The organism is Streptomyces sp. NPDC030183, from assembly GCF_055573455.1.
Window position 1 is genome coordinate 1 of sequence record NZ_JBVIBK010000006.1, and the last position, 57671, is coordinate 57671.

General features: G+C 68.8%; 51 protein-coding genes, 3 tRNA genes and 1 pseudogene (1 of these 55 running past the window's edge). 23 read left to right on the forward strand and 32 right to left on the reverse strand.

Annotation, left to right across the window (positions count from 1 at the left end; genetic code table 11):
- The first annotated feature begins 272 nt into the window (after positions 1-272).
- Complete coding sequence (locus tag ACZ4Z2_RS08610) at positions 273-1415, forward strand: acyl-CoA dehydrogenase family protein (RefSeq protein WP_468073772.1); 1143 nt, start codon at positions 273-275, stop codon at positions 1413-1415.
- A gap of 92 nt (positions 1416-1507) precedes the next feature.
- Here the strand turns inward: ACZ4Z2_RS08610 and ACZ4Z2_RS08615 are convergent, their stop codons facing one another.
- The 4 genes from ACZ4Z2_RS08615 to ACZ4Z2_RS08630 form a co-directional block, all read right to left on the reverse strand.
- Complete coding sequence (locus ACZ4Z2_RS08615) at positions 1508-1837, reverse strand: rhodanese-like domain-containing protein (protein ID WP_468074178.1); 330 nt, start codon at positions 1835-1837, stop codon at positions 1508-1510.
- Between the two features lie 140 nt (positions 1838-1977).
- Complete coding sequence (locus ACZ4Z2_RS08620; RefSeq protein ID WP_468073774.1) at positions 1978-2985, reverse strand: J domain-containing protein; 1008 nt, start codon at positions 2983-2985, stop codon at positions 1978-1980.
- Between the two features lie 200 nt (positions 2986-3185).
- Complete coding sequence (locus ACZ4Z2_RS08625) at positions 3186-4622, reverse strand: DUF2252 domain-containing protein (RefSeq protein ID WP_468074180.1); 1437 nt, start codon at positions 4620-4622, stop codon at positions 3186-3188.
- Between the two features lie 203 nt (positions 4623-4825).
- The gene (locus tag ACZ4Z2_RS08630) at positions 4826-5203 is read right to left on the reverse strand and encodes a winged helix-turn-helix transcriptional regulator (protein WP_468073776.1); all 378 of its coding nucleotides are present in this window, start codon (positions 5201-5203) and stop codon (positions 4826-4828) included.
- Positions 5204-5304: 101 nt separating this feature from the next.
- Here ACZ4Z2_RS08630 and ACZ4Z2_RS08635 point away from each other — a divergent pair, with 101 nt between their 5' ends.
- Positions 5305-5958, forward strand: a complete 654-nt coding sequence (locus ACZ4Z2_RS08635; RefSeq protein ID WP_468073778.1) for an FMN-dependent NADH-azoreductase — start codon at positions 5305-5307, stop codon at positions 5956-5958.
- A gap of 26 nt (positions 5959-5984) precedes the next feature.
- Here the strand turns inward: ACZ4Z2_RS08635 and ACZ4Z2_RS08640 are convergent.
- A pseudogene (locus ACZ4Z2_RS08640) lies at positions 5985-6603 on the reverse strand (beta-L-arabinofuranosidase domain-containing protein); the annotation flags it as partial.
- A gap of 301 nt (positions 6604-6904) precedes the next feature.
- On the opposite strand from ACZ4Z2_RS08640, the gene ACZ4Z2_RS08645 reads away from it, so the two are divergent.
- Positions 6905-7153, forward strand: coding sequence for a hypothetical protein (locus tag ACZ4Z2_RS08645; RefSeq protein WP_468073780.1), 249 nt, complete (start codon positions 6905-6907; stop codon positions 7151-7153).
- Between the two features lie 231 nt (positions 7154-7384).
- Here the strand turns inward: ACZ4Z2_RS08645 and ACZ4Z2_RS08650 are convergent.
- Positions 7385-7468: transfer RNA gene (locus ACZ4Z2_RS08650), tRNA-Leu, on the reverse strand.
- Between the two features lie 485 nt (positions 7469-7953).
- On the opposite strand from ACZ4Z2_RS08650, the gene ACZ4Z2_RS08655 reads away from it, so the two are divergent.
- From ACZ4Z2_RS08655 to pknB, 6 genes are all read left to right on the forward strand, one after another.
- On the forward strand, positions 7954-8796 hold the full coding sequence (locus ACZ4Z2_RS08655; protein ID WP_468073782.1) for an FhaA domain-containing protein: 843 nt from the start codon (positions 7954-7956) through the stop codon (positions 8794-8796).
- 10 nt (positions 8797-8806) lie between these two features.
- Complete coding sequence (locus tag ACZ4Z2_RS08660) at positions 8807-9325, forward strand: FHA domain-containing protein FhaB/FipA (protein WP_468073784.1); 519 nt, start codon at positions 8807-8809, stop codon at positions 9323-9325.
- Between the two features lie 128 nt (positions 9326-9453).
- Positions 9454-10986 (forward strand): Stp1/IreP family PP2C-type Ser/Thr phosphatase, encoded by a 1533-nt coding sequence (locus tag ACZ4Z2_RS08665; protein ID WP_468073786.1) that lies wholly within the window; start codon positions 9454-9456, stop codon positions 10984-10986.
- A gap of 27 nt (positions 10987-11013) precedes the next feature.
- Positions 11014-12453, forward strand: coding sequence for an FtsW/RodA/SpoVE family cell cycle protein (locus ACZ4Z2_RS08670; protein ID WP_468073788.1), 1440 nt, complete (start codon positions 11014-11016; stop codon positions 12451-12453).
- A complete protein-coding gene (locus tag ACZ4Z2_RS08675; protein WP_468073790.1) occupies positions 12450-13910 on the forward strand; it encodes a peptidoglycan D,D-transpeptidase FtsI family protein in 1461 nt (486 codons plus the stop codon). The genes ACZ4Z2_RS08670 and ACZ4Z2_RS08675 overlap by 4 nt, the downstream gene beginning before the upstream one ends.
- Positions 13911-14079: 169 nt before the next feature.
- Positions 14080-16092 carry a Stk1 family PASTA domain-containing Ser/Thr kinase gene (pknB, locus tag ACZ4Z2_RS08680; protein WP_468073792.1) on the forward strand — a complete coding sequence of 671 codons (2013 nt, stop codon included), beginning with the start codon at positions 14080-14082 and terminating at the stop codon, positions 16090-16092.
- Positions 16093-16324: 232 nt separating this feature from the next.
- Here pknB and ACZ4Z2_RS08685 read toward each other — a convergent pair whose 3' ends face one another.
- Genes ACZ4Z2_RS08685 through ACZ4Z2_RS08710 form a run of 6 tightly spaced genes read right to left on the reverse strand, consistent with a single transcriptional unit; the run spans position 16325 to position 20803 of the window.
- A complete protein-coding gene (locus tag ACZ4Z2_RS08685; protein WP_468073794.1) occupies positions 16325-17068 on the reverse strand; it encodes a class E sortase in 744 nt (247 codons plus the stop codon).
- A 25-nt stretch (positions 17069-17093) separates the two neighbouring features.
- Positions 17094-18380 carry a class E sortase gene (locus ACZ4Z2_RS08690; RefSeq protein ID WP_468073796.1) on the reverse strand — a complete coding sequence of 429 codons (1287 nt, stop codon included), beginning with the start codon at positions 18378-18380 and terminating at the stop codon, positions 17094-17096.
- Entirely contained in the window at positions 18377-19027 is a 651-nt protein-coding gene (locus tag ACZ4Z2_RS08695) for an aminodeoxychorismate/anthranilate synthase component II (RefSeq protein WP_468073798.1), read from the reverse strand. The genes ACZ4Z2_RS08690 and ACZ4Z2_RS08695 overlap by 4 nt, the downstream gene beginning before the upstream one ends.
- Positions 19024-19185, reverse strand: coding sequence for a hypothetical protein (locus tag ACZ4Z2_RS08700; protein WP_468073800.1), 162 nt, complete (start codon positions 19183-19185; stop codon positions 19024-19026). Before ACZ4Z2_RS08700 ends, ACZ4Z2_RS08695 begins: the two co-directional genes overlap by 4 nt.
- Positions 19186-19238: 53 nt before the next feature.
- Positions 19239-19931 carry a class E sortase gene (locus ACZ4Z2_RS08705; protein WP_468073802.1) on the reverse strand — a complete coding sequence of 231 codons (693 nt, stop codon included), beginning with the start codon at positions 19929-19931 and terminating at the stop codon, positions 19239-19241.
- A 26-nt stretch (positions 19932-19957) separates the two neighbouring features.
- A complete protein-coding gene (locus ACZ4Z2_RS08710) occupies positions 19958-20803 on the reverse strand; it encodes a DUF881 domain-containing protein (RefSeq protein ID WP_468073804.1) in 846 nt (281 codons plus the stop codon).
- A 141-nt stretch (positions 20804-20944) separates the two neighbouring features.
- Between ACZ4Z2_RS08710 and crgA the strand changes: the two genes are divergently transcribed.
- Positions 20945-21199: a cell division protein CrgA gene (crgA, locus tag ACZ4Z2_RS08715; protein ID WP_159770046.1), complete on the forward strand. Its 255-nt coding sequence runs from the start codon at positions 20945-20947 to the stop codon at positions 21197-21199.
- Between the two features lie 302 nt (positions 21200-21501).
- Here the strand turns inward: crgA and ACZ4Z2_RS08720 are convergent, their stop codons facing one another.
- Complete coding sequence (locus ACZ4Z2_RS08720) at positions 21502-22395, reverse strand: rhomboid family intramembrane serine protease (protein ID WP_468073806.1); 894 nt, start codon at positions 22393-22395, stop codon at positions 21502-21504.
- Between the two features lie 156 nt (positions 22396-22551).
- Positions 22552-23085, reverse strand: coding sequence for a peptidylprolyl isomerase (locus ACZ4Z2_RS08725; RefSeq protein ID WP_468073808.1), 534 nt, complete (start codon positions 23083-23085; stop codon positions 22552-22554).
- A gap of 363 nt (positions 23086-23448) precedes the next feature.
- On the opposite strand from ACZ4Z2_RS08725, the gene ACZ4Z2_RS08730 reads away from it, so the two are divergent.
- Entirely contained in the window at positions 23449-24150 is a 702-nt protein-coding gene (locus tag ACZ4Z2_RS08730; protein ID WP_468073810.1) for a DUF5324 family protein, read from the forward strand.
- 382 nt (positions 24151-24532) lie between these two features.
- On the opposite strand, the gene ACZ4Z2_RS08735 is transcribed toward ACZ4Z2_RS08730, so the two are convergent.
- Positions 24533-24605: transfer RNA gene (locus ACZ4Z2_RS08735), tRNA-Ala, on the reverse strand.
- Positions 24606-24787: 182 nt separating this feature from the next.
- Between ACZ4Z2_RS08735 and ACZ4Z2_RS08740 the strand changes: the two genes are divergently transcribed.
- Positions 24788-25336 (forward strand): helix-turn-helix domain-containing protein, encoded by a 549-nt coding sequence (locus ACZ4Z2_RS08740; RefSeq protein WP_033530590.1) that lies wholly within the window; start codon positions 24788-24790, stop codon positions 25334-25336.
- A gap of 392 nt (positions 25337-25728) precedes the next feature.
- Positions 25729-27846, forward strand: a complete 2118-nt coding sequence (locus tag ACZ4Z2_RS08745; RefSeq protein ID WP_468073812.1) for a serine/threonine-protein kinase — start codon at positions 25729-25731, stop codon at positions 27844-27846.
- A 77-nt stretch (positions 27847-27923) separates the two neighbouring features.
- Here the strand turns inward: ACZ4Z2_RS08745 and ACZ4Z2_RS08750 are convergent, their stop codons facing one another.
- The gene (locus tag ACZ4Z2_RS08750) at positions 27924-29429 is read right to left on the reverse strand and encodes a hypothetical protein (protein WP_468073813.1); all 1506 of its coding nucleotides are present in this window, start codon (positions 29427-29429) and stop codon (positions 27924-27926) included.
- A gap of 366 nt (positions 29430-29795) precedes the next feature.
- Positions 29796-29924, reverse strand: coding sequence for a DLW-39 family protein (locus tag ACZ4Z2_RS08755; RefSeq protein ID WP_003999697.1), 129 nt, complete (start codon positions 29922-29924; stop codon positions 29796-29798).
- A gap of 327 nt (positions 29925-30251) precedes the next feature.
- Between ACZ4Z2_RS08755 and ACZ4Z2_RS08760 the strand changes: the two genes are divergently transcribed.
- The gene (locus ACZ4Z2_RS08760; protein ID WP_468073815.1) at positions 30252-30617 is read left to right on the forward strand and encodes a DUF6344 domain-containing protein; all 366 of its coding nucleotides are present in this window, start codon (positions 30252-30254) and stop codon (positions 30615-30617) included.
- Between the two features lie 706 nt (positions 30618-31323).
- Here ACZ4Z2_RS08760 and ACZ4Z2_RS08765 read toward each other — a convergent pair.
- The 9 genes from ACZ4Z2_RS08765 to dnaA all read right to left on the reverse strand — a co-directional run bounded on the left by ACZ4Z2_RS08765 (position 31324) and on the right by dnaA (position 44504).
- Positions 31324-31400 (reverse strand) — tRNA-Ile (locus ACZ4Z2_RS08765).
- Between the two features lie 142 nt (positions 31401-31542).
- Positions 31543-32382: a DUF3566 domain-containing protein gene (locus ACZ4Z2_RS08770; protein WP_468073817.1), complete on the reverse strand. Its 840-nt coding sequence runs from the start codon at positions 32380-32382 to the stop codon at positions 31543-31545.
- Between the two features lie 18 nt (positions 32383-32400).
- Positions 32401-34998 (reverse strand): DNA gyrase subunit A, encoded by a 2598-nt coding sequence (gyrA, locus tag ACZ4Z2_RS08775; RefSeq protein ID WP_468073819.1) that lies wholly within the window; start codon positions 34996-34998, stop codon positions 32401-32403.
- 42 nt (positions 34999-35040) lie between these two features.
- Positions 35041-37110, reverse strand: coding sequence for a DNA topoisomerase (ATP-hydrolyzing) subunit B (gyrB, locus tag ACZ4Z2_RS08780; RefSeq protein WP_468073821.1), 2070 nt, complete (start codon positions 37108-37110; stop codon positions 35041-35043).
- A 384-nt stretch (positions 37111-37494) separates the two neighbouring features.
- Positions 37495-38028 (reverse strand): DciA family protein, encoded by a 534-nt coding sequence (locus tag ACZ4Z2_RS08785; RefSeq protein ID WP_468073823.1) that lies wholly within the window; start codon positions 38026-38028, stop codon positions 37495-37497.
- A complete protein-coding gene (gene recF, locus ACZ4Z2_RS08790) occupies positions 38025-39149 on the reverse strand; it encodes a DNA replication/repair protein RecF (RefSeq protein ID WP_468073825.1) in 1125 nt (374 codons plus the stop codon). Before recF ends, ACZ4Z2_RS08785 begins: the two co-directional genes overlap by 4 nt.
- A 109-nt stretch (positions 39150-39258) precedes the next feature.
- On the reverse strand, positions 39259-40134 hold the full coding sequence (gene gnd, locus ACZ4Z2_RS08795) for a phosphogluconate dehydrogenase (NAD(+)-dependent, decarboxylating) (protein ID WP_468073826.1): 876 nt from the start codon (positions 40132-40134) through the stop codon (positions 39259-39261).
- 213 nt (positions 40135-40347) lie between these two features.
- The gene (dnaN, locus tag ACZ4Z2_RS08800; RefSeq protein WP_468073828.1) at positions 40348-41478 is read right to left on the reverse strand and encodes a DNA polymerase III subunit beta; all 1131 of its coding nucleotides are present in this window, start codon (positions 41476-41478) and stop codon (positions 40348-40350) included.
- A 992-nt stretch (positions 41479-42470) separates the two neighbouring features.
- Positions 42471-44504, reverse strand: coding sequence for a chromosomal replication initiator protein DnaA (dnaA, locus tag ACZ4Z2_RS08805; RefSeq protein ID WP_468073829.1), 2034 nt, complete (start codon positions 44502-44504; stop codon positions 42471-42473).
- A gap of 417 nt (positions 44505-44921) precedes the next feature.
- On the opposite strand from dnaA, the gene rpmH reads away from it, so the two are divergent.
- The 9 genes from rpmH to ACZ4Z2_RS08850 all read left to right on the forward strand — a co-directional run bounded on the left by rpmH (position 44922) and on the right by ACZ4Z2_RS08850 (position 51845).
- A complete protein-coding gene (gene rpmH, locus ACZ4Z2_RS08810) occupies positions 44922-45059 on the forward strand; it encodes a 50S ribosomal protein L34 (protein WP_003956500.1) in 138 nt (45 codons plus the stop codon).
- Positions 45060-45080: 21 nt separating this feature from the next.
- Entirely contained in the window at positions 45081-45452 is a 372-nt protein-coding gene (gene rnpA, locus ACZ4Z2_RS08815) for a ribonuclease P protein component (protein ID WP_159770013.1), read from the forward strand.
- A complete protein-coding gene (gene yidD / locus ACZ4Z2_RS08820; protein ID WP_468073831.1) occupies positions 45449-45802 on the forward strand; it encodes a membrane protein insertion efficiency factor YidD in 354 nt (117 codons plus the stop codon). Before rnpA ends, yidD begins: the two co-directional genes overlap by 4 nt.
- A 3-nt stretch (positions 45803-45805) precedes the next feature.
- On the forward strand, positions 45806-47083 hold the full coding sequence (gene yidC / locus ACZ4Z2_RS08825; protein ID WP_468073833.1) for a membrane protein insertase YidC: 1278 nt from the start codon (positions 45806-45808) through the stop codon (positions 47081-47083).
- Positions 47084-47098: 15 nt separating this feature from the next.
- Positions 47099-47611, forward strand: a complete 513-nt coding sequence (locus tag ACZ4Z2_RS08830; protein WP_055514481.1) for a Jag family protein — start codon at positions 47099-47101, stop codon at positions 47609-47611.
- Between the two features lie 115 nt (positions 47612-47726).
- Positions 47727-48443 (forward strand): 16S rRNA (guanine(527)-N(7))-methyltransferase RsmG, encoded by a 717-nt coding sequence (gene rsmG / locus ACZ4Z2_RS08835; protein ID WP_390950683.1) that lies wholly within the window; start codon positions 47727-47729, stop codon positions 48441-48443.
- A gap of 289 nt (positions 48444-48732) precedes the next feature.
- Positions 48733-49806 (forward strand): ParA family protein, encoded by a 1074-nt coding sequence (locus ACZ4Z2_RS08840; RefSeq protein WP_390950781.1) that lies wholly within the window; start codon positions 48733-48735, stop codon positions 49804-49806.
- Positions 49803-50903, forward strand: a complete 1101-nt coding sequence (locus ACZ4Z2_RS08845; protein ID WP_468073836.1) for a ParB/RepB/Spo0J family partition protein — start codon at positions 49803-49805, stop codon at positions 50901-50903. Before ACZ4Z2_RS08840 ends, ACZ4Z2_RS08845 begins: the two co-directional genes overlap by 4 nt.
- 324 nt (positions 50904-51227) lie before the next feature.
- Positions 51228-51845: a GNAT family N-acetyltransferase gene (locus ACZ4Z2_RS08850; RefSeq protein WP_468073838.1), complete on the forward strand. Its 618-nt coding sequence runs from the start codon at positions 51228-51230 to the stop codon at positions 51843-51845.
- A 103-nt stretch (positions 51846-51948) separates the two neighbouring features.
- Here ACZ4Z2_RS08850 and trxA read toward each other — a convergent pair whose 3' ends face one another.
- From trxA to murJ, 6 genes are all read right to left on the reverse strand, one after another.
- On the reverse strand, positions 51949-52281 hold the full coding sequence (gene trxA / locus ACZ4Z2_RS08855) for a thioredoxin (protein WP_055537149.1): 333 nt from the start codon (positions 52279-52281) through the stop codon (positions 51949-51951).
- 41 nt (positions 52282-52322) lie between these two features.
- Positions 52323-53294, reverse strand: a complete 972-nt coding sequence (gene trxB / locus ACZ4Z2_RS08860) for a thioredoxin-disulfide reductase (RefSeq protein ID WP_468073840.1) — start codon at positions 53292-53294, stop codon at positions 52323-52325.
- A gap of 167 nt (positions 53295-53461) precedes the next feature.
- Positions 53462-54388, reverse strand: coding sequence for an anti-sigma factor family protein (locus ACZ4Z2_RS08865; RefSeq protein WP_468073842.1), 927 nt, complete (start codon positions 54386-54388; stop codon positions 53462-53464).
- Complete coding sequence (gene sigM / locus ACZ4Z2_RS08870) at positions 54385-55098, reverse strand: RNA polymerase sigma factor SigM (RefSeq protein ID WP_468073844.1); 714 nt, start codon at positions 55096-55098, stop codon at positions 54385-54387. The genes ACZ4Z2_RS08865 and sigM overlap by 4 nt, the downstream gene beginning before the upstream one ends.
- Before the next feature lie 24 nt (positions 55099-55122).
- A complete protein-coding gene (locus ACZ4Z2_RS08875; RefSeq protein WP_468073846.1) occupies positions 55123-56847 on the reverse strand; it encodes a protein kinase family protein in 1725 nt (574 codons plus the stop codon).
- Between the two features lie 119 nt (positions 56848-56966).
- Positions 56967-57671 carry the end of a murein biosynthesis integral membrane protein MurJ gene (gene murJ, locus ACZ4Z2_RS08880; RefSeq protein WP_468073848.1) on the reverse strand. 1518 nt of this gene lie beyond the right edge of the window, so 705 of the gene's 2223 nt are visible here — the last part of the coding sequence; its start codon lies off the right edge, out of view — the gene reads right to left on this strand; its stop codon occupies positions 56967-56969.

Below are 57671 nucleotides of genomic sequence, written 5' to 3' on the forward strand. Positions count from 1 at the left end.
CCACCCCCCAGGTCATCCCATCGACAGGGGGCAACAGTCATGCCGGGCCCGGAGGCCAGCGGCCCTCTTGCAGGACCGCGAAAAACATAACGGGGCTGGGGCGGGCCCCCAAGGCCAGGATCGTGGCTGCTGGCCGTCCCCGAGATCGGGATCGGGTCAGGGACTGCCGCCCTTCTCCTGGCCTTCCTCTCCGATCCCACGCCGTCATTCCCTTCTTCTAGAACCTGTTCTATCTTGACGCTCCGTCATCGGCGACACGGAAGGGCGGAACCGTGGACTTCACCTTCACCGAGGAGCAGCAGGCGGCGGCCGAGGCGGCGAGGGCGGTGTTCGCCGGGGTCGCACCGGACGGGGTGCCGAGCCCCTCACTCGTGCCAGGGGCGGTGGCCGACGACTTCGACCGACCCCTGTGGACGCGACTGGCCGACGCGGATCTCCTCAGCCTCCTACTGGACCCCTCCTACGGCGGGTCGGGGCTCGACGCGATCGCACTGTGCCTGGTGCTGCGCGAGTCGGCGAAGGTCCTTGCCAGGGTTCCGTTGCTGGAGACCAGCGCGGCCGCCGTGACCATACAGACGCACGGCAGCGAGGAGGCGAAGGCCGACCTGCTCGCCCGGGCCGGACGGGGCGAGGTCGTCCTGACCGTCGCCGCCCAGGGCCGCACGGGCCACGACCCGGCCGAACTCGCCGTCACAGCCCAGCGGGACGCGGACGGAACGTGGGTCCTCGACGGAGTGCAGACGGCGGTGCCCTGGGCGTTCGACGCCGACTACATCGTCGTCCCCGCCACGTCCCCGGTCGGCGCCCACAACGTCCTGCTCGCTCTCGTCCCCCGCGTCCACGGGGGCGTCACCCTCGCCGAGCAGTTCTCGACGGCGGGCGAGCGGCTCGCCGAGCTACGGCTGGAATCGGCCCGGATCGCCGCACGGGACGTCATCGACGCGGAGGGCGCCTGGGAAGGGCTCCGCGAACTACTGACCACCGGCACATGTGCGCTGGCCCTCGGTCTGGGGGAGGGCGTCCTGAGCATGACCGGCGAATACACCGGCAAGCGGGAGCAGTTCGGGCACCCGATCGCCTCGTTCCAGGCCGTCGCCGTACAGGCCGCCGACCGCTACATCGACCTCCGCGCCATGGAGGCCACCCTCTGGCAGGCCGCCTGGCGCATCAGCTCCGGAGCGGCGGGTGCCCTGCCCCCGGCCGGGGATGTCGCGGTCGCGAAGATCTGGGCCTCCGAGGGCGTACGACGGGTCGTACAGACCGCGCAACACCTGCACGGAGGCTTCGGTGCCGACGTCGACTACCCCCTGCACCGCTATCACGCCTGGGCCAAGCACCTCGAACTCTCGCTCGGACCGGCAGCGGCGTACGAGGAGGCCCTGGGGGATCTCCTGGCAGCACACCCGCTGAGCTGAGCGCCGCGCACACCGACAAAAGGGGCGCGCGAGTACCCCGCGCGCCCCCTGAAGCGTTGAAGGCCCTCGACCCGGGAGAACAAGCCCGTTCCCTAGAGAACGAACCCGCTCTCACCCTTGTCGTTCACCACCGGTCGTCCGGCGGCCGCCCAGACCTGCATGCCGCCGTCGACGTTCACGGCGTCGATGCCCTGCTGGACCAGGTACATGGTGACCTGCGCCGAACGCCCGCCCGAGCGGCAGATCACATGAACCCTGCCGTCCTGCGGCGCCGCCTCGGTCAGCTCGCCGTACCGCGCCACGAACTCGCTGATCGGGATGTGCAGCGCCCCTTCGGCATGACCCGCCTGCCACTCGTCGTCCTCCCGGACGTCGAGCAGGAAGTCGTCGTCCTTGAGGTCCCCGACCTCGACCGTGGGCACACCAGCTCCGAAATGCATGCCTACGACGCTACCCGACCACACGCCCATACACCGCCGCCGAGCCCTCACCGCCGCCGAGCCCTCCCAGGCACTGACAACCCTGGCCGGAGCGGCCACGTCAGCCCGTATGGCTACCGGCCTCAGCCGCCCTGCCCGAGCAGCCCCGCCAGTTCGGCCTCCCGCTGGGCGACTTCCGCCAGCAGCTGTTCGGCGATCTCGTCGAGGAGGCGGTCGGGGTCGTCCGGGGCGATGCGGAGCATGGAGCCGATGGCGCCCTCCTCCAGGTCGCGGGCGACAACGGTGAGCAGTTCCTTGCGCTGGGCCAGCCATTCGAGGCGCGCGTACAGCTCCTCACTGCGGCTGGGCCGGCGCTCCTCGGGCACGGGACCCGCGGCCCACTCCTGCGACAGCTCCCGCAGCAGCGTCTCGTCACCCCGCCCGTACGCCGCGTTGACCCGGGCTATGAACGCGTCGCGCCGCTCGCGCTCCTGGTCGTCCTGGGCCAGGTCGGGGTGTGCCTTGCGGACCAGCTCGCGGTAGAGCCGACGGGCCTCGTCGCTCGGACGCACCCGCTCCGGGGGTTGTACCGCCTGGTCGGTGAGCATGGCCGCGGCCTCCGGGAACAGACCCTCGGAGTCCATCCAGCCGTGGAACAGCTCCTCCACGCCCGGCATGGGCATGACCCGCGCCCGCGCCTCCTGCGCCTTGCGCAGGTCCTCGGGGTCGCCGGTCCGTGCGGCCTTGGCCTCCGCGATCTGGGCGTCCAGCTCGTCGAGCCGGGCGTACATGGGTCCGAGCTTCTGGTGGTGCAACCGGGAGAAGTTCTCCACCTCGACCCGGAAGGTCTCCACCGCGATCTCGTACTCGATCAACGCCTGCTCGGCCGCCCGCACGGCCCGCTCCAGCCGCTCCTCGGGCCGCTCGCCCCCGGCGCCGTCACCAGCCCCCGCGCCCGCGCCGGAAGCGGCACCGTCGACGGACTGCGAACCATCAGCTGACGCGCCGGCGGTTGACCCGCCCGCGGCCGACGCCCCCGGCGCTGACAGGTCCTCGACTGACGCGCCCCCGGCCTGCCCCGGGCCCCCAGCGGACTCCACAGGTTCGGCAGGGCGCTCGGACTGGGTCTGATCGGCTTCCGGGCTCGTCACCCGACCCAGCCTAGGCCACGACTCCGAGCGCCACCGAGCCCGCCCGGAGGCACCCGGCGCAGGCATCCGGCGCAGGCACCGGGCGCAGGCACCGGGCGCAGGCGACGAAGCCGAAACAGCGCCGGAACCGACCGCACCCCCTATACCGCTCGCCGACCCCCCTCACACCGCGCCGGCCCTCGTCCTGCCCCGGCTCCCCGTCACACCCCGACCTCCGCCGCGATCCGCCCCGCCCGCACGGCCGCCACCAGGTCCGCGTGGTCCGCCTCCGTGCGGTCGGCGTAGGTGACGGCGAACGTCGCCACGGCCTCGTCGAGCTCCTCGTTCTTGCCGCAGTAACCGGCGATGAGCCGGGGGTCGGCGTTGTGGGCGTGGGCACGGGCCAGCAGCGCGCCGGTCATCCGGCCGTAGTCGTCGACCTGGTCGGCCGCGAGGGCCGCGGGGTCGACGCTGCCCTTGCGGTTGCGGAACTGCCGGACCTGGAAGGGGTGGCCGTCCACGGTCGTCCAGCCGAGCAGCATGTCGCTGACCACCTGCATGCGCTTCTGGCCGAGGACCACACGACGGCCCTCGTGAGCCACGTCCGGAACATCGAAACCGGCGGTCACGAGATGCGGTTCGAGCGCCGAGGGCCGGGCCTCCTTCACCTGGAGCACGAGCGGCTCGCCCCGGTGGTCCAGCAACAGCACCACGTAGGAGCGGGTGCCGACGCTGCCGGTGCCGACCACGCGGAACGCCACGTCCTGCACGGCGTAGCGGGCGAGCAGCGGGTGCCGGTCCTCCGAGATCGTGGTCAGGTAAGGCTCCAGCGAGGCGGCGACCGCCGCGGCCTCCGCGTCGTCCACCCGGCGCAGCACCGGCGGGGCGTCCACGAAGCGCCGTCCGCCGCCCTCCACCGCCTCGGTCGACTTGGCCGCGAACCGTCCGCTCGTGTTGGCCCGTGCCTTCTCCGAGACCCGGTCCAGCGTGCCGAGCAGGTCGTGCGCGTCGGTGTGCGAGACGAGTTCCTCGTCGGCGATGGCGTTCCACGCGTCGAGGGCCGGGAGCTTGGCGAGGAGTCGCATCGTGCGCCGGTAGGCGCCGGTCGCGTCGAGCGCCGCCTTGCGGCAGGTGTCCTCGTCCGCCCCCGCCTCGCGGCCGGCGAGCACGAGTGAGGTGGCGAGGCGCTTGAGGTCCCATTCCCAGGGGCCGTGCACGGTCTCGTCGAAGTCGTTGAGGTCGATGACGAGGCCGCCGCGGGCGTCTCCGTAGAGGCCGAAGTTCGCCGCGTGGGCGTCGCCGCAGAGCTGGGTGCCGATGCCGGTCATCGGCGTACGGGCGAGGTCGTGGGCCATGAGGCCGGCCGAGCCGCGCAGGAACGCGAACGGGGTGGCCGCCATCCGGCCGACCCGTATGGGCGTGAGCGCGGCGATGCGGCCGCGGTTGGACTCCTCGACCGCCGTCACGGCGTCGGGCCGGTCGGTGGTGAGGGTCAGGTCGGCGTGCGTGTCGCGCGGCACGCGCTCGCGCAGGGCCTTGCCCTCCTCCTTGGGCGACCCCTGCGAGGGCCACCGCGCGAACCCGGGCACCCACGGCACCCGTCCCTGGCCCGCCCGCCCCCCGGACCCGGTCGCCTCCGTACCGGCCTCGGCCCCCACCGTCGTCACACCGTCTTCGATCACAGCGACCGCCTCCCCCGCACATGTCCCCGCACGGACATCAACTCGTGATGACGGTACAGCCGGTGGCCGAAACCCGTCAGACCCTGTGGACAACTCCGCACCCGGTCTCGCACTCGGTCCCGGCCCGCCTGTGGAAAACCTCGCCCTCTCCCGTCCTGCGCCCCGGCCTGCGCCTCGCCTTACTCGCGCACCACCCCCGCGCACGGCCGGCTACGCGGCAGGTGGATCTTGGCCCAGGCGGCGAGCTCCTGGAGCGCCGGCTCCAGTGCGGCGCCCGCCTCGGTCAGACGGTAGGTGACCCGCAGGGGCGGCCCCTCGTCGACCTCGCGCAGGACGAGGCCGGCCGCGGCGAGTTCCGTGAGGCGGTCGGAGAGCATGCGCTCGCTGATGCCGGGGATCGCCCGGCGCAGGTCGACGAAGTGCGCGGGGTGCGGCATCAGCGCGGCCACGATCAGGCCCGTCCAACGTTTTCCGAGCAGAGCGAACACACGCGTGATGCCTTCTCCGACCGGCTGGCACGGACCGGCGCCATGGAGCTCCTGCTGCTTTTCCGCCATGTGTCCAGCGTACTGGCCTACCGTTCGGGGGTGAAAAAAAGTAAGTGACTGTGTTATCCATAGTCGAGTACGGAAACGAAGCGACCTCCTTGGAGTGCTCCATGGCCACCCTTCTCCACCTGGACTCGTCCGTTTTTCCCGCCGGCGCCTCGACGTCGCGCGCGGTGACGGAGACCTTCCGCAAGGCATGGGAGGAACAGCATCCGGACGGCACGGTCATCTACCGCGACCTGCACCTCGACCCCGTGCCGCACATCAGCGCCGACGCGCACACCGCCGGCTTCGCCGATCCGGCCACCCACACCCCGGCCCAGGCCGCCGCCTTCGCCGAGCGCGAGAAGCTCATCGCGGAACTCGAGCAGGCCGACGCCATCCTGATCGGCGCCCCGATGTACAACTACTCGATCCCGTCGACCCTCAAGGCATGGCTGGACAACGTGGTCCTCATCGGCCGCACCGCCATGAACGAGAACGCGAAGGCGAAGGGCACCCCCGTCACCGTCGTCGCCAGCCGCGGCGGCTCCTACGCGCCGGGCACACCGCGCGAGCCCTACGAGTACGTGCAGAACTACCTGACCGCCGTACTCGCCGACGCGCTCGGCCTGGAGGTCGACTTCATCGTCCCGGAGCTGACCATGGCCCCGCACAACCCGGCGATGAGCGAACTGGTCCCGCTCTCCGAGGCATCCCGCGCCCAGGCCCTCGACGCCGCGGCCACCAAAGCGAAGACCCTCGCGGAACGCCTGGCCGCGTAACTGCCCGGCGCGTCGGTGCGCGGCACTCAGGCCCCGTACGACGCGTTCCGCGCGGTCATGACGACCCGCTCCCCGTCGGCCCGGCCGAGCAGCCCGGCCGACACCCAGGAGTGCACGGTCGCCCGCACGCGCGCGACCAGCGCGCCCTTGTCTGCGAACGGCGCCCCCGCCCAGATCTCGTCGAGCAGGGTCGTCCCGTCGGGCCTCGCCGGGTTGGCCACGCCCGCGTCGGTGCCGCCGAAGGCGACCTTCGGTTCGAAGCGCCGGAAGTACGCGTGCGTCGGGTCCTCGGTCCCCTCGTGGAACGGCGCGAACTCGGTGCCGTCCAGTGTGTAGTGCAGCGGCTTTCCGTCCACCGGCGTCAGGGAGGGCAGCAGGTCACCGGAGAGACCGGCGTCGCGGTACGGACCGAACGACAGGTAGCTCGTACTGGCGTTCCTGCCGACCAGGTTGACCGGTCCGTGGAACAGGGTCTGCAGGGACGGGTCGTCCAGGGCCTTCTCCACGCGCAGCCGGAACGGGATTCGTCACGCGCACGACGTCCCCGCCGCGCCAGGTGCGGGACGGGATCGTGAAGTAGCTCCCGGCCTCCGGCGTCCCGCCCACCGCACTGCCGTTGACGGTCACCCGGAACCCGGCGGTCGCCAGACATTCATCATTCGACATGACGAACGTTGTGCGATTTGCCGACCGGAAGATAGGTACGAAGTGAGCGAGCGTCAACGGTACTGACGAGAATCCAGCGACTCCACGCCCGGCCAGAGGCTTCTCCTCACCCGCGCACGCCCGGCGGACCGGCGCGAACCCGGCAACGTGCGCCCCCACGAGCCAGGGAGAATCGACCGGCAGGTGACCGTGATCGACGCTGGTCAGCCACCTCACCCGCGCCCCCACCCCTGCGGCGGGTGGCCGAGGCGCAGGCCGACCGGCTGATCCTGTCCGGACCATGGACAGCCCAAACGAGTTCGACACCTTGCAGCCCCGCCCCCACTCCGAGGGCGAGCACCAGGAGTTCCACGCGGTCATATGGCACACACGGACCGGCCTGATCGCCGGTTCCGACCGCGTTCCCCCCTCTCCCACCCCCGGGCCGCAGCCCGCCATCGCCGAGCACCCCGTCTACCAGGACCTACTGGTCCGAGCCCGCCGCTTCACCAGCCACGTCCCGCACTGCTTCAGGGAGAGCTTCACGTAGAACGTCAGCGATACGACCGCTCTGCGACGTTTCACGTGAAACATGCCCCCGCCCGCGCACTGGAGAATCAACACGCCCCCACGCCGTCCCGCGCCACCAAAGGGCGAAAGCCCTTACCGAGCCCCCTGAGAGACTCCTCACACTTCACGGACACCCGGTGGCCGGGCCTCGGTGGGCCCCCAGAGCAAAAAGAAGCGGTCCCATCGTCTTCACGATGGGACCGCTTCGCTGTGCGCGAGGGGGGAGTTGAACCCCCACGCCCTTGCGGGCACTGGAACCTGAATCCAGCGCGTCTGCCTATTCCGCCACCCGCGCATTGGGTGTGTCCTCAGGCCCTGCCCTTTCGGTGCTGGCGCCTTCCGACATCCAGAAGATTAGCACGGTGGAGAGGGTGGGTTCACATCCCTTGTCCCTGGCCGCTCCCACCCCGTCCCCGCCGGGTTCGGGCCGACCAGCGGGACCGAACACCTGCCCCGTTCCGCCACGTATCAACGAGTGCTGGTTCACGTATCAACCTCGTACCGGTCCCGGCCATCTCCACTGGAGGAGGGCAGGGTGCACAGCCGGGTGCGGGACACTGGTCTCGTGCCGCCTCTACGATCCTTGGCAGAGTTCGGACAGGGGTAGTTCGAAGAGGAGCTCCGGTGGGAAGCCGGGAGGGGACCTCAGTGGGCGTCGGCGCCGGTGACACCGGTCGACGAGGCCGACCGGGGGAACCAGCCGATTTCCCGGCGCGTGGATACGATCAGTAAGCAGTACGGACGCAGTACTCAGAGCGGTGACGACGGAGGAGGTGCCCCATGGGAGTCCTGAAGAAGTTCGAGCAGCGTCTCGAAGGTCTGGTCAACGGCACCTTCGCCAAGGTGTTCAAGTCCGAGGTCCAGCCCGTGGAGATCGCGGGAGCGCTCCAGCGGGAGTGCGACAACAACGCGACCATCTGGAACCGCGACCGCACGGTCGTCCCCAACGACTTCATCGTGGAACTGAGCACGCCCGACTACGAGCGCCTCAGCCCCTACTCCGGCCAGCTCGGCGACGAGCTCGCCGGCATGGTGCGCGACTACGCCAAGCAGCAGCGGTACACCTTCATGGGCCCCATCAAGGTCCACCTGGAGAAGGCGGACGACCTCGACACCGGCCTGTACCGGGTGCGCAGCCGTACGCTCGCCTCCTCCACCAACCAGCAGGCCCCCGGCGGCGCCCCCGCGAGCCCCGCGGGCGGCCGCCCCGGCGGCTACGGCTACCCGCCCACCGGCGCGCCCGCCGGCGCCCCGCCCATGCCGGCCACGCCGCCGCCCGGCGGCCGTCCCGGCTCGGCCCCCTACCTCCAGCGCGCCGGGGCAGCCCCGGGCGCCGCTGGACGCACGCGCTACTGGATCGAGATCAACGGCACGCGCCATCAGATCTCCCGCCCGACGCTGGTGCTGGGCCGCAGCACCGAAGCCGACGTGCGGATCGACGACCCCGGCGTGTCCCGCCGGCACTGCGAGATCCGGACCGGAACGCCCTCGACGATCCAGGATCTCGGGTCCACCAACGGCATCGTGGTGGACGGGCAGCACACCACCCGCGCTACGCTCCGCGACGGCTCGCGGATCGTCGTGGGCAGCACCACCATCATTTACCGGCAAGCCGAAGGGTGAAGCGGGGGCAATGTCAGAGCTGACCCTCACGGTCATGCGGCTGGGGTTCCTGGCCGTACTGTGGCTGTTCGTGATCGTGGCCGTGCAGGTCATCCGCAGCGACCTGTTCGGTACGCGCGTCACCCAGCGGGGGTCGCGCCGGGAGAGCGCGCGGCCGCAGACCGCCGCCCGGCAGGCCGCGCCCCCGCAGCAGCGCGGCCAGCAGCCCGCCGCGAGCGGCCGCCGCGGGCGCAACGCCCCGACCAAGCTCGTCGTCAGCGAGGGCACGCTGACGGGGACGACCGTCGCGCTGCAGGGCCAGACCATCACCCTGGGCCGCGCGCACGACTCCACGATCGTGCTGGACGACGACTACGCGTCCAGCCGGCACGCCCGGATCTACCCGGACCGCGACGGCCAGTGGATCGTCGAGGACCTGGGGTCCACCAACGGCACGTATCTCGACCGGAACCGACTGACGACCCCCACGCCGATTCCGCTGGGCGCGCCGATCCGCATCGGCAAGACCGTCATCGAGCTGCGGAAGTAGTGCTACATCATGAATAGGCGCGAGCGGAGCGAGCACGCAGCGACGGCCCCCACCAGGGGCCCCGGCGCGCTCCCGACCGGAGGGTGGGCACCGTGCGGATGTACCCGGAGCCGACGGGCGAGGTGCGCATGAGTCTGTCACTGCGCTTCGCCGCCGGATCGCACAAAGGCATGATCCGTGAGGGCAACGAGGACTCCGGCTACGCCGGCCCGCGGCTGCTCGCGATCGCCGACGGCATGGGCGGCCAGGCGGCCGGTGAGGTCGCCTCCTCCGAGGTGATCTCCACCCTCGTCACGCTCGACGACGACATCCCGGGCTCCGACATTTTGACGTCCCTCGGCACCGCCGTGCAGCGCGCCAACGAGCAGCTGCGCGCCATGGTCGAGGAGGACCCGCAGCTGGAGGGCATGGGCACCACGCTCACCGCCCTGCTGTGGACCGGTCAGCGGCTCGGTCTCGTCCACGTCGGCGACTCCCGCGCGTACCTCCTGCGCGACGGCGTCCTCACCCAGATCACCCAGGACCACACCTGGGTGCAGCGGCTGGTCGACGAGGGCCGCATCACCGAGGAAGAGGCCACGACCCACCCGCAGCGCTCCCTGCTGATGCGCGCGCTGGGCAGCGGCGACCACGTCGAGCCCGACCTCTCCATCCGTGAGGTCCGCGCCGGCGACCGGTATCTGATCTGCTCCGACGGCCTGTCCGGCGTGGTGTCCCACCAGACGATGGAGGACACCCTCGCCAGCTACCAGGGCCCCGAGGAGACCGTCCAGCAGCTGATCGAGCTGGCGCTGCGCGGCGGCGGCCCGGACAACATCACGGTCATCGTCGCCGACGTCCTCGACCTCGACACGGGCGACACCCTCGCCGGGCAGCTCCACGACACCCCGGTCGTCGTGGGCGCGGTCGCCGAGAACCAGCTCCACCTCCAGGACAACGGCATCATGCAGACCCCTGCCGGCCGCGCCTCCGGGCTCGGCCGCCAGGGGCACGGACAGGGCGGTGGCGGCGAGTTCGGGCCGCCCGGGTCCGGCGACACCACCGGGTATCTGCCGGCGGCGGGCAGTTTCGGGAACTACTCCGACACGGACTTCGTCAAGCCGCGCCAGAAGCGCAGGTGGCTCAAGAGATCCTTCTTCGGCATCCTCGCCCTCGCCGTGCTCGGCGGGGGCCTCTACGGCGGGTACCGCTGGACGCAGACGCAGTACTACGTCGGCGCCAACGACGACCATGTGGCGCTGTACCGCGGTATCAGCCAGGACCTGGCCTGGATCTCGCTCTCGAAGGTCGAGAAGGACCACCCCGAGATCGAACTCAAGTACCTGCCGCCGTACCAGCAGAAGCTTGTCGAGGCCACGATCGCCGAGGGCGGTCTGGACAAGGCGAAGAAGAAGATCGACGAACTGGCCACCCAGGCGTCGGCGTGCAAGAAGAACGCCGAGCGCCGTGAGGCGGCGGACAACAACGCCAAGACCGGTGCGGGCGAGGCCGGGGGCGTCACGGGAACCACGAAGACCTCCCTCACGTCCAAGGCCACACCGTCCCCGACGTCGACGCCATCGACGTCCCCGAGCCCGACCCAGTCCACACCCACACCGTCAGCCGGCCCCAGCCTCTCGGAGGAGGAGCAGAAGCTGGTCTCGCGGTGCGGTGAGCAGTAGGCAAGCCGCGAGGGGCCCACGCACACGATGAGCAGTTCTACCAACACGTCGACGCAGCACACGTCCACGATCGGCGCGATCGGCGCGCCGAGCCGCCGCAACACCGAACTGGCGCTGCTGGCGTTCGCGGTCGTCATCCCGGTGTTCGCCTACGCCACCGTGGGGCTCGCACTCAACGACCAGGTGCCAGCCGGGCTGGCCGCCTACGGCATCGGCCTCGGGGTGCTGGCCGGCATCGGCCACCTCGTCATCCGCAAGTTCGCGCCGTACGCGGACCCGCTGATGCTGCCGCTGGCGACACTGCTGAACGGGTTGGGACTGGTGGCGATCTGGCGACTGGACCAGTCGACCCTGCTCCAGCAGATCGGACAGGCCGGCGGCAAGGCGACCAATCAGCTGGTCTACACAGCGATGGGCATCGCCCTCTTCATCGCCGTACTGATCTTCCTGAAGGACCACCGCACCCTCCAGCGCTACACCTACATCTCCATGGCTGGTGCACTGGTCCTGCTGCTGCTCCCCCTGGTGCCAGGTCTCGGTGCGGAACTCACCTACGGCGCCAAGATCTGGATCCAGGTCGGCAGCTTCACCATCCAGCCCGGCGAATTCGCCAAGATCGTGCTGGCGATCTTCTTTGCCGGCTACCTGATGGTGAAGCGCGACGCGCTCGCCCTGGCCAGCCGCCGCTTCATGGGCCTCTACCTGCCGCGGGGCCGCGACCTCGGCCCGATCATCGTCGTCTGGGCGATCTCGATCCTCATCCTGGTCTTCGAGACCGACCTCGGTACGTCTCTTCTGTTCTTCGGCATGTTCGTGATCATGCTCTATGTCGCGACCGAGCGGACCAGCTGGATCGTCTTCGGTCTGCTGATGTCCGCGGCCGGAGCGGTCGGTGTGGCCTCGTTCGAGATCCACGTGCAGCAGCGTGTGCAGGCGTGGCTGGACCCCATGGGCGAGTGGGAACTCTCCAAGACACAGGTCGGCCACTCGGCACAGTCCATGGAAGCCCTGTGGGCCTTCGGTTCCGGCGGCACCCTCGGCACCGGCTGGGGCCAGGGTCACTCCGAGCTGATCCGCTTCGCAGCGAACTCCGACTTCATCCTCGCCACCTTCGGTGAGGAACTGGGACTGACCGGCGTGATGGCGATCCTGCTGATCTACGGTCTGATCGTGGAGCGCGGCATCCGGACCGCCCTCGCCGCCCGCGACCCGTTTGGCAAGCTGCTCGCCATCGGCCTGTCCGGCGCGTTCGCCCTCCAGGTCTTCGTCGTCGCCGGCGGTGTGATGGGCCTCATCCCGCTGACCGGTATGACGATGCCGTTCCTCGCCTACGGCGGTTCATCCGTCATCGCCAACTGGGCGCTCATCGGCGTTCTGATCAGAATCAGTGACACCGCGCGACGGCCCGCGCCCGCCCCTGCTGCCAATCCCGACGCCGAGATGACCCAGGTGGTTCGTCCGTCATGAACAAGCCTCTGCGCCGGATCGCGATCTTCTGCGGTCTCCTGGTCCTCGCCCTGCTCATCCGCAGCAACTGGCTCCAGTACGTCCAAGCGGATTCGCTCGCCACCGACAAGAACAACCGTCGCGTCGCCATCGAGCGCTACGCCACGCCTCGCGGCGACATCATCGTCGACGGCAAGGCCATCACAGGGTCCGTCGCTTCCAAGGGGCTCGACTACAAGTACAAGCGCACGTGGAAGGACGGCGAGCTGTGGGCGCCGGTCACCGGGTACTCCTCCCAGATCGTCGGCGCCACCCAGCTGGAGAGCCTTGAGGACGGCATCCTCACCGGTAACGACGACCGGCTGTTCTTCCGGAACACGCTGGACATGATCACCGGTAAGAAGAAGGAGGGCGGCAGCGTCGTCACCACCCTCAACGCCGCCGCGCAGAAGGCCGCCTTCAAGGGTCTCGGCGACAAGAAGGGTGCCGTCGCCGCGCTGGATCCGAAGACCGGCGCGATCCTCGCCCTGGCCTCCACGCCGTCGTACGACCCGTCCACCTTCGCCGGCATCAGCCAGAAGGACAGCGAGACCTTCTCGAAGCTGGAGAAGGACCCCGACAAGCCGATGCTGAACCGCGCGCTGCGCGAGACCTACCCGCCGGGCTCCACGTTCAAGGTGGTCACGGCCGCCGCGGCCCTGGAGAACGGCGTCGTGTCGGACATCGACGACAAGACGGACACACCTGACCCGTACAAGCTGCCGGAGTCGTCCACCCCCCTCACCAATGAGCACGGCGTGTGCAAGAACGCCACCCTCCGCTACGCGCTCGAGCAGTCCTGCAACACGGTTTTCGGCAAGCTCTCCGATTCCGTCCGCAACGACAAGATGATCGAGCAGGCCGAGAAGTTCGGCTTCAATAACGCCACGCTGGACACTCCCGTCCGCGCCGCGGAGAGCGTCTACCCCGAGGACAACCGTCCGCAGAACGCGATGGCCGGCATCGGACAGGCCTCCAACCGGGCCACCCCGTTGCAGATGGCGATGGTCGCCTCGGCGGTCGCCAACGACGGCGAGCTGATGAAGCCGTACATGGTCGACCAGCTGCGCGCCTCCAACCTCGACGTCATCGAGTCGCACGACCCGGCGTCGCTCTCCCAGGCCGTCTCGCCGGAGACAGCCCAGAAGCTCCAGAAGATGATGGAGTCCGTCGTCACGAACGGCACCGGTAAGAACGCCCAGATCGACGGCGTCACCGTCGGCGGCAAGACCGGTACGGCCCAGCACGGCGTGAACAACAAGGAGAAGCCGTACGCCTGGTTCATCTCGTACGCCAAGCTCAGCGACGGCAGCTCGCCGGTCGCCGTGGCCGTGGTGGTCGAGGACGGTTCCGCCAACCGCGGTGAAATCTCCGGTGGCGGTCTCGCCGCCCCGATCGCGAAGAGCGTGATGCAGGCAGTGATCAACAGCAAGAAGTGACCCCGCTCACGTCACCTCCACATCGGTGCACGTTGCGATACCGGTCCTGTATCGGGTGACGCGGTTGGCCAGGTCATGAAAGGCGAGACGGGTACCGTATGCCCGGAGCACAGCCGCCGGACCACACAAAGGTGCGGTCGGGACCGACGGAGAGGGCTGGTAGGAAGCTATGGAAGAGCCGCGTCGCCTCGGCGGCCGGTACGAGCTGGGCCAGGTGCTCGGCCGTGGTGGCATGGCGGAGGTCTACCTCGCGATGGACACCCGCCTCGGCCGCACCGTGGCGGTGAAGACGCTGCGAGCGGACCTCGCGCGCGACCCCACCTTCCAGGCCCGGTTCCGCCGGGAGGCCCAGTCGGCCGCCTCGCTCAACCACCCCGCGATCGTCGCGGTCTACGACACGGGCGAGGACTACATCGACGGGGTCTCGATCCCGTACATCGTCATGGAGTACGTCGAGGGCTCCACCCTCCGTGAGCTTCTCCACAGTGGCCGGAAGCTGCTGCCGGAGCGGGCCATGGAGATGACCATCGGCATCCTCCAGGGTCTGGAGTACGCCCACCGCAACGGCATCGTCCACCGCGACATCAAGCCGGCCAACGTCATGCTGACGCGCAACGGCCAGGTCAAGGTGATGGACTTCGGTATCGCCCGCGCCATGGGCGACTCCGGTATGACGATGACGCAGACCTCGGCCGTCATCGGCACCGCCCAGTACCTCTCCCCGGAGCAGGCCAAGGGCGAGCAGGTGGACGCCCGGTCCGACCTGTACTCCACGGGCTGTCTCCTCTACGAGCTGCTGACCGTCCGTCCCCCGTTCGTCGGCGACTCCCCCGTGGCGGTCGCCTACCAGCACGTACGGGAGGAGCCGCAGCCGCCGAGCGTCTTCGACCCGGAGATCACGCCGGAGATGGACGCCATCGTCCTGCGTGCCCTGGTCAAGGACCCGGACTACCGCTACCAGTCCGCCGACGAGATGCGCGCGGACATCGAGGCGTGCCTCGACGGCCAGCCCGTCGCGGCCACCGCGGCCATGGGCTCGGTCGGCTACGGCGGCTACCCGGACGACCAGGCGACCACCGCCCTGCGTTCCCAGGACGCCGGCGCCACCACGATGCTGCCCCCGATGAACGGGGACGACGGTTACGGCTATGACGACCGTCAGGGCCGTCGCCGCCAGCAGAAGAAGAACAACACCTCGACGATCCTGCTGGTCGTCGCGGGCGTGCTGGTACTGGTGGGCGCGATCCTCATCGGCCGGTGGATGTTCGCCGGTGGGGACACGGGCGGCGACACCCTCAAGGCCCCGAACTTCATCGGCCAGACGGAGAAGGAAGCCAGACGGGCGGCGGACAACGTCGACCTGAAGGTGACGACCACCCAGGAAGCCTGCGAGAACCAGAAGACCGGCAGCGTCTGCAAGCAGAATCCGGCTGCGGGTGATCTCGTGAAGAAGGGCGACACCATCGCCCTGGTGATCTCCACGGGCGCCCCGAAGGTCTCCGTCCCCGACGTCACGGGACTCCAGTTCAGCGAGGCCAAGGCCCAGCTGGAGGAGAAGGGCTTCCAGGTCGAGCGGAAGAACGAGGAGTCCGACCGCAAGCCCGGCGTCGTGACCAGCCAGGACCCCGACAGCGGCAAGCTCGAGAAGGGCTCCACGGTCACGCTGACGGTGGCCAAGAAGGCGGAGAAGTCCGTCGTGCCGACCGTCGAAGGCCGTAGCTGTGACGACGCCAAGGCGCAGATGCAGGCCAACGGCCTCGTCGGCACCTGCACCGAAGTGGAAACCGACGACGACAACCTGGTCGGCAAGGTCATCGCCACCAACCCGGAGGCGGGCACCGAGCTCAACCCGGGCGACACGGTGACCATCCAGATCGGCAAGAAGGCCGAGGAGAAGAAGACCAAGGTCCCGAACGTGGTCGGCCAGACCGTGGGTCAGGCGAAGCAGATTCTGCAGCAGAACGGCTTCACCAACATCCAGTTCGCCCAGGGCAGCGACCAGAGCGACACCGCGCTGGTGACCGACCAGGACCCGGACGGCGGCCAGGACGCCGAGCCCAGCCAGACGACGATCACCCTCGCCTCGGTGAGCTTCGGCGGCAACAACAACGGCGGCAACAACAACGGCGGCAACAACGGCGGCTTCTTCGGAGGCCTCACCGGCGCCCGCTTCGAGGACTGACCAGGACCTCACCCGGCACCAAGACCGATGCCCGGCCCTTTCTGAGAAGGGCCGGGCATCGGTCTTTGCTGCTGAAGGGCCGGGCATCGGTCTTTGCTGCTGAAGGGCCGGGCATTGGTTTTGCTGAGGTAGGGCCGGACATCGGTCTTTGCTGAGGTAGGGCCAGGAGCCGCCTTTCAGGGCGGAGCCGGACATCAGACACCATGCCGACGTTTCACGTGAAACAGCGCGGCTAGCGGAGTTCCTTCGGCAGGGTGCGTTCCGCGTTCACCCGTTCCACGCGCTCCAGCTCACCCCACACGATGTACCGGTGGCGGGAGGTGTAGACGGGGGTGCAGGTGGTGAGGGTGATGTACTTGCCAGCCTTCTTCTTGCCGGATTCCCTGGGGATGCTCGACAGGACCTTGACGTTGTACTTCGAGGTCTCGGAGAGGGTGTCGTAGACCTTGTAGACGTACCAGTTGTCCCGGGTCTCGAAGACGATCGGGTCGCCCTTCTCCAGCTTGTCGATGTTGTGGAACTTGGCGCCGTGGCCGTCGCGGTGGGCGGCGAGCGTGAAATTGCCGTCCTTGTCGGAGGTGGGGAGGGTCGCCTTGATGGGGCTCGTGTAGTAGCCGGCGACACCGCCGTTGAGGATCTTGGTCGATGTGCCCTTCTTGACCAGGACCTCGCCGTTCGCCATGGCCGGCACATGCAGGAAACCGATGCCGTCCTTGGTGTCCAGGGCGCCGGGGCTGTCGTCCGCCGCCGCCCAGTTGTCGCGGACCTTGTCGGCCTCCTCGCCGGCCTCGCGGTCGGCCAGGACGTTCGTCCACCACAGCGAGTAGACGACGAACAGGCCCAGCACCACGCCCGCGGTGATGAGCAGTTCACCGAAGACACTGACCGCCATCGCGATCCGTCCCATGCGACGGCGCTTCGGCGTCGGCTCGGACGCGTCCGTCCGCTCTTCGGTCTCGTCGGTGGTCACTGCCACAGTTCATCCGCCCTTGGTCGAGCCCCTACTGGACGAGCGCGTCGGGCTTGCCCTTGCTGCGCGGCCGTTCCTCCACCATCTTGCCCCACACGATCATGCGGTACTTGCTGGTGAACTCCGGGGTGCACGTGGTGAGGGTGATGTAGCGGCCGGGCCCGGTGAATCCTGAGCCAGGGGGCACCGGTTCGAGCACGCTGATGTTCTTCGGCGACGTCACCGGCAGGATCGAGGCCATGTCGTAGACGTAGTACGTGTCCTGCGTCTCCACGACGATCGGGTCGCCCGGCTTGAGCCGGTTGATGTAGCGGAACGGTTCTCCATGGGTGTTCCGGTGCCCAGCGATACCGAAGTTGCCCGTCTTGTCCTGGGGCATCGCCGTCTTGGTGCTGTTCTCGTCGTAGTGCCCGACCATCCCGCGGTCCAGGACCTTCGTCTTGCTGGTGCCCTCGGCGATGGGCACGACCACGTCGAGCTTCGGAATGTGCAGGATGGCGAAGCCCTGGCCCGGCTCGAACGCGCCGGGCGCGCGCTTGCCGCTCTTCCACTCCTCCTGGAGGCTCGTCGCCTCCCGGCCCGCCTGCTGCTGTGCCCGGATGTTCGACCACCAGAGCTGGTACGTCACGAAGAGCAGCATCAGCACGCCGGTGGTGATGAACACCTCGCCGATCGCCCGGCTCGCGAGCACGCCCATGCTGGGCTTGCGTGCCCGCGCGGCCCGGCGCGCCTCGACCCGGGAGAGCGGCGCCGACGCCGCTACGGCCGCGTCTAAGGGCTTGGCGGGCCCCTGAGCGGCTCCGGAGCCCGCGCGGGCCGCCGGGGGCCCTCCGTGCCTCCCGTGCCGTCTCGCGGCCTTACGGCGCGCCGCACGGCCCCCGGGAGCGGGCGGCGTATGTATCGCCTCCGCTTCGGCGGCGAGCCGCCGGGCCTCCTCCACCCGGAGGGCCACCGTCTCCTCGTCGATCGGAGGGTGCTCCTGGGCGGTGTCGACCGAGGGGTGGTCATGCACGGGCGGCTCATAGGCGGCGGGCCCTGCCGACGGATAGGCGGTCGGTTCGTAGCTCTCGAACGGCTCCCCGTAGGGCGTCCTGGGGCGCGGTTCGTACGACGGCTCCGCGTAGTCGCGTCGGCTGTACCAGTCGCCCTGCGAGTACTCCGTCCCGTGGGCCTGTGCCTGCGGCGGGGCGTACCACTGCTGCGGCGGTTCGGCCGGGGGCGGGGTGCGGAAGTCCTCCGCCTCGAACGACTCGGCGCCCCCGTACGCGGCCTCGCCGCCGTAGGGGGCACTCTCGCGCTCGGGGCGCAGTGCTGTCACGCCGTGGCCCTGCCCACCACCGGGGCGAGCCCCGCCGACCTCGCCACGGCGCCTTCGTCCCCGCATTCCACCAGCCAGTTGGCCAGCATGCGGTGGCCGTGCTCGGTGAGCACCGACTCGGGATGGAACTGCACGCCCTCGACGGGCAGTTCACGGTGCCTGAGGCCCATGATGATTCCGTCGTGCGTGCGAGCCGTGACCTCCAGTTCGACCGGCACGGTCGCGGGCTCGGCGGCCAGCGAGTGGTAGCGGGTGGCGGTGAACGGGGTCGGCAGGCCCGCGAAGACGCCCCTGCCCTCGTGTTCCACCAGCGAGGTCTTGCCGTGCAGCAGCTCGGGGGCGCGGTCCACCACACCGCCGTACGCCACCTGCATGGACTGCATGCCGAGGCACACCCCGAAGACGGGTACGCCGGTCTCGGCGCAGTGGCGGACCATGTCGACGCAGACGCCGGCCTCCTCGGGAGTGCCCGGTCCGGGGGACAACAGGACACCGTCGAAGTCGTCCTGTGCGTGCGCGGTCGCCACCTCGTCGTTGCGCAGCACCTCGCATTCCGCGCCCAGCTGGTACAGGTACTGGACCAGGTTGAAGACGAAGCTGTCGTAGTTGTCGACGACGAGGATGCGGGCGGGTCGGGCGGCACTCACTGGTCGTTCACCGTCACATCGTTGAAGGGCAGCAGGGGCTCCGCCCAGGGAAAGACGTACTGGAAGAGGACGTAGACGACGGTCAGGGTGAGCACGATGGAGAGCAGCGCCTTCACCCACACGTTGCCGGGCAGATGCCGCCAGATCCAGCCGTACATGCCGTCCCTTCCTTCACACCACGGCACCGGACTCACGCCGTACCGCCACCAGACTAACGGCGGAGTGCCTCAGGTTTCCCTGACTCCACAGGCTTCGTGGATTCGAGATGGCCCCACACGATGAGCCGATGGCTGTGGCCCCACTCCGGGTCGCAGGTCGTCAGCGTGAGATAGCGTCCCGCGCGCGTGTAGCCCGATTTTTTCGGCACGGGGTCAATGACCTGGACGTCCGTGGGCAATGTCCGATAGGGCCCCTGGTCGAGGACGTACGTGTACCAGTGGGCTCCGTCGGTCAGGACGACCGCGTCACCGGAGCGCAGCTTCGGAAAATCTTTGAAGGGATCCCCGTGGGTGCGGCGGTGGCCGGCGACCGCGAAGTTTCCCTTCTGCCCCAGCTGAGCGGTGTTCGCGTAGTGCCCGAGCCCTTTCTTCAGGGTGTTGGTCCTGGTGCCCTCCAGAACGGGCTTGTTCCACGTGAAACCAAGGCGCGGGATGTACATGAGGGCGAAGGGTTTCGCGTCCTTGTACGGCGCGGGCGGCTTCGGACTCGCCGTGGTCCCCGGGGCGGACGTCGGTCGCGCCGGCTGCCTCGCCCATTGGTCCCGGAGCAGATCGGCCTGGCGGTCCATCTCGGTGTCGGCCTTCACGCCGGTCCAGAAGAGCACGTAGACGACGAAGAGCACGATCAGGGTGCCGGCGGTGATGCAGAGCTCGCTGACGGTCCTGACGATCACACGCACCGACACAGGTCCCCCGGCTGCCGTTACGGGCTCTACTCCACGGGCTTCGCGTACTGCAGATCCACTGTGCCCGAGTAGCCGGGCAGAGTCACCGGCCCGTCCTCGGTGACTTTCCAGCCGAGTCCGTAGACGTTGACGTACACCATGTAGTTCTGGATCGCCTTGCTCTCGGCGAGCGCCTTACGCAGCCTCTGGGGGTCACCGATCGCCTGGATCTTGTACGGGGGCGAGTAGACGCGGCCCTGGAGGATCAGGGTGTTGCCGACGCACCGCACGGCGCTGGTGGAGATGAGCCGCTGGTCCATGACCTTGATGCCCTTGGCGCCGCCGAGCCACAGGGCGTTCACCACGGCTTGCAGGTCCTGCTGGTGGATGACCAGGTAATCGGGTTGCGGCTCGGGGTAGCCGGGGAGCTTGGCGGTGGCGTTGGGCGGGGCGTCGTTGAGGGTGACGGTGATGGCCTCGCCCTTGAGCTTCTGGGTGCCGGCGTTCTTCTCCAGCGCGGTGAGCCGTGCGTCCTCGACCTCGGTGCTGCCATCGTCCCGCTCGGCGAGGGCCTCGACATCGTCACGGAGCACCGCGTTGGACTCGTCGAGCTGCCCGTTCTTGTGGCTGCGCTCCTGAATGAGGTCGGACAGCTTGAGCAACGAGGCGTCCGTGCGGATGTTCGTGCCCTTGGCGGTGTCGAAGCTGGTGAAGAAGATCAGCCCGGCGAGGGCGAAGACCCCCACGGTGAGCACGCGCGCGGGCCGGAAGCTGCCGCGGGCGGACCCGTCACCGGTAGCGGAGGACGATGCGCCGTCGGGCTCGGCGGTCCCGGATCCCGTCCCAGAGGAGTCGCCGGAACCGGCCTCGGGGGAGTCGGCTGAATTGCTCAACGTACCCTTATCTCCTTAGGCGGCGCGGAAGCACTACGCTAACGGACGCCCGGGGGAGCATTCAGTGTCCCCTTGTACGCTGCCCCGGAGCCCGCCCCGTTCCCTGCGCGGCCACGCAGCGCATCGACAGGAGAGACCCTCGTGCCGAAGTCACGTATCCGCAAGAAGGCCGACTACACGCCGCCGCCGTCGAAGCAGGCCACAGCCATCAAGCTGAACAGCCGCGGCTGGGTGGCTCCCGTCATGCTGGCCATGTTCCTCATCGGCCTGGCATGGATCGTCATCTTCTACGTGACCGATGGCTCGCTGCCCGTCGACTCCCTCGGCAACTGGAACATCGTGGTGGGCTTCGGCTTCATCGCCGCCGGATTCGGCGTCTCGACCCAGTGGAAGTAGCACCTTCCACCCCGGCGTGACCAGCCCTCCCCAGAGCTATCCACGGAGTTATCCACAGGCGTTTTCCACAGTGGGGAAAAAGAACGACGATCTGTGGATAACTCATCGGGCGTTGACGCCGGTATGACTGCCCCGTCGACTCCGTAAAGATGTTCGCCCCCTGCCTGACCTGCGGAAACGCAGGTGAGCGACAGGGGGCACACCTGTTCCCGCACCCTATGCACAAGATCCGCCACGGTCTGTGGACAACAGTGCTCCGCGACGCGGATCAGGGGCCGTGCAGGAGCCTGTTCTGGGCCGGATCAGTTGAGCTGGGCCGTCCTGACCAGGGTCATGACGACGACCGCGGCAAGGACCAGGGCACACACCCCGAACTGGATCAGCGACCTCCGCTCCCGCGGCGCGTGCACCATCGCGTAGCCGACGACGACACCGCCGACGAGCCCTCCCACATGCGCCTGCCAGGAGATGTTGAACATCGGGGTGAAGGTGAAGATCAGGTTGATCACCAGCAGGATGACCAGCGGGCGCATGTCGTAGTTGAGGCGCCGCATGAGGACGCCTGTGGCGCCGAAGAGGCCGAAGATCGCCCCGGACGCACCGAGGGACGGTTGGTTCGGAGCGGCCAGCAGGTAGGTGAGGGCACTGCCCGCGAGGCCGGAGACGAAGTAGAGCGTCAGATAGCGGGCCCGGCCCAGGGCCGCCTCCAGGGGGCCGCCGATCCACCAGAGACTGAGCATGTTGAACAGGATGTGCGTGACGCCGCTGTGCAGGAACATCGACGTGACCATCCGGTACCACTGGCCTTCGGCGACGCCCTGGAGCGAGGTGCCGAGCTCAGGGACCCAGGCCCGCGCGACGAGGGAGAACCGGTCGGTGAAGCGGTCGCCCAGTGACATCTGCACCAGGAACACCAGCAGGTTCGCGCCGATCAGGATCTTGGTGAGAAGCCGGGGATCCGCGCTGACGGTGCCGCCCGCGAGGGTGCGGGGCTGGGAGGCGGAGGACGCGTGGCCCGTGCCCGAGCCGTTGCGGACGCACTCCGGGCATTGGAAGCCCACGGAGGCACTCACCATGCACTCGGGGCAGATGGGGCGCTCACAGCGGGTGCAGCGGATACCTGTCTCGCGATCGGGGTGCCGGTAGCAGGTGGGCAGGCTCTGCGCGTCCCGCGGGGTGCTCGGCACCTGGTCCATCGGGTCCCCTCCGTCTCTCGTGTGGAACGCATCGGCCCCGCCCATCCTTACGGATGAGCGGGGCGAATGGTTCCCTTCGGGACCTTGCGAACCTTTCGGTTCGGCAGGCGCGGACACCGCTCAGGCCCCGGCCCGTCTGGCGGGCCTTCGGGCGGCTCAGCCCTGGCGCGTCTCGACGACGACGGACTCGATGACGACGTCGTTGACCGGGCGGTCGGTGCGCGGGTTGGTCTGGATGGTCGCGATGGTGTCGACGACCTTCTGGCTGGCCGCGTCGACGACCTCGCCGAAGATGGTGTGCTTGCGGTTCAGCCACGCCGTCGGAGCGACGGTGATGAAGAACTGCGAGCCGTTGGTACCCGGACCGGCGTTGGCCATGGCCAGCAGGTAGGGCTTGTCGAACGCGAGGTCCGGGTGGAACTCGTCGCCGAACTGGTAGCCGGGGCCGCCGGTGCCGTTGCCCAGCGGGTCACCGCCCTGGATCATGAATCCGCTGATCACCCGGTGGAAGACCGTGCCGTCGTAGAGCTTGTCCGTGGACTTCTGGCCGGTCGCCGGGTGGGTCCACTCACGCTCGCCCTTGGCGAGCTCGACGAAGTTCTTGACCGTCTGGGGCGCGTGGTTCGGCAGCAGCCGCACCTCGATGTCGCCGTGGTTGGTCTTCAGGGTGGCGTACAGCTGCTCAGCCACGATCTGCCTTCCGTTGTCCTCTGTGACTCCACCGATCCTCGCACGGACGGCGCCCGGAGTCGCCCGGCGGCCACTCCCATGTACGGCATGCGCACGGAAATCAGGTCCAGTACCCACGGTATCGGCGCGCTTGGCGACGATCCGTGGCATTGTCGGCACTGTCGTGGACAAGCTCCCGTTGCCCCGTATTCATCCGCAATTGCACATCACCGGATCTCGGGCGGTCGTCCGCTTCCTGATCGCACGGAGTCGGTTCGCATGACCCGGATGCCCGCCCTCGCATGCCTCAGAGCTTTCCGAGAGGCATGATCGCCAAAAGGGTGGAAAGTCGAAATACCGTACGCCACCGAGGAGGAGGATCCCGTGACCCGCATCGACAGCGTGCGCGCCGCGACCGGTTCGGCGAAGGACAGCGTGCTGCACGCCGCGGAAGTGGTGGCGCCTTACGCCGACACGGCCAAGGAAAAGGCCTCGCACTACGCACATGAGGCGCGCGTGAAGATCGCGCCGAAGGTGTCGCAGGCCGCGGAACAGGCACGCGTCCAGTACGGCGCCCTTGTCGTCCCGCGTCTGGAACAGGCACGCACGCATGTACCGCCGAAGATCGACAGCGCGGCCCATGAGGCCGCCCTGCGCACCCGCAAGGCAGCCCGCCAGGCCGCCGACTACTCCCGCCCGCGATTCGAGCAGGCAGTGGCCGCTGCCGGCCCCATGCGTGAGGAGGCCACGGCCCGGAGCGTGGCGGCGTTGGCCGCACTGCGCGGCCAGGTGTCGCCCGAGCAGATCCAGAAGCTCGTCCGCAAGCAGCAGCGCCGCGCCAGGGCCGGCCGCGCCTTCAAGGGCGTGGCCGTGATCGGTCTCCTCGCGGGCGGCGCCTTCGCCGCCTGGAAGTGGTGGGACAAGCAGGCCAACCCCGACTGGCTGGTCGAGCCCCCCGCCGCCACCGAGGTTTCCGAGCCCGGTCGGCTGTCCTCCGTGGACGGGAGCGGTGAGTCCGCCCTCGACCCCGAGGTCGAGGCCAAGCAGGCCGAGGACGAAGCGGCGAACCGCGACGACCGCCGCTGAGGCGTCCGGAGCGAGGCGCCTTTCAACAGCCCTGCGGGCCGGAAGACTTGACGGTCTTCCGGCCCGCAGGGCTGTTTCACGTGAAACACGCATGCCAGCCGCAGACCCCGCATACCTCTTCCGGAATGTGTCCATCCGATTGCAAAGGGTAATAGCCACCTACGGCCCGCCATCTCTATGACGCAGACCATGGTTTTCGCATATGCGCACGTCTGCCCACGCCGCGAGCCGTCTCACGGCTCCAGGGGCAGTCCGACCGCCCACTGCACAGATCGCGATCGCGACGCGGCTCGGTTGGAGTGCTGGGTGATGGGCTAGCGGCGGAGCACAGAAAAAGGGCTGGGCCGGACGTCCTATGACGTCCGGCCCAGCCCATCCGCTGTGGAGCCTAGGGGAGTCGAACCCCTGACATCTGCCATGCAAAGACAGCGCTCTACCAACTGAGCTAAGGCCCCGTAAGGGAACGGTCCGCCCGGAAGTACCGACCACCGGGTGGTGCCGCAGACCAGAGTACCGGGTCACCCCCGGTATCTCGCAAAAAGATTGGGGGTCCCCGTGAACGACCACTCTCCGTAAGATGCTCGTCGTGGTTCGCTACAGCGAACCGCAGTTTTTGGGGAAGCGATGGGGAGACGCAATGGACGCCGCACAGCAGGAAGCGACCGCAAGAGCCCGGGAGCTGCAGCGGAACTGGTACGGGGAGCCACTGGGGGCGCTCTTCCGTAGGCTCATCGAGGACCTGGGTCTCAACCAGGCCCGTCTCGCGGGGGTACTGGGCCTTTCCGCACCGATGCTGTCGCAGCTGATGAGCGGTCAGCGGGCCAAGATCGGGAACCCGGCCGTGGTTCAGCGGGTGCAGCTGCTGCAGGACCTGGCGGGGCAGGTCGCGGACGGCAGCGTGAGCGCCGCCGAGGCGACCGAGCGCATGGACGAGATCAAGAAGTCGCAGGGGGGATCTGTGCTCAGCAACACCACGCAGTCGACGACGAGTTCCGGGGCGCCCACGGTGAAGCGGGTGGTCCGCGAGATCCAGTCGCTGCTGCGCTCGGTGGCGGCCGCGGGCGACATCATCGAGGCGGCGGACACCCTCGCCCCGACCCACCCCGAACTGGCAGAGTTCCTCCGGGTGTACGGCGCGGGCCGCACCTCGGACGCGGTGGCTCACTACCAGTCCCACCAGAACTGAGCTGGAGGCCCGGTCACCGAGACGGGGTCGGCGACCGGGCCGCGGTCGAGACGGGGGAGATACGGGGGGCGCGATACGGGGGACGGGGTGCAGCGCTGACCAGGCTCACCGAAGTAACCGGAGTAACCGGAGTCACGAGGACGCGAACGTAGGCTCGACGAGAGCCGAGAGGCCAGGGGGCACAGGGCCGGAGAAGTTGAAGCTACGCATTGGCTGCAGAGGGGGGCAGAGTCGACGACGGGCCGAACAGAACGACCGGGGGACAGAGGTACGGAATTGAGCTCCGTGGGAAACCGGTAGGCAGAAGCCGACTCCGCGGGGGCGGCCCGAAAGCCGTGTCCTCCGCCGACGGGCAGCCAAGGGGGGAGCCGAAGGGGGAACGACGCACAACCATGGGTGAGGTCTTCGCCGGCCGGTACGAACTGGTCGACCCGATCGGACGCGGGGGAGTCGGCGCGGTCTGGCGCACCTGGGACCACCGACGCCGCCGGTACGTCGCCGCCAAGGTCCTGCAGCAGCGCGACGCGCACGCTCTGCTCCGCTTCGTCCGCGAACAGGCCGTGCGGATCGACCACCCTCATGTGCTCGCGCCCGCCAGCTGGGCCGCCGATGACGACAAGGTCCTGTTCACCATGGATCTGGTCGCCGGGGGCTCCCTGGTCAACCTCATCAACGACTACGGTCCCCTTCCGCCTGCCTATGTCTGCGTCCTGCTCGACCAGCTGCTGTCCGGCCTGGCCGCCGTGCACGCGGAAGGCGTCATCCACCGCGACATCAAGCCCGCCAATGTGTTGCTGGAGGCCACCGGCACGGCTCGGCCCCGCCTCCGCCTGTCCGACTTCGGCATCGCCATGCGCCTGGGCGAGCCCCGGCTGACCGAGACCAACTACGTGGTCGGGACGCCGGGTTACTTCGCCCCCGAACAGATGCTGGGCGCGGACCCCGACTTCCCCGCCGACCTCTTCGCGGTGGGCCTCGTCGCTCTGTACCTCCTGGAAGGCGCCAAACCCGACTCCAAGGCGCTCATCGAACACTTCGCCGCCCACGGCACACCGAAAGCTCCCCGGGGCATCCCGGAGCCTCTCTGGCAGATCATCGCCACCCTGCTCCAGCCGGACCCCAACGCCCGCTTCCGTACGGCCACGGGTGCCCGCAAGGCCCTCGCCGCCGCCACCGAGCTGCTTCCTGAGCCCGGCCCCGACGACGAACTGGTGGAGGTGTTCGACCAACTCGGCCCCCTTCCCATGGGATTCGGTCCGGAAGGCCCTCTGCAGCGAGCGTCAGGACTGGATCCGACCGGGACGGGCACGGGCGCCACGTCGTCGCAGACCGCAGGCCGAGGGACCGGCTCCTCTCGGGTCAGCGCGGAGACCCCTCACGCGGACACCCCCGGTGCGGACACCCCTGCTGCGGAAGCCCGGGGTGCGGAAGCCCAGGCGCCAAGTGCGGATGTCCACCCGCCAAGTGGGGAGGCCGCCCGGTCAGGTGCTGAGGCCGCTTCCAACTCGCCTGGCTGGTCCACCCCTTCACCTTCCGGCTTGCCCGGCTTGTCCGGCGCCCCCGGCATGGAGGTGACCCCTCCGCCTCCGCATCCTCCTGCTCCCCCGCTTCCCGCTCAGCTGCCTGAACCCACACCATCCCAGGGCTCGCTCGCGCAGCCCGGCTCAGGCGCCCTCCCTCAAGCTCCACCTAACGGCTCCGCACCTCAACCGCCTTACGCGGGCGCCGCATTGCCGCCGCCGATGCCCACAACAGCGCCGCCCCAGACCAGCTCAAGCGCCGGCCACAGCTCAGGCACCGGCTCAGGCACCGGCACCGGCACCGGCACCGGCACCGGCACCGGCACCGGCACCGGCACCGGCACCGGGCACTGGTATCAGGGTGCGGGCGCCCCCTCTGAGCAGCCCGCCGGCCAGCTGGGCCCCGAGCCGCCCCCCGGCGCCGTACCGACGCAGTCCGAACCCATACCGTCGGGCACCGACCCTGCGCCACCGCGACCCGAGCGCGACCCGGTGCCGACCCAGCCGTCCACGATGTCGGACACCGGCAGCTTCCATTTGCCGCCACCGCATGTGCTGGCCGCCCACGCTCCACCACGTCAGGCGGATCCGCAGTACGCAGAGCCGCTGCAGACAAAGCCACTGCACGCGCAGCCACCTCACGCTGAGCCCCAGCACCACGCTCCCGGCTACCCCCAGCAACAGGCGGATCAGCAGGCCACTCCCACAGCCGGGACGCCCCTGCACGCATCGTCGCTCCACGAACCCACGCATGTGCCCTCCCCTCAACCGCAACCGCCCCTGGGCCTCTCTCAGCTCTCGACCCCGGCGGTGCACCAGCCTGCGTACGCCTCTACTGGTTCATACACCGCACAGGTGTCGCAGGTTCCACGTCGATCGAGGGCGAATGGGCGGCGCCGCCCCGGCCCACCCGCGAAGGTGGTCATCCCGGTCCTGCTGCTGGCCATGGCCTGCTTTGCCGTGGGGTTCTGGGCGCTGGGTCAGCTCTAACCCTCAGCCAGGGTTCCGACCCCGCCGCCCGCGACGACCGTCGGCGGATCCTCCCGCCGAGGGCCATCCGTCGACCGCTACCGCCCTCGGGACGGCCCATGCCGCCCCCGCCGCGCTGCCCTGCCGCCCCCGGTTCCCACCGTTCCTCCCGCCGGCCCCGCGGGCCGTTCCGCCGCGGCCCGGCGGCGCGCCACGAGCGTCCACAGCACCAGCCCCAGCACCAGCAGGCTCCCCGTACCGATCCCGCCCGCGGCGACCGCCGTCATGGCCAGACGTCTGCCCTCGCTGATCGTGGACCCGTCCGAACCACCGGTGCTCTCATCGCCGCCAGTACCCCCCGCGTCACCGGCACCGGCTTCCCCGGTCCCGTCCAGCGTCTCCCCCGTCCCCGCCCCGGTCTCCGCGGCCTCACGGTCCTGGTCGGTGACCTCGAAGACGCCGCGCGGCTCGGCCCGGCCCAGATACCCGGGTCCTGGCTCTGCCTGCCCCGACACCCGAATCCGCAGGGTCAGCCCGATCGGCTTCTCGCCGAAGCCTTCGGCCACCGCCGAGCCGAGGTGGACCGCCAGGTAGTACCAGCCGGCGAACCGCATACCCCTGGCCTCGTCGTCGAGGGAGTAGCGGTTTTCGTAGGCAACCGGGGGAAGCAGGTCGAGGGCGGCGGAGCGCTGATCACCGCGGTAGTTGACGAGTACGTCGTCCACACGGCCCCGCGCCGGGTTGTACAGCGACATGACCAGCGCGTTGCCCACATGCCCGTCGCCGGTCGAACTGCCCAGCTCGACGCCGGCGTACAGCTGCTGCCCCCAGTCGACGGGGACCTTGTAGTACAGCGTCTCTCCGGCCTTGATCCCGGTCTCGTCCTGCCAGATCCCCTGTGCCAGAGGGCCGGCCGAGGCGAAGCCGCTCCCTCCGCGTCGACGCTCGGGATCTCCCGGCAGGGCTTCGGGCGACGCGGAGTTCCAGGTCTCCGGGGCGGCCGTCGAGCCGCCCTTCTTCACGGCGGGTTCCCACACGTACGCGAGTTCGAGCCCCCACTCCTGGGCCGAACCCGGCCCCCCGGAACCCAACGACCCTCCTGCCGCCCCTGACCCCCTTGACGCACCGGTCCCACTCGACCCACCAGACACCGCCCCACCTGGTGACCCACCGGACGACGCCCCTGGCGACGTGCCCGAACCAACACGTTCGACGACGAGGTAATACGCCCCGGCCGCCTGGCACATGTACTCGTCGGCGCCGATCTCCCGTGAGGCCCAGGCGGTCACTGGGTGGGCGCTGCGGGTGGGACCGAAACGGGCGTTCCCATAGGAGCAGCGGTGGGCGTCGACGTCCTCGATGGAGACCCTGAGCCCGTCGGAGGAGGCGACGCTCGCCCCTGCCGCGGGTACGGCGGTGCCCGAGACGTAGGCGTTGGCGAAGCCGTCGAGATCAAGGCGGTAGTAGAGCTTCTCGCCGGGGCCGATGGAACTCCGGTACGTCCTGCCCGGTGTCAGCCGCACCGCTTGCGTGGTGCCCGTCGAGCCGTCGACGGTCGTGGCCCCCTCAGCGTAGGAGTAGGGCGTCAGTGCGTCGGCCGCCATGGCGGGACCGGGCTGTGCCGTGGCGATGAGCAGGGCCGCTCCCGCGGCTGCCGCAGCGGACCCCCAGACCCTGCGCCGCCAACCCGTGCGCCGCCCCATCCCGCGCCACCCCTCGTCGTAGCCCCGAACGCGCCCATCCTGCCGTTCCATCCGCACAGATGCGCGCCTTCTCAGGGACGAGCGGCCGAAATCGCGTTCTTGACAGAGCCATGTTTTGCCATTGCAAGCGAAACATTCGCGACAGCGAAGTCCTGACCTCTTCCAGCTCCGCCCTAAGTCCCTGCACTCCCCGGCCGAGGTGCCCAAGGGACACAAAACCCCGGCCGTGAGCACGGCCGGGGTCTGTTCTGAGACTGATGTCGATGTTCACGAACCCGTGGGCACGGAGTCAGTCGCCTCCGTCCACAGATCCTGCTCGGCGCGATCCGCCTGGATCTGGCGGTACACGAGGAGCCCGCCGATGGCGGCCAGTGCGACCAGGAGAAGCTTCTTCACCGCGCGACCTCGTCTTTCCTTGACGTAGGGGACCTCTGGCGCCCGACTATACACACCGACCGATATCGATCGGTGACCTGCGCCGCCCCCTCAACTCCCGGCCGGAAGAGCCCAGTAGAACCGGACGCCGCCGCTCCTGTCGCGGGTTCATCACACCGGTTTCCCGGACGACTTCGCAGCTCCGGGGAACTCTCGCACCCCCTTGCACCCATCCGAGTGGTGTTGATCTGAAGATCGACGCGCCACGGGCGTCGGTCCCGCACTTCGCGGCCCGCATACACATCATGAGGAAAGTACGCAAATCGCCCGACCCGAAAGTGAGGGGCCATGGCCCAGAACACGGTCATGAAGCTGTGGACCACCATCGTCACCGCCTTCCTCGCGCTGTGCACGGCGCTCGGACTCATCACGACCACGGCGGCCGCCGCGGTACCGCAGACCGAGACCACCCGCAACTGCGCGGCCCGTACGACGACCGCGGCCCTGCCCCTCCCCTCCCGCCCCCGCGATCACGCGCTGCCCCCCACGATGAAGCAGCGCATCCGCGCGGAGGCGCACGGCTCCTCGCCCTCCTGTCGCCACCTGACGGCCCCGGACAGCCCTCTGGACGAGGCGTCGGCCCTCACCGTCCCGCCGGCCGCTCCTGACGCCCCTTCCGCACCGGCCGAGCCCCTGGCACGCCTCCAGCGCTGATCCACAGACCGCGGAACCCGCGACCGGCCCCACTGCGACGAGCAGCCACGAACGCGCAGCCCACGGCCGCCTACCACTCGCGAAGTCCGCGCCCACCAGCCACGTCCACCCGTACACTCGGCGATCCTGCGTACGACGCCCCGGACCCCAGAGGAAACCCCCGGCTCACGGCCGGGGGTTTCGTACGTCCCGGCCGAAATCACTCCGGTGCGCTCACACGCACCGGCTTGCCGAATTCCTCGAACGTCACGCCGTTGCACTTCCCGGCGGTTCCGTCGGCGTCGAACGCCCGGGTGTAGCCAGCGTCCTCCAGCAGGATCGTCTCCGTGCGGAGCCGAGTAGCGCCCCGGATCGGCGTTCTCGAGCGCCGCCCCCCCATCGAACGAACCACGAGCCCCGGCGATGGCCGAAGCGCCGTTCTTCGACGTACGCCCGGAGGTGTTCCCCGTGTCCCCGGCGCCGCAGCCGGCGAACAGGACGGCGGCCGCGGTTCAAGCCGCGACGGTGGTTGAGTGGCGCATGACAGAGGCTCCCACGCTTAGCTGACCGCCGAGTCCGTCATGGCCGGAACAAACGCATGTGCGGCGTATCACGCGGCAGATTCGCGGCGCATCACGTTCCGCATGGGCAGAACGTCGTGCGCCCCCTGGCGTCGACCGAAGATGCGAAAGACCCCCAGCCGCTACCGACTGGGGGTCTTCTTCGCTGGTGGGGCTAACAGGATTTGAACCTGTGGCCTCATCCTTATCAGGGATGCGCTCTAACCAACTGAGCTATAGCCCCGCCGCGCTCTGCGGGGTGTGTCCCGCGCGCTGACTCCTGAAGATTAGCGCACGACGTGGGCAGTCCCAAAATCGATACCCGGAGAGGGCCCGCGACGCGGTGGGACACCCCGCTGAGGGCCTCCCTTCAGAGCGCCGTCGCCCTACTCGTCCTCCGCCAGCGTCAGCTCGATGCCGCCGACGAAGCCCGCGGAGAGGTTGTAGATGAAGGCGCCGAGGGTCGCGAGGGCGGTGGCGAGGACGACGTCGATGACCGCGATGATCGTCGTGAAGATCAGCACGTTGGGCAGCGACAGGAACGCCTGCAGATCGAAGCCGTTGGACTCGTTCGAGCCGGTGGCCTCGGAGATCGTCGCGCCGACCGTGGAGAAGACGCCCATCGCGTTCATGACCATCCACAGCACCGCGGCCGCGACGATCGTGCAGATGCCGAGGGCGATGGAGAGCAGGAAGCTGACCTTCATCACCGACCACGGGTCGGCCTTGGCCACCCGCAGCCGCGCCTTGCGGGTACGCGGCACGGTCCGCGCCCCCGTACGCGGAAGACGGGACGCGTTCTCGTCCGGTCCTCCCGCCGGGTATGCCTGCGGCGGGTGGTACGGCCCCGCCTGCTGCTGCGGGCCGCGCTCCCCGGGGAGAGCCGAGCCGGCGGCCTGCGCCGACGGCTGCGCGCCGGCCCTCGGCTGGGGCTGCGTCGGCGTCTGGCGCCCGCTCCCGCCCGGCGCGGCCGCCGGGGTCCCGGGCGCCGGCGCCTTGGCCTGCGCACCCCTCGTGTCCGTCACGCTTCCCCCCTGCGGTCCATGCTTCTCGGACGAGGGTGAGGGCGAAGCCGAATCGGTCGGGTTCGGCTTGATCGCCTTCAGTTGCGTCGTGTGCGTGTCCATCGCACGCGCGGCGGAGCCACGGCCGCCGCCGTCCGTTTCCGCACCGGTCGAAGTGCCGGACGAACTACCGGACGATCCGGCGCCCGTGGCTCCGCTCACGCTGACTCACTCCTCGTGCTACTCGGCCGAGGGCGCCTCACCCTCGTCCGTGCCGATCGTCGCGACGCCCTCGGCGGTCTCGTCGACGGCGTCCTCGCCGTCGACCTCCTCCGCCTCACGTCCCGCCTCGGCGTTACGGGCGATACCGACCACGGCATCGCGCTTGCCCAGGTTGATCAGTTGGACGCCCATGGTGTCACGGCCGGTTTCCCTGATCTCATTGACTCGCGTACGAATCACACCGCCCGACAACGTGATGGCGAGGATCTCGTCGGTCTCCTCGACCACCAGCGCGCCGACGAGGGAACCGCGGTCCTCCACGATCTTGGCGGCCTTGATGCCGAGGCCGCCGCGACCCTGAACGCGGTACTCGTCGACGGCGGTCCGCTTCGCGTACCCGCCGTCTGTGGCAGTGAACACGAACGTACCGGGTCGAACAACATTCATCGAGAGCAGCTCGTCTCCCTCGCGGAAACTCATGCCCTTGACACCCGAGGTCGCACGGCCCATGGGCCGCAGCGCGTCGTCGGTCGCGGTGAAGCGGATCGACTGTGCCTTCTTGCTGATCAGAAGGATGTCATCCTCTGCCGATACGAGTTCGGCTCCGATCAGTTCGTCATCGGAACCGTCCTCCTTCTCACGGAGGTTGATCGCGATGACGCCGCCGGAACGGGGCGAATCGTAATCCTTCAGAGGCGTCTTCTTCACAAGACCGCCCTTGGTGGCGAGCACCAGGTACGGCGTGGCCTCGTAGTCGCGGATCGCGAGGATCTCCGCGATGGCCTCGTCCGGCTGGAAGGCCAGCAGGTTGGCGACGTGCTGTCCACGCGCGTCACGTCCCGCGTCCGGCAGCTCGTAGGCCTTGGCCCGGTACACACGGCCCTTGTTGGTGAAGAACAGCAGCCAGTGGTGGGTCGTGGACACGAAGAAGTGGTCGACGATGTCGTCTTCCTTGAGCTTCGCGCCGCGTACGCCTTTGCCGCCGCGCTTCTGCGCCCGGTAGTCGTCGGTCTTGGTGCGTTTGACGTAACCGCCGCGCGTGACCGTGACGACGATGTCCTCCTCGGCGATGAGGTCCTCGATGGACATGTCGCCGTCGTAGGGGACCAGCATCGTCTTGCGGTCGTCGCCGTACTTCTCGACGATCGCGGCGAGTTCGGCGCTGACGATCCCGCGCTGGCGGACCGGGGACGCGAGGATCTCGTTGTACTCGTTGATCTTCGCCTGAAGTTCGGCGTGCTCCTGGAGGATCTTCTGACGCTCCAGGGCGGCCAGCCGGCGCAGCTGCATCTCGAGGATGGCGTTGGCCTGGATCTCGTCGATCTCCAGGAGCTCCATCAGGCCGGTGCGCGCGATGTCGACGGTGTCGCTGCGCCGGATCAGCGCGATGACCTCGTCGATGGCGTCCAGGGCCTTCAGCAGACCACGCAGGATGTGCGCGCGCTCCTCGGCCTTGCGCAGCCGGAACTTCGTACGGCGGACGATGACCTCGATCTGGTGCGTCACCCAGTGGCGGATGAACGCGTCCAGGGAGAGCGTGCGCGGCACGCCGTCGACCAGCGCCAGCATGTTGGCGCCGAAGTTCGTCTGCAGGTCGGTGTGCTTGTACAGGTTGTTCAGCACGACCTTGGCGACCGCGTCCCGCTTCAGCACGATGACCAGGCGCTGGCCCGTGCGGGAGGACGTCTCGTCACGGACGTCGGCGATGCCGCCGATCTTGCCGTCCTTGACGAGGTCGGCGATCTTCTGCGCGAGGTTGTCCGGGTTGACCTGGTACGGCAGTTCCGTGACCACCAGGCACTGGCGGTTCTGGATCTCCTCGACCTCGACGACCGCGCGCATCGTGATGGAGCCGCGGCCCGTGCGGTACGCCTCCTCGATGCCCTTGCGGCCGACGACCAGGGCGCCGGTCGGGAAGTCGGGGCCCTTGATCCGCTCGATCAGCGCGTCCAGGAGCTCCTCGTGGGATGCCTCCGGGTTCTCCAGGTACCACTGGGCGCCGGCCGCGACCTCGCGGAGGTTGTGCGGCGGGATGTTGGTGGCCATGCCGACCGCGATACCGGCCGAGCCGTTGATCAGCAGGTTCGGGAAGCGGGCCGGCAGGACGGTCGGCTCCTGGGAGCGGCCGTCGTAGTTGTCCGTGAAGTCGACGGTCTCCTCGTCGATGTCACGGACCATCTCCATCGACAGCGGCGCCATCTTGCACTCGGTGTAGCGCATGGCCGCCGCCGGGTCGTTGCCCGGAGAGCCGAAGTTGCCGTTGGAGTCCACCAGCGGCATGCGCATCGACCACGGCTGCGCGAGGCGGACCAGCGCGTCGTAGATCGAGGAGTCGCCGTGCGGGTGGTAGTTGCCCATGACGTCGCCGACGACGCGGGCGCACTTGTAGAAGCCCTTCTCGGGCCGGTAGCCGCCGTCGTACATGGCGTACAGGACACGGCGGTGGACGGGCTTGAGACCGTCGCGTACGTCGGGCAGCGCGCGGGACACGATGACGGACATCGCGTAGTCCAGGTACGAGCGCTGCATCTCCGTCTCGAGCCCGACGGGCTCGATGCGCAGGGTGGTCTCGCCCTCGTTGGGGTCAGGCGTGACGGGGGTGATCTCGTCGGCCATTGCTGGTGGGGATCCTTCCTGGTGCGGTCAGCTGAGACCGACTCAGATGTCGAGGAAGCGGACGTCCTTGGCGTTGCGCTGGATGAACTGGCGCCGGGCCTCGACGTCCTCGCCCATGAGCACCGAGAACAGCTCGTCGGCCTGGGCGGCGTCGTCGAGCGTGACCTGGCCGAGGACACGGTGGTCCTGGTCCATGGTCGTGATGCGCAGCTCCTCGGCGTTCATCTCGCCGAGACCCTTGAAGCGCTGGATCGAGTCTTCCTTGATGCGCTTGCCGTTCTGCCGGCCGAGCTCGATCAGGGCGTCGCGCTCGCGGTCCGAGTAGGCGTACTCGAAGTCGTCCCGGCCCCACTTGATCTTGTAGAGCGGCGGACGCGACAGGAAGACGTGTCCGGCCTCGACCAGCGGGCGCATGAAGCGGAACAGGAAGGTCAGCAGCAGGGTGTTGATGTGCTGACCGTCGACGTCGGCGTCCGCCATCAGGATGATCTTGTGATAGCGGAGCTTCTCGATGTCGAAGTCCTCGTGGACCCCGGTGCCGAAGGCGGAGATCAGCGCCTGGATCTCCTGGTTCTGCAGGATCTTGTCGATCCGCGCCTTCTCGACGTTGAGGATCTTGCCGCGGATCGGGAGGATCGCCTGGTACTGCGGGTTGCGGCCGGACTTGGCGGAGCCGCCGGCGGAGTCACCCTCGACGATGAAGATCTCGCACTTGGTGGGGTCGTTCGACTGGCAGTCGCTCAGCTTGCCCGGCAGGGACGCCGTCTCCAGCAGGCCCTTGCGGCGCGTGAGGTCACGGGCCTTGCGGGCCGCCACGCGCGCGGTGGCCGCCTGGATGGACTTGCGGATGATGTCCGCGGCCTCGTTCGGGTTGCGGTCCAGCCAGTCGGTGAGGTGCTCGTGCACGACCTTCTGCACGAAGGTCTTGGCCTCCGTGTTGCCCAGCTTGGTCTTGGTCTGGCCCTCGAACTGCGGCTCGCTCAGCTTGATCGAGATGATCGAGGTCAGACCCTCACGGATGTCGTCACCGGTGAGGTTGTCGTCCTTCTCCCGCAGCAGCTTCTTGTCGCGCGCGTAGCGGTTGATCAGACCGGTGAGCGCCGCGCGGAAGCCCTCTTCGTGGGTACCGCCCTCGTGCGTGTGGATGATGTTGGCGAAGGAGTACACACCCTCGCTGTAACCGCTGTTCCACTGCATCGCGATCTCGACGGAGAGGTGCCTCTCCTTGTCCTCCGCCTCGAAGTCGATGACGGAGGGGTGCACCACGTCCCCCTTGCGGGAGTTGAGGTGCTTCACGAAGTCGACGATGCCGCCCTCGTAGTGGTACGTGACCGTCTTGACCTCGTGCTTCTCGTCCTCGCCGGCCTCGTCAGCGCCCGCGGTGGCCTTGGCGGACTCGCGCTCGTCAGTGAGTTTGATCGTCAAACCCTTGTTGAGGAACGCCATCTCCTGGAAGCGCCGCGAGAGCGTCTCGAAGGAGTAGTCGGTGGTCTCGAAGATGTCCGGGTCGGCCCAGAAGGTCACCGAGGTGCCGTGCTCCTCCGTGGCCTCGTGCCTGGCCAGCGGGGCCGTCGGGACGCCCAGCTTGTAGTCCTGCGTCCAGCGGTAGCCGTCCGTCTTGACCTCGACGGCCACCTTGGTCGACAGCGCGTTCACGACGGAGACACCCACGCCGTGCAGACCACCGGAGACCGCGTAGCCGCCGCCGCCGAACTTGCCGCCGGCGTGCAGGACGGTCAGCACGACCTCGACGGCAGGCTTGCCCTCCGACGGGACGATGCCCACGGGGATGCCACGGCCGTTGTCCACGACACGGACGCCGCCGTCGGGCAGGATCGTCACGTCGATCGTGTCGGCGTGCCCGGCCAGGGCCTCGTCGACGGAGTTGTCGACGACCTCCTGCACCAGGTGGTGCAGGCCACGCTCACCGGTCGAGCCGATGTACATGCCGGGCCGCTTGCGGACCGCGTCCAGCCCTTCGAGGACGGTGATGGCGCTGGCGTCGTACGCCGAGGATGAGGCCTCGGCCGTTCCGGCCAGGGCCTCGGTGGACGGGATGTTCTCGTTGGGGTTGCCGGAATCGGCCACGAAGCGCCCTTTCTGGCACAGCACAAGCCAGGCTCCCGGCGGGTTTGCCGGAGCGGCTGCGGCATGTAGCGGTGGAAGCCTTTGTCAGCGTTGCACAGTGTTTCCGAAGCGGTCCCCACGAATGGGGCGGGTTTCGCTTCCAGTCTACCGGTAGCGCCGACAGTGATGGGGGTTTGCCGGTACCTGAGTCCGCATGTGCCGCCCTCAACCGGTCCTTCCCGACTCCCCATATGCGGAGCGGGGCTCCAGGAGGCTCACGGAGGCACTCAGCGCTTTCGGGTGTCAACCCTTTGCTACCCCCGGGTCAGGTAGGGGTTCGCATCCGCACGCGACCGAGTGCGCGGGATCACAGGGGGGGGCGACCGGGCGGCCGACGGCCTCCGGGCGAGCGTCAAAATGTGACTACGGTCACCCGTAGGTATCGCCAGGACCGGTGCTTCCGGGGGCCCGCAGCGGGCCATAGCGGTGGGCGGGACCACCGGGGCCGTGGACCTTGAGCAGCCGTACGGTGCCGTGGCCGAGGTCCTCGTTGAGCCGGGCGACCAGTTGCGGGGCGAGCAGGCGCAGGTTCGTCGCCCAGGCCGTGGAGTCGCACCGCACGTGCAGGACCCGCTCGTCCTCGTCGTACCGCTCGGGAACGCAGCGCCTGGCCAGGTCGTCGCCGACGATCTGCGGCCAGCGGCCCATCACTCCGCCGACGGCGGCCGGCGTCTCCCAGCCCCGCTCGGTGATCAGACGGTTGATGGCGGAGCCGAGGGCCATCGGGTCCCGGCCGTCGGTTCGGGCGCCGGAGCGCAGACCGCCGCCGCGCCGCGCCTGGCTCTTCTGCCGGGCGGCGTCCCCACGCGCGCGTGCGGCTTCCTTGGCGGCGCGCAGCGCCACGCGCGCGAGGTCCACTCCGGACGGCTCGGGAGTCTTCGGGCTCCCCTCGGATCCGCTCATACGCGCTCCACCGTCCCGTCGGACACGGCGAACCGCGTCCCCGTCAGGACGCCGGGCACGTCGTCGTCGACCGCGGCGGTCACCAGGACCTGCTCGCCCGGCGCGACCAGCTCGGCCAGCCGCTCCCGCCGTCGCGCGTCCAGCTCGGCGAAGACGTCGTCGAGGATCAGCACCGGCTCGTTGCCCTCGGCCCGCAGCAGGTCGTAGGAGGCGAGGCGCAGCGCCAGGGCGTACGACCAGGACTCCCCGTGTGAGGCGTAGCCCTTGGCGGGCAGCTGACCGAGTTTGAGAACCAGATCGTCCCGGTGGGGGCCCACGAGCGTGACGCCCCGCTCGATCTCCTGCTTGCGGGCCTCGGCGAGGGCGGCCGTCAGCTGCTCGTACAGCTCCTCGCGCGCGTGCCCCACGATCCCTGGAGAGGAGGGTTTGTATTCCAGACCGACGGGGCCGCCGCCGGGGGCCAGCTGCTCGTACGCCTTGTCGGCCAGCGGCTGGATCGCGGCGACCAGGTCCAGGCGCTGGGCGAGCAGTTCGGCGCCGACGCGCGCGAGGTGCTGGTCCCAGACGTCGAGTGTGGACAGGTCCATCGTGCGGCCGCCGTGGCGGCGGGCCAGTGCGGCCGTCTTCAGGAGGGTGTTGCGCTGCTTGAGGACCCGCTCGTAGTCGGAGCGCACACCCGCCATGCGGGGCGCCCGCGCGGTGATCAGCTCGTCGAGGAAGCGGCGCCGCTCGCCGGGGTCGCCCTTCACCAGGGCGAGGTCCTCCGGCGCGAACAGCACCGTCCGTACGATGCCGAGCACATCACGCGGCCTGACCTGCGATGACCTGTTGATGCGGGCGCGGTTGGCCTTGCCGGGGTTCAGCTCCAGCTCGACCAGTTGCTGCCGCTCGCCCTGCCGCACCTGGGCCCGGATGACCGCCCGGTCGGCGCCCATGCGGACCAGGGGCGCGTCGGAGGAGACGCGGTGGCTGCCGAGGGTGGCCAGGTAGCCGACGGCCTCGACCAGGTTCGTCTTGCCCTGTCCGTTGGGCCCGACGAACGCGGTGACGCCCGGGTCGAGCGGGACCTCGACCCGGGCGTACGAGCGGAAGTCGGCCAGCGACAGATGCGTGACGTGCATGGTCGGCTGCCGACCTCCCCCAGGGGTTGTGGACCGCGGTGCGGTCCTGTGGATGACTTGTCGTCGACCGTAGTGGTGTTCGTGTGTTCCGCGGGCCTTGGGGCGCGGGTTACTTCTTCTCGACCGCGTGGCCGCCGAACTGGTTCCGCAGCGCCGCGATCATCTTCATCTGCGGTGAGTCCTCCTGGCGCGACGCGAACCGCGCGAAGAGGGAGGCCGTGATCGCCGGCAGCGGCACGGCGTGGTCGATGGCCGCCTCCACCGTCCAGCGGCCCTCGCCCGAGTCCTGTGCGTAACCGCGGAGCCCGTCCAGGTGCTCGTCCTCGTCCAGGGCGTTCACGGCCAGGTCGAGCAGCCAGGAGCGGATGACCGTGCCCTCCTGCCAGGAGCGGAAGACCTCACGGACGTCCGTGACGGAATCGACCTTCTCCAGCAGCTCCCAGCCCTCGGCGTACGCCTGCATCATCGCGTACTCGATGCCGTTGTGAACCATCTTCGCGAAGTGCCCGGCGCCGACCTTGCCGGCGTGCACCGCACCGGAGTCGCCCTCGGGCTTCAGCGCGTCGAAGACCGGCTGGACCCTGGCCACGTGCTCCGCGTCGCCGCCGTACATCAGCGCGTAGCCGTTCTCCAGGCCCCAGACGCCGCCGGAGACTCCGCAGTCGACGAAGCCGATGCCCTTGGCCGCCAGCTCCTCGGCGTGCTTCTCGTCGTCCGTCCAGCGCGAGTTGCCGCCGTCCACGACGACGTCGCCGGGCTCCAGGAGTTCGGCCAGCTCGTCGATGGTCGACTGGGTGGGGGCGCCTGCCGGGACCATCACCCACACGACGCGGGGGCCCTTGAGCTTGCCCACAAGCTCTTCGAGGCTGTGGACATCGGCGAGATCCGGGTTCCGGTCGTATCCGATGACGGTGTGGCCCGCGCGGCGTATCCGCTCGCGCATGTTGCCGCCCATCTTGCCGAGGCCGACGAGACCGAGCTCCATCAGTTGTTCCTTAGGTTGCGACGTGGCATGAGGGCACTGCGTACCCATGCACGAGCCTAAACCCGGACGCTCACGCACACCTGTGGGCATAGCCGCTCATACGTACGCCCCGACCTGCGCTTTCGCACCGAGGGCCCGGTGATCCACCGGGCCCCGCAGCGCTGTGGACGATCTCCGGCCGCCCGAGGGCGGCGACAGGCGTCGCCCGGCGGGTCAGCCGCTGAGCCGCACCGGCATGATCAGGTACTTGTATGCCTCGTCCGCCTCCGCGTCCACCGCGGGCTTGCCGCTGAGCAGCGCGGGCTTGGTGGACGTCGTGAAGGACAACTGCGCGACCGGGGAGTCGATGGCGCTCAGGCCGTCCAGCAGGAACGTGGGGTTGAAGGCGATCGAGATGTCGTCGCCCTCCAGCTGGGCGTCGACCCTTTCCACAGCCTGTGCGTCGTCGCTGGAACCGGCCTCCAGCGTCAGCGCGCCCTGCTCGAAGCTGAGCCGCACCGGGGTGTTCCGCTCGGCGACCAGGGCCACACGCTTGACGGCCTCCACGAACGGGGCGGTCTCGATCACGGCCACGCTGTTGAACTCGGTCGGGAACAGCGTGCGGTACTTCGGCAGGTCGCCCTCGAGAAGGCGGGTGGTCGTCCGGCGGCCGGCGCCCTCGAAACCGATCAGGCCCTCGCCCGCGCCCGAGCCGGAGAGCGCCAGGATGACGCTGTCGCCGCTCGTGAGCGCCTTGGCGGTGTCCAGGAGCGTCTTGGCGGGCACCAGGGCGACCGCGGAGGCGTCCGGGTTCTCCGGCTTCCACAGGAACTCGCGGACCGCGAAGCGGTAGCGGTCGGTGGAGGCCAGCGTGACCGTGTCGCCCTCGATCTCGATGCGCACACCGGTGAGAACGGGCAGCGTGTCGTCGCGCCCGGCGGCGATGGCCACCTGGGCGGCGGCGGAGGCGAAGACCTCGCCGGGGACGGTGCCCGTGGCGTTCGGCATCTGCGGCAGGGACGGGTACTCCTCCACAGGCAGTGTGTGAAGGGTGAACCGTGAGGAACCGCAGACCACCGTCGCCCGTACACCGTCTGTGGAAATCTCCACCGGGCGGTTGGGGAGGGCGCGGCAGATGTCGGCGAGGAGACGGCCCGAGACGAGGACGGTGCCCTCCTCCTCGACCTCCGCCTCCACGGACACCCGCGCGGAGACCTCGTAGTCGAAGCCGGACAGGCTCAGCTGGCCTTCCTCGGCCTTCAGAAGGAGGCCGGCGAGGACAGGCGCCGGCGGACGGGCCGGGAGGCTGCGCGCCGCCCAGGCCACGGCCTCCGCGAGTACGTCGCGTTCCACCCGGATCTTCACTGTTGCCGCCTCCTGCTGTTGCCGGCGCTTCTCGGCCTGCCTGGCTTCGTCGTCTGTCGCGGTGTCGCTGGCTCCTGCGAGGGGAAGGACACCGGGGAACAGTCTGACGCACACCACTGACACTCGGAGCCTTCCGGGGTCAAGTCGTGACGAGGCGCGGTCGGGCAGCCGAGAGCGAGTTGTGCACAGGGCCCCCTTCGAAACGAACTCCCAGCTCTCTCTAGTTGGGAGTAGTAGTAGGGGCTGTGGAAACCGTGGATAACCGCGTTTGCGCAGCTCAGGTCGGAGATTTTGTCCACGGGGCCTGTGGGTGGAGGCGGTGGACAACCACGCCTGTCTGTGGAGAACAGAAAGTTCTGCACACCCCGTGCACAGCCTGACGGCACTTCTCCCCAACCGCGTCCCCAGGTTTACCCACCTTTCCCACAGCCCAACCAGGCAACTTCATGTGACGCCTTTCACTCGACGCGGTGAGAAGGCAGGTTTGCTTGCCGAACAGTGGACAGGCATGTGGAGAAGCTGGGGATCGCTGGGGACAACCGGCCACAGGCTGTGGGTTGCCGGTGGACAACTTCGTCCACAGTCTGTGGATCTTCCCTTCGTCCACAGTCTGTGGAGATCTTTCGTCCACCAATCCACAGGCTGTTGACCTGGCCTGATGATCCCTCACCAGGCCGCCCTGTGGACATGATCTGCATAACTTCCCGGTCCCCAGGGTGTGGACGGGAGAAAGTCCCCGAATCTGTGGAGGACGGCCGTAACGCGCCAGGTATTCGAACACCGGCTGACGGCCCGGTGACGCCTGACGTCCGCCCGGAGGGTCCCCGGAGGCCCCCCGGAGGCCCTCACGGACGTCGAAAACGGCCTCGGGAACGCCGAAGGCGCCCTCGGGAACTGATCCCGGGGCGCCCTCGGTGGTGTGTGGAGGAGGCTGTCCGCGGCGCACGGCGCCGTTCTACGGGCCGGCCCGCACCTCGGCCGTTCTTGGGTCCTCAGCCGTTCTTGATGCGGTTCGTCAGCTCGGTCACCTGGTTGTAGATGGAGCGCCGCTCGGCCATCAGCGCACGGATCTTGCGGTCGGCGTGCATGACGGTCGTGTGGTCCCGGTTGCCGAACTGCGCGCCGATCTTCGGCAGCGACAGATCGGTCAGCTCACGGCACAGATACATGGCGATCTGCCGGGCGGTCACCAGGGCACGGCCACGCGAGGTGCCGCACAGGTCCTCGACCGTGAGCCCGAAGTAGTCGGCCGTCGCCGCCATGATCGCCGTCGCGGTGATCTCGGGCGACGCGTTCTCCCCGCCGGGGATCAGATCCTTGAGGACGATCTCCGTCAGGCCCAGGTCCACCGGCTGCCGGTTGAGCGACGCGAACGCCGTCACCCGGATCAGCGCGCCCTCCAGCTCGCGGATGTTGCGCGAGATGCGGGACGCGATGAACTCCAGCACCTCGGGCGGGGCGTTGAGCTGCTCCTGCACCGCCTTCTTGCGGAGGATCGCGATACGCGTCTCCAGCTCGGGCGGCTGCACATCGGTGATCAGCCCCCACTCGAAGCGGTTGCGCAGCCGGTCCTCCAGGGTCACCAGCTGCTTGGGCGGCCGGTCGCTGGAGAGCACGATCTGCTTGTTCGCGTTGTGGAGCGTGTTGAACGTGTGGAAGAACTCCTCCTGCGTCGACTCCTTGTCCGCCAGGAACTGGATGTCGTCGACGAGCAGGATGTCCATCTCGCGGTACCGCTTGCGGAAGCTGTCGCCCTTGCCGTCGCGGATGGAGTTGATGAACTCGTTGGTGAACTCCTCCGAGCTCACGTACCGCACCCGCGTCCCCGGGTACAGGCTGCGCGCGTAGTGCCCGATCGCGTGCAGCAGGTGCGTCTTGCCGAGGCCGGACTCCCCGTAGATGAAGAGGGGGTTGTACGCCTTGGCCGGCGCCTCGGCGACGGCCACCGCGGCGGCGTGCGCGAAGCGGTTCGAGGCGCCGATGACGAACGTGTCGAAGAGGTACTTCGGGTTCAGGCGGGCCGTGGGCTCACCCGGACCGGTCGCCGGAGCGGGCTGCGCGGCCAGCGGACCCGGCGCACCCCCGGCCGGACCGCCCCGGTGCGCGCCAGGGCCCCCCGGCGACGACTCGGGAAGCTCACGCCGGTCCGGCCGCTGGTCGTAGTCGCCGCCCGGCCGGTCGTAGTCCGACCGGGCGTAGTCGCTGCGGGGCTTGTCGTAGTCGGCGCGCGGCGCGTCGTACTCCGAGCGCTGGTCGTACGGCGGCCGCTCCATCGTCTGCGGACGGTAGTCCGACGACGGCGACGCGTACGGGTCGCGCTCCGGGAAGCCGAGCCGCTGCTGCTGCCAGCCGTAGTCGTCCTGCGACGGGCGGGGCCAGGCGCCCGGCTCGGGGCGCTGGTACTCCGACGGGTACGCGGGGCGCGCGGTCGGGAGCTGGTCGGCGCGGCCGGTGGGCAGCTGGTCCGCGCGCGGCGGCGGAAGCTGGTCGCCCGGCCCGCCGGTGCCTCGGTCGTCGGCGCGGTGGCGGCCGTAGCTCTCGTAGGGATCGCGGCCCTGGCCCTCGTACGAGTTCTGATTGTCGTAGGAGCCCTGGCTGTCGTACGGGCCGCGCGCGTCCCGTACGCCGTCGTACGTGTCCCTGCCGTCGTAGGCGTCCCTGCCGTCGTAGGAGTCGCGGCTCTGGCCCGGGCCCGTGGAGGGCTCGGGCTCCTCGAAGCGGGACTGGACAGGCGGCGCCGGCGTCTCGCCGACGGAACTGTCCACCGTGATCGCGATACGGATCGGGCGGCCGCACTCCCGGCTCAGGGTCTCGCTGACGATCGGCGCGAGCCGGCCTTCGAGTACGCCCTTCGCGAACTCGTTCGGGACGGCGAGCAGAGCGGTGTCCGCCACCAGCGCGAGCGGCTGACAGCGCCTGATCCAGCGCTCGTCCTTGACCTCGACCCCTTGGCCTCGGCCCTCACCCAGAAGTTGTTCCAGTACTCGTGGCCACACTGCGGCAAGATCGGCAGGTACGTCAGCCACAGGGCACGCTCTCTCACAGGTCCCACGAACGTGTGGTTCTGGGACGGGGGTCGGGATGGAACTCGGGTGGTGCTCTCGGGCCCGGGTCTGGTGGGTCGGTCGGTCACCCGCAGCCGAGGAATGGGAACGAATCGGAGTTCCGTCACGGTAGTCACGGCGGCCGGTACGGTTCAAGTTGTTGTCCCCAGCCTGTGGATAGTGTCCCTCCGTGACCTCTGGTTTGACCGGACGGCTCAGCCGCGCGTACCGTAACCAGGTCGAGTTGTCGATGGCTGCTGCCGCCTGCCTCCGATGGGCACAGATCGCGTCAGGTGATCGGAAAGCGGTGCACTCGGGCGTAATACGAGCTACTCGTGGGCGCACGGTGACAGCCAGGACGGCACCCCGCAACTACCGATTTATTTCTGGAGCCCCCGAGTGAGCAAGCGCACCTTCCAGCCGAACAACCGTCGTCGCGCGAAGACCCACGGCTTCCGGCTGCGTATGCGCACCCGTGCCGGCCGCGCGATTCTCGCGTCCCGCCGTAGCAAGGGTCGCGCCCGTCTGTCCGCCTGATCCCGGTCAGGTCATGCCGTCGTGCTGCCCACCGAGAACCGGCTGAGGCGGCGCGAGGACTTCGCGACCGCGGTACGACGAGGGCGTCGGGCTGGACGCCCGCTCCTCGTCGTTCACCTACGTAGCGGTTCCACGGACCCGCACGCGCCTGGGGAGAGCGCTCCCCCGACGCGTGCGGGTTTCGTCGTGAGCAAGGCCGTCGGCGGTTCGGTCGTCCGCAACAAGGTGAAGCGCAGGCTTCGCCATCTCATGCGCGATCGAGTCGCCCAGTTTCCCCCCGGTAGCCTGGTAGTCGTACGAGCGCTGCCCGGTGCGGGCGACGCCGACCACGTACAACTGGCCCAAGACCTGGATGCCGCCATACGACGGCTACTGGGAGGGGGCGCACGATGAAGTACCCGCTGCTGGCGCTGATCAAGCTGTACCAGTGGACGATCAGTCCGCTGCTCGGGCCGGTGTGCAAGTACTACCCGTCGTGCTCCCACTACGGCTACACGGCCATCGACCGCCACGGCGCGATCAAGGGCACGGCCCTCACGGCCTGGCGCATCCTGCGGTGCAACCCGTGGTCGCTCGGCGGTGTGGATCACGTCCCGCCGCGCAAGCGTCCGCGGTGGCACGAGCTGGTGCGTGGTGCGTGGCGCGCACGCAAGGGCGGGTCCTCCGCCGCCGAACCGGCCACCGAGGGGCATGTCCCTTCGAGCCCGGCCGCCGAGAGCCCGTCCCATGCCCAAGGAGCATGATTAGTGGACACGATTGCCAGTCTCTTCAGCTTCATCACGACACCCGTCTCCTGGGTCATCGTCCAGTTCCACAAGGTGTACGGCGCCCTCTTCGGCGATGACACCGGCTGGGCCTGGGGCCTGTCCATCGTGTCCCTGGTGATCCTGATCCGGATCTGTCTGATCCCGCTCTTCGTGAAGCAGATCAAGGCGACTCGGGCCATGCAGACGCTCCAGCCCGAGATGAAGAAGATCCAGGAGCGCTACAAGAACGACAAGCAGCGTCAGTCCGAAGAGATGATGAAGCTGTACAAGGAGACGGGCACCAACCCGCTCTCCTCGTGCCTTCCCATCCTGGCGCAGTCGCCGTTCTTCTTCGCCCTGTACCACGTGCTCAACAGCATCGCGAACAACGACACCATCGGTGTCATCAACGAGAGCCTGCTGGAGAGCGCGCAGAAGGCGCACATCTTCGGTGCTCCGCTGGCCGCGACCTTCACGGACAGCGCGGCTGAGGCCTCGGCGCTCGACGCCTCGATCACCACGGTCCGCATCGTGACCGCGATCATGATCGTGCTGATGTCGCTGTCGCAGTTCTACACGCAGCGTCAGCTGATGACGAAGAACGTCGACACCACGGTGAAGACGCCGTTCATGCAGCAGCAGAAGATGCTGATGTACATCTTCCCGATCATGTTCGCCGTTTTCGGCATCAACTTCCCCGTCGGTGTCCTCGTCTACTGGCTGACCACCAACGTGTGGACCATGGGCCAGCAGATGTACGTCATCCACAACAACCCGACCCCGGGTTCCAAGGCCCAGGCCGCGTACCTGGAACGCCTCCTCAAGCACGTCACGCGCCACGGCAAGACCCGCAACCGGCGTGAGCGCGCCATCGTCAAGGCGATCGTCGTCAAGGGCCGTGACCGCAACGAGTACGAGCGCAAGTTCATCAACGGTCTGAACAAGGAGGGCCTCGCGGCCCAGCCCGACGGAACCGTGATCAAGGGCGAGGCCTCGGCCGTGGCCACCGCAGAGGACGGTACGCCGACTCCCGCCAAGCGCCAGCAGCCCAAGCGCCAGACCAAAGCCCAGCGTCAGGCCGGTGTCACGAAGACCGCCGACGACGCCGAGCAGCAGAGCGCGCCCACCTCGCTCAGCAAGACCGACGAGCCCGAGGACGCCACGCCGGCGGCCGCAGCCAAGAAGGCGGCGCCCAAGCCCGGAGCCAGCGGCCGCAGCAAGGCCCAGTCCGGTCAGCGCAAGGGCCAGCAGCGCCCCAAGTCCCCGTCCAAGAAGTAAGAAGGAGCCCATCCCGTGACGGAAGGCACCACCTCCGCCGCCTCCGAGGGTGGAGACACCCTCACCCGCCTGGAGCAGGAGGGTGAGATCGCGGCGGACTACCTGGAAGGTCTGCTGGACATCGCCGATCTCGACGGCGACATCGACATGGACGTCGAGGCCGACCGTGCCTCTGTCTCGATCATCAGCGACAGCGGCAGCCGTGATCTGCAGAAGCTCGTCGGCCGGGAGGGCGAGGTGCTCGAAGCGCTCCAGGAGCTGACGCGCCTGGCCGTGCACCGCGAGACCGGCGACCGCAGCCGTCTGATGCTCGACATCGCCGGCTACCGCGCCAAGAAGCGCGCCGAACTCTCCGAGCTGGGCGCCAAGGCCGCCGCCGAGGCGAAGAGCACCGGCGAGCCCGTCAAGCTGAAGCCGATGACGCCCTTCGAGCGCAAGGTCGTGCACGACGCGGTCAAGACCGCGGGCCTGCGCAGCGAGTCCGAGGGCGAGGAGCCGCAGCGCTTCGTCGTCGTGCTGCCTGCCTGATTCGGTACGTACGTTTCTCCGGCCCCGTCTGCCCGCAGGCGGGGCCGTACTTTGTCAGCCTGTTGTTCTGGTGTCAGCGCACAGTGCGCTCTTGCGGTACGGAAGGACGGTCCCCGTGACGGAGGCAGCGGAGCTCCCCCCTGCGCCCGAGCAGGCGCGCGATGTATTCGGTGATCGCTACGCGGACGCGGTCCGGTACGCCGAACTGCTGGCGGAGGCGGGAGTGCAGCGGGGTCTCATCGGCCCACGGGAAGTACCTCGCCTGTGGGAGCGGCACCTGCTGAACTGCGCGGTGCTCTCCGAGGTCGTGCCCGAGGGAGTGACGGTCTGCGACGTCGGCTCCGGCGCCGGACTGCCCGGTATCCCGCTGGCACTCGTCCGGGACGACCTGAAGATCACGCTGCTGGAGCCGCTGCTGCGGCGCACGAATTTCCTGACGGAGGTCGTGGAACTGCTGGGCCTCGACCACGTCACCGTCGTCCGAGGTCGTGCCGAAGAAGTCCTCGGCACGCTTCAGCCAGTCCACGTGGTGACGGCACGGGCCGTGGCTCCCCTGGACCGACTGGCCACCTGGGGCATTCCGCTCCTGCGGCCGTACGGGGAGATGCTGGCGCTCAAGGGCGACACCGCTGAGGAGGAGTTGAAGAGCGCGGCCACGGCCCTGAGCAAGCTCGGCGCGGTGGAGACCTCCATCCACCATGTCGGTGAGGGCGTCGTCGATCCGCTGTCCACGGTCGTGCGTGTGGAAGTCGGCGAGAGTCCCGGCGGTGTGCGCTTCGCGGCGAAGCGGGCGAAGGCGGCCCGGACGGGACGGGCCCGGCGGCGTCGTTGAGGGCCACGCTCGACCACTGATCACGCCGTCCTGACGATGAGGCGTACTCCACACAAGCCTCCCCGCCCACGCATGTCGGAGTGTCGCGCGGTGGTGACCTGAGCGGCTAGGCATCGTGTTTCACGTGAAACGTCGCTCACTGCTACACGGCATCATCGGCCGGGGCCGCGCTGCGGCCGAACCGCGCGACCGGAAGCCTCTCGGGTCACTCGGAGAGGCGACGGAGATTTCCACAGAGGTGGAATTCTCCACAGAACCCCAGGCCTCACTGGTTCATGACCCCGAAGACATGGGAGGCTCTGTTCATTGCGAGCCTGAAGTCGAGGAGAGTGAATCCTTGCGGTCCGACGCCAACATCGCGGGACCGATGACCGATCCGGTCCCCGGTCCCCGTACCGAATCGATGGGGGAGGATGTTTCACGTGAAACACCGCCCCCGATGGACGACACTCCCATCGGTCGTGCTGCCCAGCTGGCAGTAGAGGCTCTGGGCCGCGCCGGGGAAGGACTGCCCCGGCCTGAGCAGACCCGAGTCATGGTGGTCGCCAACCAGAAGGGCGGCGTCGGCAAGACCACGACCACGGTCAACCTCGCCGCCTCGCTGGCTCTGCATGGCGCCCGTGTCCTGGTGATCGACCTGGACCCCCAGGGCAACGCGTCCACCGCGCTCGGGATCGATCACCATGCCGAGGTGCCGTCCATCTACGACGTGCTGGTCGAGAGCAAGCCTCTGGCAGAGATCGTCCAGCCCGTTCCGGATGTCGAGGGACTCTTCTGCGCTCCTGCCACGATCGATCTCGCCGGTGCGGAGATCGAGCTGGTATCGCTGGTGGCCCGTGAGAGTCGGCTCCAGCGAGCAATTCAGGCATACGAGCAGCCGCTGGACTACATCCTGATCGACTGCCCTCCCTCACTCGGCCTGCTGACGGTCAACGCCTTGGTCGCCGGCCAGGAAGTCCTCATCCCGATCCAGTGTGAGTACTACGCGCTGGAGGGCCTCGGCCAGCTGCTCCGCAATGTCGACCTGGTGCGGGGACACCTCAATCCCACCCTCCACGTGTCGACCATTCTGCTCACCATGTACGACGGCCGGACGCGTCTTGCCTCCCAGGTCGCCGACGAGGTGCGCAACCACTTCGGCGACGAGGTGCTACGGACGAGCATTCCGCGCTCTGTCCGTATCTCCGAGGCGCCCAGCTACGGGCAGACCGTGCTGACTTACGATCCAGGATCGAGCGGTGCCCTCTCGTACCTTGAGGCGGCACGAGAAATTGCGCTGAAGGGCGTCGGCGTGGGCTATGACCCGACGCACGCGCACATCGGCGCACAGAACAACCCGAGCATGGTGGAGGGGATCCAGTGAGTGAGCGACGGAGGGGGTTGGGCCGTGGTCTTGGCGCACTGATCCCAGCAGCCCCGACTGGGGAGAAGGCGGCGCCGCCGGCCATCGGAGGCCCTGCGTCTCCCTCACCGACAGCGGTACCGGTCCTTTCCCAGGAGCGCGGAGTGGCGGCCGCGAGGGTCGCCACGCTGCCCAATGTTTCACGTGAAACAGAGGAGCTTCCTCCGAACGGCGGCATCGAGGTACCCGCAGCCCCCATTGGCGCCCACTTCGCCGAGCTGCCCCTCGACTCGATCACGCCGAACCCACGGCAGCCCCGTGAGGTGTTCGACGAGGACCTCCTCCAGGAGCTGGTCACCTCCATCAAGGAGGTCGGCCTTCTCCAGCCTGTCGTCGTACGGCAACTGGGACCGGCCCGCTATGAGCTCATCATGGGTGAGCGGCGCTGGCGTGCCTGCCGTGAGGCCGGCCTGGAGGCGATCCCGGCGATCGTGCGGGCCACGGACGACGAGAAGCTCCTTCTGGACGCTCTCCTGGAGAACCTCCACCGGGCCCAGCTGAACCCGCTGGAAGAGGCCGCTGCCTACGACCAGTTGCTCAGGGACTTCAACTGCACGCACGACCAGCTGGCGGACCGCATCGGCCGTTCCCGCCCTCAGGTCTCCAACACCCTGCGTCTGCTGAAGCTTTCCCCCGCGGTGCAGCGGCGCGTGGCCGCCGGTGTGCTCTCCGCCGGGCACGCCCGAGCGCTGCTCTCGGTCGACGACTCGGAGGAGCAGGACAAGCTGGCCCACCGGATCGTGGCCGAAGGACTGTCGGTACGAGCCGTCGAGGAAATCGTGACGCTCATGGGCTCGCGGCCCAAGGCGACCTCACGCTCCAAGGGCCCTCGGGCCGGCGCACGCGTCTCCCCCGCGCTGAGCGATCTGGCGACCCGGCTCTCGGACCGCTTCGAGACCCGGGTGAAGGTCGACCTGGGCCAGAAGAAGGGAAAGATCACTGTCGAGTTCGCCTCGATGGAAGATCTGGAACGCATCCTGTCGTCGCTCGCCCCCGGTGAAGGGCCCGTCCTTCAGCGGAGCCTGCTGGACGACGACAGCGACGAGGCCGAGGGCTGATCCTTCGACCAGCGGGACGCCTTTCGGCTGGTCGACCCCATGAGCGGGCTGGGTCCGATGTATACCGGACACAGTCCGCTCTTTGCTTGCAGGCAGTGTCTAGGCAATCACATCGTCGATACGATGCGGTTGGGTATGGCGCATCCACCTTGTGGCACCTTCATGGGAGGCGGGGGCAATGCGATCCGTGAGCCGTTCCGGTCTGGTGACCGCGGGCCTGGGACTGGGCGCGGTCGGCGGGTTCATCGGCAGCCTGCTCAGGGAGCGAAGCGCTCTGACAGCCGCTCGCGACGCTGCGGGCGAAGGAAGCGAGGAACAGCCTTCATGGGGCGTCGGCTCGTACCGCTCACGCTGGACAACCTTCAGGACCTTCCCAAGCGTTGCCGCTCGTGCGTCTTCTGGGAGCTGGACCCAGTCAGTGGTGAGGCAGCGGTAAAGGCAGGCACTCCCGCACTGGAGAAAGAAGCCTGGATCTCTGCGGTTCTTCTGGACTGGGGTTCCTGCGGGCGGGTCGTCTATGTGGACGACGTTCCGGCGGGCTTCGTGCTCTACGCACCGCCGGCCTATGTGCCACGCTCCACGGCGTTCCCCACCAGCCCGATCTCTCCGGACGCGGTTCAGTTGATAACTGCCTTCATCGTGCCGGGCTTTCAGGGGCAAGGGCTCGGCCGGGTGATGGTGCAGACCGTGGCCAAGGATCTACTGAGGCGAGGCTTCAAGGCGATCGAGGCATTCGGCGACGCACGCTGGAAGGAACCGGCCTGTGTCCTGCCCGCTGACCATCTGACAGCCGTGGGCTTCAAGACGGTCCGTCCCCACCACGCGTACCCCCGGCTGCGGTTGGAACTGCGGACCACGCTGTCCTGGAAGGAGGACGTCGAGTTGGCGCTCGACCGACTTCTGGGAGCGGTCCAGAAGGAACCCGCACTGCGACCGCTCTGAGAACGACCGAAGCGAGCCGGTGCAAGCGAAAGGGCCGACCCCGGTGGGGTCGGCCCTTTCATGTTTCACGTGAAACATCGTCGCCGTGCGACGGCAGCGGTACCTACTGAGCGATGAAGTCCTCGAGGTCGCGCACGATCGCGGCCTTCGGCTTGGCACCGACGATGGTCTTGGCGACCTCGCCGCCCTGGTAGACGTTCAGGGTCGGGATGGACATGACGCCGTACTTGGCGGCCGTGGCCGGGTTCTCGTCGATGTTGAGCTTGACGATCTCGATCTTGTCGCCGTACTCCTGGGCGATCGCTTCGAGGGACGGCGCGATCTGGCGGCACGGACCGCACCATGCGGCCCAGAAGTCCACCAGGACGGGCTTGTCGTTCTTCAGGACGTCCTGCTCGAAGGAGTCGTCGGTCACGTTCTTCAGGGTGCCGGCCACGGCGGGCTCCTAACTGGTTGGTGCGGTGGGGCGGACGGGGGTCAGACGGTGGTCTTCTCGGGCTCGGCGGTCTGCTCGCCGTCTGCGAGGGCGGCGAGGAAGCGCTCGGCGTCGAGGGCGGCGGAGCAGCCGGTGCCGGCCGCGGTGATCGCCTGGCGGTAGGTGTGGTCGACGACATCGCCGGCGCCGAATACACCGGTCAGGTTCGTCCGGGTCGACGGGGCGGCGACCTTCAGATAGCCCTCGTCGTCCAGGTCGAGCTGACCCTTGAAGAGTTCCGTGCGCGGGTCGTGGCCGATCGCGATGAACAGGCCCGTCACCGGCAGGTCGGACGTCTCGCCCGTCTTGAGGTTGCGCAGCTTCAGGGCGGAGAGCTTCTGGTCGCCCTGGATCTCCGCGACCTCGCTGTCCCAGATGAAGGAGATCTTCGGGTCGGCGAACGCACGCTCCTGCATCGCCTTCGAGGCGCGCAGCGTGTCCCGGCGGTGGACGACGGTCACCGACTTGGCGAACCGGGAGAGGAAGGTGGCCTCCTCCATGGCGGTGTCACCGCCACCGATCACGGCGATGTCCTGGTCCTTGAAGAAGAACCCGTCACAGGTGGCGCACCAGGAGACGCCACGCCCGGAGAGGGCGTCCTCGTTGGGCAGCCCGAGCTTGCGGTGCTGGGACCCGGTGGTGACGATGACGGCCTTGGCACGGTGGACGGTGCCTGCCGTGTCCGTGACCGTCTTGATCTCACCGGCCAGGTCGACGGCCACGACGTCGTCCGCAATGAGCTCGGCACCGAAGCGCTCGGCCTGGGCCCTCATGTTGTCCATGAGGTCAGGGCCCATGATGCCGTCCCGGAAGCCGGGGAAGTTCTCCACCTCGGTGGTGTTCATGAGCGCGCCGCCTGCGGTGACGGCTCCCTCGAACACCAGCGGCTTCAGCGATGCGCGCGCGGTGTAGAGCGCTGCCGTGTAGCCGGCGGGCCCGGAGCCGATGATGATCACGTTACGGACGTCGCTCACGGCTTGTTTCCTCGTCTCTGGAGACTGCTGCGTACTGCCGGTGGGAGCTGCTCTCGGAACTCTCACCCCACCCAACGGATCCTAAGGGGCGTACATTCCCGGTGTGTCCGGGCACACGGAGTCGTGGCGCCGCACAGGGATGCCAGGGGTGGCGTGGCAGGCAGTCCTCAGGGGCGGGCGTAGGTCTGCTTCAGCAGAACCTCTCCGGCGGGTGCCGAGGACTTGCCCACGCAGGAGGCATCGACCACGTAAGCCGTGACGTGCGAAGCATCGTCCGGGACGGGCATGAGGACGAGATAGGCATCCGTCCCCTGATACGTTCCCGGTTCCGAGGCGACGGCCCCTGTCACGTCGCCGATGCCCTTGGCGATGCAGGGAGGCACGTCCTTCGTGAGCTTCGTGGTGGGGCTCGTGCCGAACATCTCCGGATCATCCGGTGCCGTATTGGCGCCGACCGACTCGCGGCCCGGCGCCTCCTTCGTCGTTTGGCCGCCGAGAAGATCATCCACCCGCTTCTGCAGCTTGACCCCGGAGAACACATCGGAGGCAGGGCTCTGAGCAATGGGAGAGTCGTCCCCCGAGCCGCTGTCGCTCACCGACTGGACGAGAAGCACGCCAAGCCCCAGAGCGGCGGTCGCGAACGCCGCGGCGAGGATCTTGACGCGACGGGTGCGCCGCTTGGGCGTGGGACGGCCGGGGCCCGTTGGCCCGCGACCGTGGCCGGCGGGACGATCCGCCACGGTCGATGTTTCACGTGAAACACATACACGGTCGTCCGCGTGGGACGCCGAAGCAGAGGGGTCGGACGTACCGGGCACGACCTCCAGGTCGGGTGCGGTGGCGTTCAGCAGGGCCTCGGCAGCCAGCGCGGCATCGATCCGTCCAGCCACGTCGTCAGGCATGCGTGGTGGGCCCGGCAGGGTGCCGAGCAAGCCTCGGATCTCCTCCAGCGAGGCGTACACATCAGCGCAGAGGGCGCACTGGTCCAGGTGCTGTCGGACGTCCTCCGTACGGGACGGCGGTAGGAGACCTTCGGTGAGGTCGGAGATCTCCTCGACGTCCGGGTGTCCGGCTGTGTCGGTCGTGGATGTCACGCTCGCCCACCTCCGCCCTTCACAGCAGCTGAATCGCTTGGCCCTGCATCATGTGGTCCTGCTGCGGGTGGGACGGATGTCCCCTGCGTCCGGTTCCTTCCGCGCCCCGACTTTTCGCCGCCGTCACCCCCTCCGTCACCGCGGAGATGGGTCAGCAGCGGCAGAAGCCTGGCTCTGCCACGGGCACAGCGGCTCTTCACCGTCCCGGTCGGGACATCGAGGATCCGAGCGGCCTCCGCCACCGGGTAGCCCTGCATGTCCACCAGGACGAGGGCCGCGCGCTGGTCCTGCGGCAGGGTGCCCAGGGCCTCGAGGAGCTGGCGGTGCACATCGTTGCGCTCGGCGGGCGCGGAGGCCGACTCGTGCGGCTCCAGCAGTTGCTCCAGGCGCTCGGTGTCGTCGACCGGGGAGGTCTTGCGTGAGGCTGCCTTGCGGGCGCGGTCCAGGCAGGCGTTCACCGTGATGCGGTGGAGCCAGGTCGTGACGGCCGACTGACCGCGGAAGGTGTGCGCGGCCCGATAGGCGGAGACCAGCGCGTCCTGGACGGCGTCAGCGGCCTCCTCACGGTCTCCCAGGGTCCGCAGCGCCACCGCCCACAGCCGGTCCCGGTGACGCCGCACGAGTTCCGCGAAGGCATCGGGATCGCCCTCGACATGCTGGGCCAGGAGGTCCTGATCGCTCGTTCCGCTGTGATCAGCGCCTGGCGCCATCGGACCCCCTTCCTCGCAGAACTCTCAGCCCATGAACTTCACGTCGGTGATCGCCTGCTTGTAGCCGGCGCCACTGAACTGGTCCGGCCCCGACTTGGGTACGGCGGTCAACCAGACCAGAACGTACCGGGTCTTCACCGGCTTCTTGGCGGAGATCTTCAGGTTGGTCCCGCTGGTCGTGCTCGTGGCGATCTTCGTCATCGAGTTGAGGGGGGCGGACGACGACAGGGAGTCGGCCGCGTAGAGGGTGGCCGACGTGTGGTCGCCGGCGTAGTACAGCCCTATTGACGCAGCCGACACCTCCTGGGCAGAGCCCAGGTCGTAGACGATGCCGACGCCCTGCTTGTAGGGCGCGAGGGTGGGGCCGTCGTTGAAGGAGTAAGTCCGCCAGTACGTGGAACCGCTCTTGTCGTAGGTCAGCTGCACGTCGTTGGCGTGCTGCGGCTTACCGTCCGGGTAGTACTCCACGGCGCCGCTGATGCTGCGCCTCGTGAGCGGCTTGGCGGGGTTGTCGCCCTTGTCGTTGTCCGTCGTCTGGCTCGTGTCCGTGTCGTCGGACCGGTTGCCGCGCTCCATCAGAGCGTCCGCCAGCTGCCAGCTGCCCAGACCGAGCGCGGCGATCAGCAACGCCGACACAGCCCACTTGAGGGCCTTTCCGGTACGGCTCTGCAGCGGCGGCGGAGGGGTCGCAATGGGCTGGGTGGCGCCCGGGTGGGACGTCTGACGGCCGTAGGTGCCCTGCTGGTACGTGGTGCGCTGATAGTCGGGCGGGGCGGTGAACACCGACTCCGGCGGGCGGATGCGGGGCATCTCGCCGATCGCCTTCACCAGCTCCTCCGGTGTCGTGCACGGAGATTCGTGCCGGGAGGCGGTGGCGCCGTCGTTGGCCAGGGCGCGCATGGCGAGCTCGGACAGACCGCGGTGGACGCCGGCCCGCACCTGGTCGGGAGCGATGAGCCCGACGCCCTTGGGAAGCCCGGAGAGGCCGTGTGCGTCGTTCTCGTAGGGCCAGCGCTGGGTGAGCGACGCGTAGAGCAGTGCGCCGATCGCCTCGGTGTCCGTGCGCTGGGGGGTGTCGGACCGAATGCCGCGCAGCGCCGCGTTCACCGCGAGGCCGCGGATGCGCCACTGTCCGGCGGCGGAGCGCAGGACGGCGCTGGGGTTCAGCCGGAGGTGGGCCAGGCCCTCGCGGTGGGCGGCGGCCATGGCGTGCGAGACCTGGCTGACCATCTGGTACGCGTCATGCGGTTCCAGGGGGCCGGAGGCGAGGAGCGTCGTCAGTTCCGTGGCGTCGGGGAGCCACTCGTGCACCACGTACACGAGGTCGTTCTCCTCCACGGCGTCCAGCACCTGGACGAATCGGGGGTCACCCAGCAGCGCCGAGGAACGCGCCGCCGCCAGCACGGCACGGGCGCGTGCGTGGTCGGCCGGCAGGACGTGAACTCCCACCGCGCGCCGCAGTTTCTCGTCCACGGCACGCCAACTGCTGAAACCGTCCAGACGGGTGACGCACTCTTCGAGGCGGTAGCGCCTGGCGAGCTTGTGACCACTGTGCAGTTCGGGCGGTGTCGTCCTGGAAGGGCTCTCGGTGCCGCCGCTTCCGTGTGCCTCTTCGCTCGCCGAGCTTTCCGTGTCCCGCTCCCGGTTCTGGGCCTCCCCGTCGGCCGTGGACTGGTCCGCCTGCGCGGTCAGCGGCTCGTCGCCGCTGTTGTCTGCCACGTCGACGGCAGCCGTGCTCCGTTCCGCCACCGTCGTTCCTGCCTCCCCAATCCGTTGCGCGCTCTGCGACGCCAAAGCCAATTGTGCCCACAGTCCGCCGCTATGAGCGACACGCGACGACGGACGATGGTTGTGCGCCTAACCCCGCCTCAGCGCCCCAGTCGTCCGCGGACCATGCCGACCATCGAGTTGAGCTCTTCGATGCGCATGCGCCGCGCGGCGACGTAGAAGACACCGAGCAGAACGATTCCTCCCCCGACGAGTGCGAGCATCGAGCCGCCGACGCCCTGCCCCAGACTCTGGCTGATCCCGTAGCAGGCCGCGCCGCTGACCAGCGCCGCGGGCAGCGACGCGATGGACAGCCGCGCGTACGTCCGCATCACCCGGGAGCCGTCCAGGTCACCACCCAGCCGCTTCTTCAGCCGTCGCCAGGCGACACCCACGCCGATCATGTATGCGAGACCGTACGAGGCCGCCATGCCGACCACCGCCCAGCGGGCGGGGATCACGAAGAAGCAGATCGCGGAGGCTCCGGCGTTGACGGCGGCCACGATGACCGTGTTGTAGAACGGCGTCCGGGTGTCCTCGTACGCGTAGAAGGCGCGCAGGACGACGTACTGCACGGAGTACGGGATCAGACCGAGGCCGAAGGCCATCAGCATGAAGCCCATGTTGGTGGCCGCGTCGGTACCCGACGGGCCGAAGATCAGGGTGCACATGGGGATGCCCAGCGCGACGAATCCGAAGGCGATCGGCACGATGGCGACGGCCGTGGTGCGCAGGCCCTGCGAGATGTCGTCGCGGACGGCTCCCGCGTCGTCCTCGGCCGCCGACCGGGAGATGCGCGGGAGCAG

What these genes read in the sequence shown, in the direction of transcription:
- ACZ4Z2_RS08630 (WP_468073776.1), bottom strand. Translation starts at nt 5,203, where the DNA reads ATGGCGGAAAAGCAGCAGGAGCTCCATGGCGCCGGTCCGTGCCAGCCG.
- ACZ4Z2_RS08635 (WP_468073778.1), top strand. Translation starts at nt 5,305, where the DNA reads ATGGCCACCCTTCTCCACCTGGACTCGTCCGTTTTTCCCGCCGGCGCC.
- ACZ4Z2_RS08645 (WP_468073780.1), top strand. Translation starts at nt 6,905, where the DNA reads ATGGACAGCCCAAACGAGTTCGACACCTTGCAGCCCCGCCCCCACTCC.
- ACZ4Z2_RS08655 (WP_468073782.1), top strand. Translation starts at nt 7,954, where the DNA reads ATGGGAGTCCTGAAGAAGTTCGAGCAGCGTCTCGAAGGTCTGGTCAAC.
- ACZ4Z2_RS08660 (WP_468073784.1), top strand. Translation starts at nt 8,807, where the DNA reads ATGTCAGAGCTGACCCTCACGGTCATGCGGCTGGGGTTCCTGGCCGTA.
- ACZ4Z2_RS08665 (WP_468073786.1), top strand. Translation starts at nt 9,454, where the DNA reads ATGAGTCTGTCACTGCGCTTCGCCGCCGGATCGCACAAAGGCATGATC.
- ACZ4Z2_RS08670 (WP_468073788.1), top strand. Translation starts at nt 11,014, where the DNA reads ATGAGCAGTTCTACCAACACGTCGACGCAGCACACGTCCACGATCGGC.
- ACZ4Z2_RS08675 (WP_468073790.1), top strand. Translation starts at nt 12,450, where the DNA reads ATGAACAAGCCTCTGCGCCGGATCGCGATCTTCTGCGGTCTCCTGGTC.
- pknB (WP_468073792.1), top strand. Translation starts at nt 14,080, where the DNA reads ATGGAAGAGCCGCGTCGCCTCGGCGGCCGGTACGAGCTGGGCCAGGTG.
- ACZ4Z2_RS08700 (WP_468073800.1), bottom strand. Translation starts at nt 19,185, where the DNA reads ATGTACGGCTGGATCTGGCGGCATCTGCCCGGCAACGTGTGGGTGAAG.
- ACZ4Z2_RS08720 (WP_468073806.1), bottom strand. Translation starts at nt 22,395, where the DNA reads ATGGACCAGGTGCCGAGCACCCCGCGGGACGCGCAGAGCCTGCCCACC.
- ACZ4Z2_RS08740 (WP_033530590.1), top strand. Translation starts at nt 24,788, where the DNA reads ATGGACGCCGCACAGCAGGAAGCGACCGCAAGAGCCCGGGAGCTGCAG.
- ACZ4Z2_RS08745 (WP_468073812.1), top strand. Translation starts at nt 25,729, where the DNA reads ATGGGTGAGGTCTTCGCCGGCCGGTACGAACTGGTCGACCCGATCGGA.
- ACZ4Z2_RS08750 (WP_468073813.1), bottom strand. Translation starts at nt 29,429, where the DNA reads ATGGCGGCCGACGCACTGACGCCCTACTCCTACGCTGAGGGGGCCACG.
- ACZ4Z2_RS08760 (WP_468073815.1), top strand. Translation starts at nt 30,252, where the DNA reads ATGGCCCAGAACACGGTCATGAAGCTGTGGACCACCATCGTCACCGCC.
- gyrA (WP_468073819.1), bottom strand. Translation starts at nt 34,998, where the DNA reads ATGGCCGACGAGATCACCCCCGTCACGCCTGACCCCAACGAGGGCGAG.
- ACZ4Z2_RS08785 (WP_468073823.1), bottom strand. Translation starts at nt 38,028, where the DNA reads ATGAGCGGATCCGAGGGGAGCCCGAAGACTCCCGAGCCGTCCGGAGTG.
- recF (WP_468073825.1), bottom strand. Translation starts at nt 39,149, where the DNA reads ATGCACGTCACGCATCTGTCGCTGGCCGACTTCCGCTCGTACGCCCGG.
- gnd (WP_468073826.1), bottom strand. Translation starts at nt 40,134, where the DNA reads ATGGAGCTCGGTCTCGTCGGCCTCGGCAAGATGGGCGGCAACATGCGC.
- yidD (WP_468073831.1), top strand. Translation starts at nt 45,449, where the DNA reads ATGAAGTACCCGCTGCTGGCGCTGATCAAGCTGTACCAGTGGACGATC.
- ACZ4Z2_RS08840 (WP_390950781.1), top strand. Translation starts at nt 48,733, where the DNA reads ATGGGAGGCTCTGTTCATTGCGAGCCTGAAGTCGAGGAGAGTGAATCC.
- ACZ4Z2_RS08850 (WP_468073838.1), top strand. Translation starts at nt 51,228, where the DNA reads ATGGGGCGTCGGCTCGTACCGCTCACGCTGGACAACCTTCAGGACCTT.
- sigM (WP_468073844.1), bottom strand. Translation starts at nt 55,098, where the DNA reads ATGGCGCCAGGCGCTGATCACAGCGGAACGAGCGATCAGGACCTCCTG.